Source organism: Streptococcus suis, from assembly GCF_016775005.1.
Classification (GTDB): domain Bacteria; phylum Bacillota; class Bacilli; order Lactobacillales; family Streptococcaceae; genus Streptococcus; species Streptococcus suivaginalis.
Genome location: NZ_JAEUXI010000010.1, coordinates 1 through 46,455 on the forward strand (window position 1 = coordinate 1; position 46,455 = coordinate 46,455).

Below are 46,455 nucleotides of genomic sequence, written 5' to 3' on the forward strand. Positions count from 1 at the left end.
TAGGTCACCTGCTTGGTCACATGGTTGTAGCTACCCGTCCGCTCGAAGGTGACAGAATTGGTCTTGCTTTCGGTATTCGGAACTGGCTGACCGTCGACAGTATCCAGTTTGTAAGCCACTGTACGAGCGATGGTCTTGGTCACTTCTTCCCAACGTGGTCCATTTGGATTAGTCGGATCGACTGGTGTACCTGGGGTCTGTGGATTGTCTGGGGTGCTAGGAGTGGTCTTTTGAACCAATTCAAATACAAACTCTTGAGGAACATCCTTATCTGTGTCATAAGGGGTTGTTGGAGCATAGGAATGCTTATTGCTGACAAGATATCCAGAAGCCTCATATGAGTTCACAAGAGGTGTTACATCGTAGCCAATCTCCTCACTAGATTTACCAGATAGGGAGATGGTATTCAACTCCTTCTTGGCCTGTGGATTGGTCACATCGACAAAGCGGATAATCGCCTCTTGCCTATCTTTTTGATAAGTAACAACTTCCACAATATCAGCAGCTTCAGCTTCCACCAAACGTGGTGTTTCAGTCACACTGGCCGCTACTTCAACGGCATCCGATGTCGTCCGCTTAATAGAATATCCTGCTAGGGATGGCAATGGGTTACCTGCCAATTCCTTATCACTATCAACTGCTTGCCAAGGTTCATAAGTAACTGCCCCTGTTATCAGATTAACCGTAGCAGTTCGAGTAAAGCTAACTGTATCTTCAAATACAGGAGATAAAGGCGCTCCAGCTTCATCTACATACGAAATGGTCCGCTTGACTTCATCTTTGGTGACAATCCCTTTTACAGAATCTGGCCATTTTGGAATCGTTGGGTCTGGATTTTCAGGATCGTACGGAACAACTCTTTCAGTCAAATGGTAAACAAACTCATCATGACTATTCGGATCTGGTGAGAATACCCCATCTTTTTCATAGTTGGACATATCTCGAACTTCATAGCCAAGCTGTCTGTATTTTTCAATCGTATCAGTCGTATCAACTGTGAAGGTTTCACCTGTTTTACCCGTCAAAGCAATCTCTTCTACAAGCACTTCTTGACTAGGATTGGTGACATTGATAAAGCTAATTTTACCAATCTGAGTATTAGGAGTATAGACAACAATTTCAGTAATATCACTATCTTGATGGGTAACCGTCTTATTACGCGTTGTTGAAAGTGGCAACACTTCCTCTCCATTTGCTCTTGCTTTGGTCGCTGTATAGCCTAATACCTCTGGTAAAGCATACCCCTCTAAAGTTGCATCGTTATTCTTAGCTGTCCAATTAGTATAGGTAATCTGATTGCTTACAAAGTTATAGGTACCAGTCCGCTCAAACGTAACAGTGTTTGACTGACTGCTGGTTCCTGGAGCTTCTGGTCCATCCACCTCATTAAGCTTATAAGAAACTGTACGAGTGATGGTCTTGGTCACTTCTTCCCAACGTGGTCCATTTGGATTAGTCGGATCGACTGGTGTACCTGGGGTCTGTGGATTGTCTGGGGTGGTTGTGCTTGTCTTAGGACGGAATAAGATATCCCAATTCTGAACTCGCGCTGTATCTCTATCAAAGGTCTTATTCTGGTCTCTTGTAAATCCATCGTCAACCAGTTCGTAGCCACGCGCCTCAATTTCAGCAATCTTAGCATCTGTTGTATAAGCGATAGGTGCAGAGGAGTAACCTATCTCCTGGTCTTTAGCCAACTCAGGTCCATCCACAACCCTATATGTAAAGGTTGCTAATTGCTTATCATGTTCACGATAGACAATCGTAATGGTCTCATCCACCGCCTCTGCTGGAACATCGGTCCGCTCCGCAACATCCAGCTGACTGGCTGTATAATTTGGAATGACTGGGGATGTTACCTTAGGGAAATCGTCATCAGCAGATACCCAAGGACTATAGGTAATATCTCCTGTCAATGGGTTGGCTGTCGCAGTCCGTGTATACTGGAGAACTTTTTCAACTGTTGCACTTGCCTCACTACCATCTGCATAGATGTAACGAATGGTTCGCTTGACAGTTTCTCTAAGCTCATCCTCAGGGACATCAATCACCTTAGGTACATAGGTAGTAGATACTTTGGTCCCGTTGACATCCGCAATAGTGATTGTTACACCGCTAGCCAGTCCAACAAAATTTGGCTCTGGGGTAAAGGTAATGGTGCCGTCGCTATTCAAACGATAAACACCCTCACCATCCACTTGAACACTGTCTACTTCCTGACCTTGTTGATTGATGAGTTTACGACTAGCAGGATTTAAGGCTACAACTTCTGAATCTGGATCATATACCTGATCACCATTCAAATCAATTTGCCCAGCAGTAAAGAAGTCACTCCTAGAAGTTTGCTCCGCCCCTTTTAAGCCGTAAGTCTTATCTGGATCAGCAATCGGACGAACTTCAATAACATTTGGTGAGTAAGTGGTAACAACGGTCGTACCATTACTATCCGCCTGACGCACACTGACTGGGGTAGGAGTACCATAGTAATTCGGTAGCGGTGTAAAGGTGATACTGCCATCCGAATTCAAGACATAGCTACCTTGATTTGGTACTTCTACTCTGGTCGCAGGCTGACCACTAGCATCAAGCAGGGTCAACGTCGACGGAACCAGTTCACCCACACCGTCAATCTGAGAGCCTTTGGCAAAGGTCGGACGACCTGTCTGCTCTTTTCCTTGTACACCAATCGAAGTCGCAGCCACAGCGGTAGGGCTAAGTGGTGTAATCGTAGGAGTATAGGTCGCTGTCGCTGTAGAACCATTGACATCCTTAGCTTGAACCGTTACAGGTAACAAACTACCAATGAAACGTTTGCCTTCTTCATTTGGCGTATAGGTAACGGTGCCATCAGGTCTGGAAATGGTGTACTCACCCACTGCTGTTCGAACTCCATTAACCATCGCATAGGCCGTTGTAGTATCAACAGGATTCGAACTATCATCCAATAGTTTTGTCGTATTTGTATCCATCGGAACTTGAGCACCTGTGGAGGTTGTCCCTGGAACGAAGGTCGGTCTACCAGTCTGAACAGCACCTTGGACAGCGCTAGAAGTAGCATCAATACCGCTCGGGACAACTGCAACAACATGTGGTATGTACCTACCATCCATGGTATTGGTCTGGTCCGAAATATTAGCAACTCCATGTACATCCGTTGTCGCAGTCCATCCAGTTGTATAGGCAACCTTACCAGCCTGATCCACTACTGTACTTGTTCGACGAATCGTAATCCCCTTGGCCTGTTTGACAATGCTACCATCCGCACGCTTAGTTACAAAATCTGCTTCTGGAATAAATTCTACATCAACATTCTTACCATTAGCAGTAATCTTATAGCGACCCTCACCTGGCACGACATAGTAGCCATCAACCAACTCACTATCCTGAACTAATTGACCATTTTCTTTGACGATAGAAGGTGGCACATTTTCATCAATTTTCGCGGTAGTATTTTCATATGAATTTTTACCAAAGGCAGAAAATTCAATCGTTGCATTTTGTCTTTCCCCTTGGCTAGCGGAGGTTTCCTTTTTGCTACCTCTAGGTTGATGTGTTAACTGTACCTGGAAATCTTCTACTTCCCCGGAAAAAGCCGTCAAATGTGGGGTCAAAACATCATTTCTATCTACAGCAATACGAACACGAACACCTAATTTGGTTAAGTCCGTATCTATAATTTGAGGAATCCCACTAAAGTTTAGTGTATAGGTATTTGCTGCTGTTACTTCGACAATTCCTGACGCCTCTCCTGCATCAAAAATTCCATTATTGTTGAAATCAATCCATCCCTGCATATGAGCCTTTGGATTCCCATTTGCCGATGCTTGTAGTTTCAACTCATAGGTACCATTGGAAGAATGATGCAATGTATAATTATTATTATTTTTAGCCGCATTACTTGCCCCCATGAGCTGAATAGGTCCCTCGTCCCACTGGTTAATTAGCTCATCACGATACCATGGAGCAGCGTCAGCTGGAATAGCCTCTGGTACAAAGTCCAAATCTGCCATTACGGTACCTAGATATGGATTCTTGTCAGCAACATTGAGGTTGAGGGCGTGTTTACCTTCCCCATATGAGGCTGGAGCATCCCCTTCATCATAGACCATGACCCCAATCATGGCAGACTGTCTACCCAATGAAGTGATAAACATCCCTACTTCTGAAGCATTTTTAGTGAGCAAGATAGGTGTTGAATATTCCTCATTCGGATATGTATTAGATTTCATTCGGTTGGTTACTGGTCCAAAAACCTTAGTACCTAACCCATCTACCAGGGTCATACTTCCCTCTGTTGAGGTTTGTCCTGCAGTTGCAATGGTTTCTGACGTGCCAACATTGACATAGTCCAAAGCATCAAAACGTGCCCCCCAATTGTTGGGGATAGTGACATCATTAAATCTATTTCTATTTTGTTCGAAGTAGGCCGTCGTGATGGGACTGTAGGACGACAAGGTCAAATTGTTAGATAGTTCTCCAAGAAGTTCAAAATTTTCTCCATTGGTCGTGAAAATGACAAGTTCATCCCTCTTAGCTTCTTCTGACTCCATCATGACAAAATTTATCGGAACAGATTTACCAAGATAAGTTGCAGACCCACGGAAGATGACCCCTACGTTTCCTCCATCCTTGTGAGACTGTAGAGTTACCGCTTTATTACCAAAATTCAATCCCTGTCTAGCCGCCTGCGACCAGGTCGCATCCTGCTTAACAGCAATAATCTCTGCTTGTTCACCTGTTCTAATGACATGGTTTTTTCGATTTGCATCAAAATATTGCTCTCGATCTGTTCCAGCAACCCGTTCTTTATAAATATCCGTTGCTTCAAAAGGTTTTAGATCGATTACTTCCAGAGTTACCTCATAACCTGGAGCAATGACTTTCTTATATTTAGTACCAATTCGAAGAGATGGGGCTAATTTGTTACCATCAGCTTGGTTAGGGGCGGTACCAGTTCCCGAAATGGTACTAGTATCCGAAAAATCAATCCATGTAATCTGATTTAATAGCTTATCTCGGCTAACTCCTTGGTAGTTTTTGAAGTTTTGTGTACCTGAAAAAGCAGTTCTATTCTCTGCAGGAATAGCCCTAAACCCACTCGTACCTTCGGTGTTGCCACTAGCTGATACAGCATCCTCTATTAGCGGATTATCTTTCTCATCTTTTTTACGCGTCACAGCAAAGGATAGGATATTGGTTTCATTTTCCGTCACAACTTTTGTCATTACATTTGGCTGACCATCTGCCAAACGATAATTCGAAGACAATTTTTCAGCAGTAACTGTTACCCCAGTCTTGGCAATTTCGTCAGTAGTGGTTACAGAAACATAGCCTACTTGACCAAGTTTCTTCTCTTCACCTGTTTCCACATCGGTCTGGATAACCTTATATGGAATATGTACAGTCCGTTCTGGAGCCGAAACAAAATGGTCTTTTGCTACTTCCTGAGACTTTGGTGTCGCTACCTCCGTATTTTCAACAACTGGAATAGTTTTCCTATCATCGGCTGAAGCTGACTCCTTAGTTTTTTCCAATTCCGCATCTTCGTTTTTTTCAAGACGGACTGTAATAAGATTCTCTTGACCTTCAACAATAGTCACCAACTGTTCTTCATCCTGATCTACTGCCAGGCGATAACCCTCTGGTAATTTAGATGGAAGGTTTAAATTATGGCTAGCCTGCTCATCGACTGTCATTACCTCTATAGAAAAGGTTTCAGATGACAGAACTGTACCGGTTTGATCAACATATCTCACAGTGTAAGAAAGCACAGCCTGTCTGGTTTTAGGTATTTCATCCACAAATGGTTGGACTTCTGCCTCTTCTATATCGTTTTGAGAAACCTCAGATGGTTGAACAGCAACTGATTCTTCAATTAAAGGTTCGGTAACAGCCAAAATTGTAGATTTTGCAGGCAAAACTTCTTCAGAAAGAGGCAATCCATCTGCTCTTTCTTCACTAACAACAAGTTCTTGCCCCACGGGAGGAACAGGTACTTCCTCGGTAGCACTTACCTTACTACCCGCCCCCAATGCCAGCGATACCCCTAAAAGTACGCTAGCAGCACCAAAATGAAATTTTCTGATTGAAAAACGCTGTTTAGCGGCATACCAATCAAAACCTTTTCTTCCTTTTCTCATAAAAAGGCCCCCATTTCTTAATATTATTATATCAATAGACATTGTCATACTATCATACTGCACAGTTCTAATCAAGTAATTATCGGTTGCTATTAGAAAATCTTAATAAACTTTAAATGGATTGCCTAAGGAATGGTGACAAGGAATCAATAAACAAGTCTGCCGATTGTAATAGAAATTATGCCAAAAGTATTCCAATCTAATTGGTAGTGTAAAAATGGGTGGGCTGATTTCAATAGTCACGATAATAAATGAAAAAGAGTACTTCCAATAGGAAATACTCCATAACATTCTTAAGTTTGCTTATCTTTCGCCCTTATTGCGAATAACAAAGCCTGTTTTCTTTTCACTTGATGTGCGTTGGTGTGGTTTTTTGTTGTCCTGACGGCGGTTGTCACGTTTGAACTTGTCATCACGACGGTTGCGGTCGTTACGATCACCACGGCGTCCTCCACGGTCTCGGTTGCGGTCGCCGTCACGACGGCCACCACGATCACGGTCGCGACCACCACGGCCACCCTTGCCCTTAGCTTGTCCAGGAGCAAACTTGAATGGCAGTGGTTTTTCACGCGCAATCTCCACCTCTGGCAAGCTATCTGGATCTTGTACAGTCAGGCTGAGTACATAGAGTGCTAACTCCTCAGGGGTAAATTCAGCGGCCAACTTAACTGCATCTTTCTTGAACTTATCGAAATTGCTACGGATGGTTTCATCAGCCATTTCGCGCTCAATTTTTTTCAAAGCAACTTTCTTCTTGGCTTCAAATGCTTCCTGAGCAGTTGCTGGCTTGAGACCTTTCATACGTTTCTTGGTCAAATCTTCGATGATAGCCAAGTAGCCCATCTCGTTTGGCGAAACAAAGGTAATAGACTGACCTGATTGACCCGCACGACCTGTACGACCAATACGGTGCACATAGCTTTCTGGATCCTGTGGAATATCGTAGTTATAGACATGCGTTACACCTGAAATATCCAATCCACGCGCCGCAACGTCCGTCGCAACAAGGACGTCAATCTGGTCATTTTTAAAATCACGGATGACACGCAGACGCTTATTCTGATCCAAATCTCCGTGGATACCTTCTGCACGGAAGCCACGCAGTTTCAAACCACGAGTCAATTCATCGACACGGCGCTTAGTACGACCGAAGACGATAGACAATTCAGGCTGGTCAACGTCCATAAGGCGTGTCATGGTATCAAATTTTTCATGTTCTTTGACACGAATATAGTATTGGTCAACGTTGACGTTGGTCAATTCCTTAGCCGCAATCTTAACATGCTCAGGCTCTTTCATGAATTTGACACCAATACGCTTGATTGGCTCTGGCATAGTCGCAGAAAATAGTAGAGTTTGGCGACTTTCTGGCACACGTTCGATGATCGCTTCAATATCGTCCAAGAAGCCCATGTTGAGCATTTCATCAGCCTCATCAAGAATGAGGGTTTCAACGCCGTCAAGTTTGAGGGCCTTGCGTTTGATTAGATCCAACAAACGCCCTGGCGTACCAACAACGATGTGGGCACCTGAGCGAAGGGCCTTGATTTGTTTTTCAATGCTTGAGCCACCGTAAACAGAGCGGACTTTCACACCCTTTTCACGACCAAATTTGAAAAGCTCTTCCTGACTCTGCACCGCCAACTCACGTGTTGGGGCAATAATCAGGGCTTGAACAGCTTGATTGTTGGTGTCAATTTTATTGAGGGTTGGCAAACCGAAAGCTGCAGTTTTCCCTGTACCCGTTTGGGCTTGACCAATCACATCTTTTCCTTCCAGAGCAAGCGGAATGGTCTGCTCCTGGATAGGTGACGGCGTTTCAAAACCTGCCTTCTCAACGGCAAGCAAAATGTCTTCTGACAATTGTAAATCTGTAAATTTCAATGTATTCTCTTTTCTAAAAGGCAGTGCGAAGCTACCTTATCTAACTTTTTTTGTAACAATTATTTCCACTGGCAGCGAACTAACCAGTATCAGACTTGCAACTTACCTAGTATATCACATTCTAGTCGTAAAGGTTGGCTTTTACCTTGAAAATCAAAATAATACGTTTTCATAAAAAGCAATCCCTTGCGAGATTGCTTGATTTTACTTCAATTCCTTTTTTGAAAATAGCAGAGCACCACAGCTTACATAGACAACACTAAAGACAAATGCCAAGATAGAAGGCAGTGACAGTAGATTTTTGGTCCCCGCCGCGACAGATAATTGTGAAAACATCATAAAGTCCGCAAAAAAATCCGTTTTAAGAAGAATACCTGTCGCCATCATGAATAATTGGTCAAATAAGAAGGCAATTAAAATATACACCATGTATGCTTGATAAATTTTTGGGAAAACAACAAACAAGATTGTACAAAAACTAGCAATCACAATATAAAAAGGCAACTGATAAACAAAACCTTCTAAAAGAACCCCGTAATCCGCTGCCCCATTCATCATTTGACGAGCAAAACCAGTCAGCATATAGGCAAATAAGACATAAAAGACGCAAAGTCCCACACTAGACAACCACTTGTGAGTAAAAATCTTCAAACGATTCTGGGTACGTACTAGGCTATTATTGACTGTCCGAAACTGAAAATCCTCCCCAAAGAAAATCTTGGCTGGTGCCACAAAAAAGAGTGGCAACAAGTTTGTCCAGTTGGATAAGAAATCTTGAGCACCAGTCGCCTCAAGGTCCTTACTGCTACTATAGGCCAAAATCAGACTCAACATCACCACAATTCCCAGACTGACCAAGCACAACTTTTCCTTACGAATACGATACCAATCCGCTTTCACCAAATTCATTTTCCATTCCTCCTAGTTCAACAAACTCAAATAATATTCTTCCAAATGCTGGCCCTGACGGTAAATCTCCAGAATCTCAATCCCTGATTGACCAACCAGATTAATAACCGACTGAACATGTAGTTCCGCGTTCAGAACCAAACCTGATTCTTCCAAACCGACTTCAACACCTTTTTCTTCCAAATATGCCTTCACACGAGCATTGTCCGCCGTATCCAGATAGAGCTTTCTAGCCACAACCGCTGCCAAATCAGCCCTGGTCAGATCACGAATGACCTTGCCCTTGTGCATGATGACAAAACGATCCGCCAACAACTCCAACTCCGACAAGATATGACTAGAAATCAAGACAGTCATCCCATACTCATCCCGCAAGCGCAGGATGATGTCACGCACCTCCTTGATCCCAGACGGATCCAAACCATTGATCGGCTCATCCAAAATCAAAAACTCTGGAAAGTCAATAATTGCTAAGGCAATCGACATTCGCTGCCGCATCCCAAGGGAAAAATTCTTGACCTTCTTCTTCCGATCCACATCCCCTAAACCAACTAAGTTCAGCACTTGCTTAATACGCTCCGTTGGATTTTCTAAGGACAATTGCAGAGCTGCGTACATGAGATTGTCCCAGGCAGACAGATTGGGGTAAAGCGTAGGCGACTCAATAATAGCCCCCATCTTAACTGGTTTTGGAAAGACCAGCTGACCCGTCGTTGGAAAAATCAGCCCTGACAAGATTCGGATAAGAGTTGTTTTCCCCGCACCATTTTGTCCAACCAAGCCACAAATCTCTCCACGCTGGATGGCGAAAGATACCTGATCCACCGCCGCCTGCTGACCATAATTTTTACTCATTCCCTCAATTCGCAATAAGACATTCTCTGTATTCATAAGGCTCTCCTTTTTTGTATCAATGTATAACTGTATTAAATATATCATACAATAAAATATTTGACAAGTATTTTTTAAAAATTTTTTCCACATAAAAAAATAAGGCTGGACCAAAGTCCAACCTTTTTTGAAAATCATAGACTATTTTTCAGATAAGCCCCAATCTTGAAGCCGGAATTGTTTGAGCTCCAGATAGATTCGTTTTTTCCTGTTGTAACGATCGCTTGTTACCACCAGTACATAGAGTAAAAGGATAGCTAGCAAGGGAAGGGATAAAAATGGTGCAATAAAGAGGGGCGGTAATTGCATCGCATCTGCAACTAGAGCTGCAGTCCCATCCGCATTCTCAATCCGATGACCTCTGACAAGCAGGCGGTGACTGTTGACTCCGTAAGGCGTACAGGTCACAAGTGTACAGTAATCCATTCCCTCAACCAGCTGAATATCAGACAAATTGGTCGGCTCCACCACCCGAATTTGATCCACCTCATAGGTGATGGTCTGATCAAAGACATGGATGGTAAAGGTATCACCTTCCTTGAGTTTGTCCAAATCAGAGAATAATTTTGCAGAAGGAAGACCCCTGTGCCCGGAAAGAACGCTGTGACTACCTATTCCTCCAATCGGTAAGGATGTTTGCTCCAAGTGACCGATAGACGTTTGCAGAACATCCTCATTGGTCCCATGAAAGATTGATAATTTCACATCGATTTTTGGGATACTGATATAACCCATTATCCCGTTTTTCTCTAAGTTAAGAACCTGATGGTAAACTTCTCTTTTAGCAGGCGACATGTTCCAATCGATGCCATTTTCAATCAATTGTTGATTGTATACTTCTGCATCTTCTAAAGCTTCCTTATACAAGGTGGCATCTAGATTGGAAACTGTCTCTACATAATCTAAAATCGCTTGAGATTGATGAAACGAATTCCAATAATCACTAAAACTAGGATAGAGAAGGAGACCGAGGCCCAGTAAAAAGAGTGCTGTCATCATAGCTGTGAATTTCCGCCCTTCAAACCAGTTCATCCGCTCTCCTCCTTTCCTAATGGTTATCTGATATGATTAGTCCAAGTTTTTCATTCTGCGTTTTGAAATTAAAACAATCGCAGCGCCAACGATTAAAATAGAACCTACTGTGTAGAACACGCGCGTACCGAAAGCACCAGTTGATGGCAATTCTGCACCAGCTTGGTTGACAACTTCGATTTCACCATTTTGATTATTCAATAGAACTTGTTTACGTGCAGTCAAGATATTGTAACCAGAAGGTGCTTTGATTTCTTCTAACCAATAAGTCTTGTCGCCTTTCAAACCTTTGATAACTGCTGTACCACCTTGGATAACAACGCCATCTTCGCCTTCAACTGCAACACGATAGGCACCAGCTCCATCCGCAACTACCTTAACTTCAGTTCCACCAGTTTCTTGGTCATAAAGACGGAATTCTGCTCCTTCGATAACTTGTTTTTCTGGGTTTACCTTTTTAATGGTTGCTTTATAAGTATTGATGTTAGTACCGCCACCTGGAATTGTTTCAATTGGTGGATTTTTAGGGTCATCTGGATTATCTGGGTTTGATGGATCTCCCTTACCATAGTATTTGATATTGGCATTGTTTGTTGCCTGACCTTCTTTAGCCTCTGTTGTGACAACTGCCTTATAAGATACTGTAAGGTTTGTAGGGGATTTATAAATCGATTGATAGTTTTCGCCAACCCAACGCACACCTACAACCATTTTTCCACTTGGGTCAAATGAAATATTGGCTGTATCAATAACTTTACCGTCCACTCGTACAACAACACTGTCTTGTTTGATAGCCAATCCTACAGGATTATCTTCAATAACATAGCGAATAATTTGTTGCGTTTGCTTGTTTTCAGTCATGTGGTTAGTTGCAACAATCTTGATACGGAAGTCAAGCACATCTCCGATTTGTGCTGTTGAAACATCCACATACTCTCCAGAAGCAATCTTAACTTTTTTACCACCAGGACCCTTATCTGGATCAGGTGTATCTGGTAAGTCAGGTGTATTTGGATCTGGAACTTTTGGTTTCAGATCGTTTTTATCAATAACAGTCGCATTTGGGTTTGTACTGTCAACTGTAATCACTGCTCCAAGAGATGATTTTACAAAGTAGTAACCATACTCCAAACCTTTAAACGTTAAAGTATCTGCGGTCGCTGTTGCTTCGCCTACTTGTTTGCCGTAACTTGTTGCCCACTCTGCAAATTCAGTGGTTGTAATATCAACCGTGTCAGCTGTTTTCACTAAAACGTTTCCAGCTGAATCTGTTTCAAACCATTTGTTATCAGTTAATGCTGGTTTGTCTGCCATTAACTTGTAAGAAATACCAGCATCTGATCGAGTCGCATCGAATAGTTTATACAAGGTATAGGTTTGACCTTGAGCGGTGTTACTGATAGTAATGGATGCTGGCCCAGAGCCACTATTCACTTCTGTCTGTGCTAGTGCCGTTGTTCCATGCACTAGAACGAGTAGCCCTGCCAAGAGGGCCGTGAAAAATCGTTTAATCTTTTTCATGATGATCCTTTCTTAAAATTGTAATAGGTTAATAATAGCGTTTTTTCCAATAATAACTAACTCCTGCCCCAAACATAAGGACAAGACCAATTCCCATCACCAGGTGTCGTCCAAGACCACCGGTTTCTGGCAAGGCAGTACCTGGTTGGTTGGCTACCTGCAGGCGATGGCTATAGGAGATTAATTCTCCTGTTGAGGAACTTGGTTGGTTGTGATTAAATCGAGCCATTTCTGGTCGTCCTGCTTGACCAGTCTGATCCGTCAGTGTCAAGACAAAGGATTGATTTTCTTCTGCAACAGTAAAGTAGATATCTTCTGTCAAGACGATGAAACCATCAGGTGCCGCCAGTTCTTTCAATCGATAAGTACCTGCTTTTAAGCCAACTAGATTTGCTCCTTCAGAACTATCTATCAAGATGGTGTCAATTTCTGGTACTGCTACCCACTGGCTACCGTCCCACTTGGTCAACTCAAATTTTCCACCTGCGAGCGGTGCCCAGTGGTGACTGGTTTTCTGGAGATTTAGTGTTGGGTAAACCGTCAATTGACCGTTTTGAACTGTCACTTGATAGTTGGATTCTAGGGTATTTGGACCAAATGAATAGGTAAATGTATTTTCACCTGTCCCTGGATTTATTTGTGATCCAAGTACATTGAATTCAACCGTTTCTCCATCGACCAATCCGGTGTAATCAACACCCGTTGGAACTGAAATAGCAACAGATTCTGCTCGTAATTCCAAGCCGTCGTAGCCTTGTTCAGCTGAATCTGAAGTGAAAATGAGTTGCCGTGGCCGAATAGTCAGACTACCATTTTCAATCACAAATCGGACATCAAAGTTTGGATTGCTGTTTCTGAAGAGATGGTACAGATCAAGTGTGTAGGTTCCCGCATCTTTTCTCTCAACAAAGTAACGGCTCTGATCTGCTACAAACTCAATATCTGACTCTTGGTACAAACCAGAATCATCAGAAATCGTCCACTCGTAGCCCACTCTTGTTGTCAAACCATCATAGGTTTTCTCCTGCTTTTGTCCTGTAACTGTAACCGTAACAGGTTGCTTGGTGACTAAGAGACTACCTGCTTCATAGGTAATCTTGTAGAAATCCTGACTCAGATTTGTAGCACCACTTGTCCGACCTGAACTTCGGCTAATCTGTGCTTCTTTTGGAATCGTTTGGCTCGAACCTGCATTTGTTTGACTACCATCATAAGTAATAGACGTCAGACGATCCGTTGGCTTGAGTCCATCGACCAGTGCTAAATCAGACAATCCGCTGCTGACCAAGGCAGTTCCATCATAGACTTTTTGCTTATCTGCAGCCCGAATCAAGAGATTCTTCTGATAGTAGAGATTGATGGTAATCTCTTGGCTCTGGTTGATTTGGTAGTAAATTTTATTTTCTACCTGCTGATGATCGATCGAGTGATGGTAGCTATAGCCTTCAATTCCCGGTCGTTGAACAATGTAAGCAGATGGACGCTTTCTCGTTACATAAAGTGGATTAATTCCTGGAATTGGATTGCCATCCATATCCAGATAGTTGACTCGAATATGCGCAGTATCATAATCACTATATCTGAAGGTCAGGATATTTTTTCGACTATCAGATGTGAAATAAATCTGCTGGACATCATCCAAGGCAAAATAATCTGTCGCCAACATGCTTTCTGTCACTCCTGCTTGAGTGCGCATGTGTTGCTTATCGACTTCTACCGGTCTTTCTTTAGCAAAGATAAATCCAGCTTCAACATCTATGACACGTGTTGGAGCCACTTCAATCGCCTCATTACTTGCCAAAACATAACGTATCGTGTAGGTGATGTTTTGTGTATTCGGCGTGTAATAGAAAGTAATGAGATTTTCTCCATAGTGTAAAGATACCGTTTGCCGGAGTTGGTCTGACAAGTATCCTGGTATACTTTTCGCACGAACCGTAATATTTTGCCCATTTTGAAGACTTGGATCTTCCACCAACAAATCAGCAGACAATTGCCGCAATGTACCGTGTTCGAGATAACGAACACGATAGGTAGTTGCAATTGGATTCCAACGAGCGTAAAGAGTAATATTGCCTGTAACCGGTCGATTCCAATCATACAAAGTTCCTCCAGTACGCTCAGTGTACCATCCCATAAAGCGATGATTATCCAAACTAGGCGCACCAGGGTTGTAGACTTTGTTGTACTTTGGAACAGTCATACTGTCAAATTGTCCCTGGCCACCATTGGTATCAAAGCTGACAGTGTAATCAGGTTTTTCCCAATTTGCATATACAACTTTGTTTTGACCGTACATTACAGTCCACTGTACTGGTACATTAAAGGTTTCATCTTCATACCAACCACGCCAGATAAAATCACTATCTACTCCAGCTGGTCTAGTTGGCTCTTCACTATAGGACGGTGAACTGATATCTCGACCGAATGGAAGATTTGAAATTGATTTGATAATTGAACTTCCATACACATAATCCAGAGTAAAGCTATTTCGTTTATAGTAGAACCGAAAAGTCTTACTACCATTGCTCTCAGTGGTGCCCTTGTAGCCACCACTTGGGGGTGATGTTAACTTTGTAAATCCGAAAATTTCTTTTTGAGTCACATTACCCATGGAATATAATTCTTGGCTAAATCGAGTAGCAACTTGATACAAATTCGGATTATTTGCATCCTGAAGCCAGTACTCCACTTTATGCTTGGTACCTTTGAAACTAAACTGAGCTCTTAATTGAACAGTATTTTTATTATCAGCACTTTCCACTACATCCGGTGTCAGTTCAAACCGTTTTGTAGAGTATACAGGTCTATTCTTTCGTAAATCATCCCATCCATAAAAATACCATCCTGTTCCATCACGGTGCGGTCTCGGATTTCCAGATAAATAAACTTCTCTAGGATTATCAACTGATGACGGCCATACACTTGAAAGATCTTGGCCAACAACAACTCCCCTCAAACGATACTCGCTACCTCTATAAGTTTGACCGTTTATCGAAATCCGAGGCATTCCTTTGATATAGGCATCAAATCGTGGATCTTCTGCGTCAAAGACAATATCATAGCGCTTCAATCGATAATAGACGACTAGTGAAGCTGTGCCGTCTTCGGTAATGACCGTAGTAGATCCTTGATTTCGCTCTGTATCCAACTCATAGTAGAAAGGCATATCTGTCAAACCTGGCTGACTGGAAGCCGTAATTGTCTCACCTACAAAGGCTTGGGCAGTCTTGGTCTGATGATAGACTGTCACAATCTGCTGTGAGGCGTTATTATACATCTCCCGCATGTAGACAATTTTGAAATCAACTTTCTTGCGTTCCCATTTTGCATAGAGTTGAGTATCTTTGTCCAAGACCACAGTCCCAGACTTGGCTGTTCCTGTGAAATTTGGATTGTCATACCATCCTCTAAACTCAAAACCTGGTTTAATCGGCTGGATACTTGTTATGGAGACAGTCGTTCCATATGGAGCGACGAGCGGTTCGATATAGGAACCACCTTGACTATCGTAATACAAGCGTGCATCTAACCGTCTATAATAATGAACTAATTCCTGACTGCCGGTATTATCCAAAGTCAGACTGTCTGCACGTTCAAACTCCATATATGGAAATGCGAGAATTTGGGGTTCGACGGGACTTCCAACCATACCGTGCCCCTTGACTTGGTGGAAAGTGGTATACCCACTTCCTTGCAAGTCTCTTACCTTATAGACGAATGTAAACTCGGTGTTGGCAGGCTTGTAGGCAAGGCGCATCATAACTTGATGATCTTCCGTACCATCTAATCCATCCAAACGTTGCAAATCTCCACGATTGATACTTAACTGACTGCGTTCTGCATAGTAAATCGTATCTGAAGCCAGTGAATCCTTTTCAAGCAATTTAGTAGATTCAGGCGGAGTAATCAGATGCGGTAAATCCCGCTCTTCCAATTGAAAAATCTCCGTGTCAAAGACAACTTCTGCCTGAGATGTTTGACTGACGTAGTAATATTGCACGCGTACAGTGTAAATGGAAATCGGACTGAATACTCCATCCAAGATCATATCACCTATTACCGGCGTTTCAGCAGTTACAAATTCTCCTGTTTCTCTATTCACCCAACCATCGAAACGGAAACCTTCTTTGAAAGGTGCCTGTGGTAATTCTCCCAACTTAGCATTGTCTGTCTTTTCAATCAGGTTTGAAATTTCTTGCTCTTTGCCTTCAAGGTCTTGGTAGATGAACTTGACGGTATGGTAGTCTTTGTCATCAATGGTCACACGATTAACTGTTCGGTTGTCCGACGACAAGAGACCATAAGTTGAAAAGCCCTTGGCTTCAAAACGAATGCTTGAAACCTCATCTGCTTCTTTTTCCTCTTCAACCGGTAAAAACTCTGGCTGTTCTTGATGTTCTTCTTCAAAGTGGACAGCCATCAGCCCTTGATTGGCTGGCAAATGGAAGGTGGATTTATAGTCAATCCGAATTTCCATCGGCTTTTGAGGCTGTATTTTTTGCCCATTATACTCCAAACTGATGTCATAGAATCGAGCTTCTGCCACAGCATCCTTGTCCTCTAAAGCCTCTTTAGTCTTGTCTAGGAAAAAGGCATACTCCTGAGAATCTTGATTCAATTCTTTGACCTGAATCTCTGTTCCGACTGGAAGAAGAGCCTCTTTCTCAAAGTCAGCATGAAGGGTCCAATTCTTATCTTCAAAGACCAAGCTGCCTGCATCGAGATACTGGATTTCTTCTTCAGGCGGACTGGCTTCTTCGGGGGCCACTTTGGTTCTTGCTTCTGTCGATACGGTTGATTCTGCTGGACTGGTTTCAGTAGCTGCAGGGGTCTCAACTGCTGTTGCTTCTGTATTAGAATGGTGCTTTACAGCTTGCTCATTAGCTTGCTGACCTATTAGCGGATCTTGTCCTTCAATTGCTGATAAGGTGGACTGTTCTGAATTCTCTTCCTGTTTTTCAAGGTGTATCCCGTCCTGTTCCTGCGCCTGTTGTTGCTCAAGCGTTATTGCTGGCAAAACCAGGGCATAGGTTGTTACGAAAACAACCACAGTGGCAAGGAATACAAGAATTCGACGATACTTGGTACCTTTTATTGCAGAGAATAGTTTTCTTAATAAGTCCATTTTTTCCCTCCTTTCTATCTAAGATATGTTGATGTAGTGCTATCTTCTATAAAGATTCCCCCTTTTATCTTTTATTCCAAGATGCCATCATCTCGGTTCCAAATCACCTAACCAATCACGGTTAGTTTGACTGTCGTGAAAACAAGTGGCCTGCTCTGCTATTCTAATAAACCAAAATCAGACATAGGCCATACCTTAAATACCAACTTCCCTACGATTTGTTCTTCAGCAATCGTTCCAATAGTTGTGTTACGCGAATCAATGGACGATTTTCGGTTATCTCCCATCACGAACAAACGGCCATCTGGAACTTGATAGGGCAAGTCGATATTGGTCTCTCCAAAATCCTTAGCCTTTATGTATGGTTCATCTAAGAGCTGGTCATTTACATAAACATTTCCTTCTTCATCCATATCCACCCATTGTCCTGAATAGGCGATGACACGTTTCACCAAGATATTGTTGTTGTAGTAAAAAGCGACTATATCTCCTTGTCGAAAACTGCTTCCCTTGACCGAAACAACAATATCTCCATTATCTAGACTGCCCTTCATGGATTGCCCATAAATACGCAAAATCGGCAGATACAAGACTGCGACCAAAACCGCAACGGCTGCCACAACGATCAACATGAAGATTGTACTCTTTATGGTCGATAAAAAATTTCTCTTGTACTTTTCTTCTCGATAGGCCTGAGCAATCTCCTTGGAAGAGGGTAAGACGATTGGTTCTTTCTTACTGGCTTTCTTCATGTATCTCAACACTCTTTCGTTCTATATTTTCAAGATAGAGATTGGCAGCTTTTTGGGCTTCCTCGAAAATAGCGGTCACACCAAGTGCTGCTTCTGCTAGCGTTCCAGCAGATGAGTAAACAATCTGTCTATCCGCCAACGCTTTCTCCAATTCTGCAACTCGTTCTGTCAATCGATCAATTTCTTTACTTTGCGCTAATAAGATTTCGAGCAATTCCAAGCGCTTCAACTTTTTTAACTCTTTATCAGCCATATTGACCTCCCATCCCTAATTCTATTCTCTAAATTGATGGACAATATAACCGAAATCTATAAAGATATATTAATTTCGGTTTGATAATAATAGCATATTTTATGTGCATTTTCAAAGAATTATGCTCTCCAAATCAAAGTTATATTTATCCACAAAAAATGAATATTTTTTCACCTCCTAAACCATAGGAAAAGTTGCAACAAAAAAAGAGCCAGTTGGCTCTCTACTTGGTCGATTCCTTCCACTGAGTCGTGCATTCAATGACACGATGAATCGGTTCTTGGTTTTGATCTCTCAATTGACTGATAAGGGTCTCTGCTGCACTTTCCCCCAATTTTATCCCATCATGAACAATGGTTGAAATGGCTGGTGTAGAAAAATCCGTCCATTCACTATTTTCAAATCCAATCAATCCTGTCTTTGGAAAAGCAATTTCCATCTTCTTCATCAGTTGATAAACATGTGGCAGCGCCCAAATATTAATAACAACAATCAGGGTTTCCTTATCCTGGTCCAAATGCTCTTGCAAGAAGGCTTCCACTTCTTCATCTGAAAAGACCTGATCAGCTAGGATATATTCTGAAAATGTTTTGTTTTTATCTGTCACAGCATCAACAAAGCCAGCAACTTTTTCCAGTCTGGTCGAAAGTCGGCCTGTCTCTGCAGAAATCAAGATAAATTCTTCGTAGCCCTTGTCAATCATTTGACTAACAGCTTCATAAACGGCGTGGTAAAGATCGGACTTGACCCAACTCGAACGATGTTCAAAGATTTGACTGTCAAAAAAGACCAAGCCACCTGTTTGTTGCAAAAGATTACTGTATTTCCGAAGGGTTGCACTAGGCTGGATGATAAAACCTTCTACCCCTTGTAACAACATGGAATCTAAGATTTTTTCTTCCTCTTCTACTTGAAACTGACTTTTTCCCAGCAAGATCTGGTAGCCCTGTTTCCGTGCTTCTTGCTCAATACCCGCAATCACTTGACTGGTGATGGGATGTTCAATCTCTCCAACTAAGACACCGATTAAGCCCGTTTTTTTCGAGTTCAAGCTCCTTGCCAAGGCACTCGGTCGGTAGTTGGTCTCCTTGATAACGGCTTCAATCCGCTCTCTGGTCTCAGACGACATTTTCTCAAACTTTCCATTCAGATAGAAAGAAACTGTTGTTTTTGATGTTTGAGCTAGTTGTGCTATATCTTTGATGGTTAACTTCCTGGTCACCCGCTCTTCCCCTCCTTCATAAGGGATATTATATCACAGGATAGCATTTGACTCTACAATTACTTATTTATGTAAGGAGCTACATAAGTTTTTGATGAACGATTTCTTACCAGATAATAAGAAAAAAACACGCCAAAGAGCGTGTCCTTCATTTTATTTCCAGAAAGATTGCCAATCTTTTGTAAATCGAACCAGGGCTTCCAGGTAGAAATAGTCTCCAAAGATGGTTCCTTGATTCACACCTTTGGATTCTTGCCAAGAATAGACTCCCTGTAACAAGAGTGGTTCACCCGCTACCAGTTGGCTGTTACGATAGTTGGTCAGGATGGAACGCAACATATCGTGCATGGCATAGCGATAGGTCTCCTTGTCTTCATCAACTTCTGGAAGGTATTTCAACATCTCATGCATACCACAAATAGCAATTACCGTTGCTGACGAATCCTTGGCCTGATCGTCCCCATCTCCAAATAAGAGGTCCCAGTACGAAACATGATCTTCTGGTAATTCATTTAAGAAATAGTCGGTCACACCCTTGAAGAGGTCGATGCACAAGGGGTCCTTGAGGCCTCCATAAGTCAAGCTGGTTCCATAAATCACCCAAGCCTGGCCTCGTGCCCAAGAAGAATCATCGCTGAATCCTCTTCTAGTCACACCATGTAAGGGATGCCCCGTTGCAGGATCAAAGTAGAAGGAACGGAAGGTCGATGAATCACTACGAATCACGGTCTTCACTGATGTGTGGAAATGCTGGCGTGCTATTTTAAGATAAAGCTGCTCACCAGTTTCTTTGTAAGCAAAAAAGAGGAGTTGAAGGTTCATCAAGCCTTCAATCATCAGACGGTACTCTGAAGCATCCCCTACTTCACCAAGTGCTTGAATAAATTGCCCCTTTTCTTGATAGCGGTCCGCTAAGGCTTGAGCAGCCAACAAGGCTGTTTCACGGGCCTCAAGACTTCCTGTTGAACGGTAATCCGCCACACAAGAAAGCTGGTAAAGCAAGCCAATATGATGAGATGGAGCTACTGGATGCTGGTCCAAATACTCCCGCATCAGCTTGCTATACTCCTGCCCCTTGACTCTGAAATAGTCATCCTTAGTCACATCATAAGCCAACCAAATCAAGCCGGGCCAAAAGCCATTGGTCCATTTTAATTCTTGATGGGGACTATAAAGATAGTCATTAGTATAAGAGGATGGAAAACCACCATCAAACCGCTCACAATTCAATCGCACTTGGTCCAAAGCCTGGGTCAAGGCATCCTCTAAATCACTTTTGGTCAAAAGAGGGTGTTGCTTGTACTCTTCCGATCGAAAGATCGGGTCAATCCATATTTCTCTCATTCTATTTCTCCCCATTACGTAAAACGTTTTACCCACTCACAAGCTTTGGATGGCATTTTTGCTGTTGTTAACCAGTTTACCTGCCAGTTCATTCAAATCAGAATTTAACTTCAAAAAATTCGCTTCCAACAACATAGACAGGTTTAGACCCGTCACCAAACGTGACTTTACATTTGGAAATTTCTCTTGTACTACTCCAATAGACTTGAAGGGAATTCCCACCATCAAGTCACTCAAAAACAAGACAGATTCTTGTCCTAAAACCGCTTGTTCTAAGGCTTCTTCCAGTTGTTTCACAGTCGTACCTTCACAGAAATCAATGGCTTGAACTCCTGTACTGTCCCCCGTAATCAACTCTAAGGCCTGCAAAAATCCACTGGCTAACTGACCATGTGCGACTAGAATGATTTTCATGGTTCCCTCCATTTTCTAGTTTTACCGGTTAACTTATACCCTTATTGTAAGCTAGTTATCTTGCCTTGTCAATACTTTTTCAATATTTTCTGTAAGCGTTTCATTTCAAGTAGCAAACTAGTTTTCTTTTGTATTGATTTTCATATACATTTACATAAATAAAGACAGTATTATAGAGCGATTCACAGGAATTTATCTGTTATTTACTATACAAAACAATCGATTTCTCAACCTGTTTACTAGCTGCCCACCCAGAAAAAAAACTAATCTGACTATTAGAATGGTTTGACTGGAAAGTCAAACCTTGTTATAGCTAGTATAACAAGCCTTTTTCAGCCATGGAGGGAAAATAAAAAAAATCGCAAATGCGATTTTTTATGATTGATTATTTACCTAAGACTGCAGAAGCCAAGGCTTTTTGAATGGCGATAACACTCTTGTCACTCTTGAATTGCAGGGTTTCTGCTGGTTCTGCCGCAGAAGAAATCCAAATCTTCAGTTCAGCATCCATATCAAAATGACCGGAGGTTTCAACCGTAAATCGTGAAATGGAACGATAGGGAATCGACTTGTAGGAAACCTTCTTACCTGACATTCCTTGCTTGTCTACCAGAATCAAGCGATACTCAGTAAAGACAATCAGATCGCGGACCAAACTAAAGGCCATTTCTACCTGTTCCGCATCCAAAAGGATGTCTGCCAACTCCTGTTCTACCTTGTCATTATTCATCTGCGAGGCATTACCCATCAAACCTGAAAACAAACCCATGTATTTACTCCTTTTGTACTTTTCCTTATTTTACCGAAAAATTTGGAATAAAAAAAGCAAAAACCCCAGAAGAGTTTTGCTTCTGTCAAACTGATAGATGGACCTGCTCATCAAAGAGGGCTAAAAAACTTTCCTCCTGAGAGTGTGTCACAACAATCACCAGTTTGTCTTTCATTTTCGCTAGGGTTTCAGCGATCAATTGCTCACTATGGGAATCCAAACCAGTTGTTGGCTCGTCAAATAAGAAGACCTCTGCATCGCGGTAAAGGGCACGCGCCAAATCAAACCGCCGCTCCTCACCTCCGGATAATTGCTGAGAAGGGGTCAAGAGAGTAGCAAATCCATCTCCCTGCCGATAGAACCAGTCCTCTAAACCAACTTGCCGCAAGCAAACCATTGCTTTATTCTCATCTAAAGGCGCAAACAAGGTCAAATTATCCCCAATACTAGCTGTAAATAGATTGGTTTTCTGCGGTAGGTAGTAGATTTTCCGAAAGAGGGCAAGCTGATCCAGTTCTGCCAGATTCCTCTGGTTGACCAGGACTCTTCCAGCCTCTGGTTTCTGAATCCCAAGCAAGAGGCGGAGCAAGGTCGTCTTCCCACTCCCACTCTTGCCCAAGATAGCATATTTTTTATTGGCGTGAAAAAGATAAGAAAAATTCTCCACAATCAGATGGTCCTGATAGCGACAATCAATCCCTTCCAGAGCAAGGCTCGTAATGGATTCCTTCAAAACTGGCTTGGCAGCGTGACCTTCTTCCTTCCTAATTAAGAGACCTGTCAACTCCTCCACAACTGTCCGACTAGAAAGATAATCCGTCAGCAAGCCTGACATGGTTTGGATAGGACCTGCCACAGTTCCCATTAGAGTTGTCATAGCAATCAAATCCGAAATGTTCAGCAGACCTTGGAAGACAAATATCCCTCCAATAATCCATGAACCTGAATAAACTACGCTGCTCAAACTGTAGGAAACCGCATAGGTCTGGGATTGTTTTTGAGCAAAATGGTTAGCACGCCTGGTATATTCCTGATTGGATACCGCCAGCTTGTCTTTAAAAACTGGCGTGATAGTGCTGATGCGGATAAAAGAGAGAGCTTCTACAAACTCACTAAACAAGGCGAGATAAGCATTCTTCTCCTCCTGACTGTCCTTTGTCGCACGAGCTAAAATCCCCTTATTAATCACCGGAGCCAAAAATGGAATAAAGCAGAGCGCCAACATGATCATAGCCATGGTTCCTTGAAGGTAAAGAGCCCCAATCAAGGAAAAACTAAAGACTAATATGCTTGTCACCATGGATAGAAGCGGCGTTAAATAGGTAGTTTCTAAGATGTTCAGATGATGAACCAAGACATGGACCTTATCTGCCTGACTGTCTTTTGTTGCCTCTCCTAAGTCCTCACTCGCATAGACAGTCACTAATTGATTGCGCGTCTCTTCCATAATCTGATTGATCAACTTAAATTTTAGATAGCGCGGCAGATAATCAAAATAGCCGTCACATAAAAAGAATACCACTGCAATCACCGAACTGGTCACAAATGCCTTTTGGTCACCAGATAAGGCCGCTTCCGAAACACGCGCATAAATAAAACCCGTTGCCGCTAAAATCAGAGCATAGACCACCGACACAGCAATATAAGCAACTACTGCCAACTTGCATTTTCTAAGGTAGTAAATCAAAGTTCAGACCTCCAATCCATTTCCATTTATATAACCATAGTATATTATGATAATACTTTTTTTGCAATGATAACAAAATTAAAAAAAGCCAGGACTTGCCTGACTTATTATAGGATTGATTGGATTAGCTGAAGAAGGTAAGCTGTTTACCATCAGCCCTCATCTCCAACTAGAAAAGGTCCACTGGACCTTAGCCATTGGTAAGCCGACTGCTGTCGGCTCTCATCTCCAACCTTTCACCTCGCTTGATGTCTCAAGGCTCGGGCTGAAACAGTTCCCCGAACTGTTTCACTCCACCCGGACTTTATTCAACGGTAAACTGACTTCCGTCAGTTCCCATCTCCCGATAGCAAATATCTCCCAGATATTTGCTACATCTTCTCTTCCAACTCCACATCCGGATATTTGTCCGCGAACCAGCGGAGTGCGAAGTCGTTTTCAAAGAGGAAGACAGGTTGGTCAAAGCGGTCTTTGGCTAGGATGTTGCGGCTTGAGGACATGCGTTCATCCAGGTCTTCTGGCTTGATCCAGCGGACTGTCTTTTTACCCATTGGGGTCATAACTACCTCGGCATTGTACTCGCCTTCCATGCGGTGTTTGAAAACTTCAAACTGGAGCTGACCAACGGCACCCAGCATGTACTCGCCAGTCTGGTAGTTCTTGTAGAGCTGGATAGCCCCTTCCTGTACCAGTTGCTCGATTCCCTTGTGGAAGGATTTTTGTTTCATAACGTTTTTGGCAGAAACTTTCATGAAAATTTCAGGGGTGAAGGTCGGTAGCGGTTCGAATTCAAACTTGTTCTTGCCTACGGTCAAGGTATCCCCTACCTGATAGGTTCCTGTATCGTAAACTCCGATAATGTCACCCGCCACTGCATTTTCCACATTCTCACGGGATTCGGCCATGAACTGGGTCACGTTGGACAACTTGGCTCCCTTGCCTGTACGAGGCAGGTTAACCGCCATACCGCGTTCAAATTCGCCCGAAACCACACGGACAAAGGCAATGCGGTCGCGGTGACGAGGGTCCATGTTGGCTTGGATTTTGAAAACAAAGCCTGAAAAGTCTTTGTTGAGCGGGTCAATGACATCCCCTGTCGTTGTCTTGTGACCATGTGGCTCTGGAGCAAATTCCAAGAAGGTGTCAAGGAAGGTCTGCACCCCAAAGTTTGTCAGGGCTGAGCCGAAGAAAACAGGTGTCAAATCGCCGTCCAAAATCGCCTGTTCTGAGAATTCATTTCCAGCTTCCGCCAAAAGTTCAATATCATCTAGAACTTGTGCATAGAATGGGTTAGAACCAAAGAGCTTGTCACCCTCGTCCAAACTTGCAAATCTCTCCTCGCTTCGGTAGAGTTCCAAGCGTTTGTTATGAAGGTCATAGAGACCCTCGAAAGATTTCCCCATACCAATCGGCCAGTTCATTGGGTAGCTGGCAATGCCCAAAACTTCTTCCAACTCCTGCAGCAAATCCAGTGGCTCACGACCGTCACGGTCCAACTTGTTGATAAAGGTAAAGACTGGAATATTGCGGTGTTTTACAACCTCAAAGAGCTTTTTGGTCTGGGCCTCGATACCTTTGGCAGAGTCCACCACCATGACAGCCGCATCCACCGCCATCAAGGTCCGATAGGTATCCTCAGAGAAGTCCTCGTGCCCTGGTGTATCCAGGATATTGACACGCTTGCCTGCATAGTCAAACTGCATAACAGAGGAAGTAACAGAGATACCACGTTGTTTCTCAATATCCATCCAGTCAGACTTGGCAAAGTTACCAGTCTTTTTCCCCTTGACCGTACCTGCTTCACGAATCTCCCCACCAAAGTAGAGCAACTGCTCGGTAATGGTGGTCTTACCCGCGTCCGGGTGAGAGATGATCGCAAAGGTGCGGCGTTTCTTGATTTCTTCTTGTAGTGACATGATTTTGATTCCTTTTTTCTTTGGTCCATAGCAGAGCTGCCTCCGTTTTCTCTGTCCACCTGACGAAGAGATAGAAAAAAGAGAGTGACTACTGCAACTCTCTTATTATATCGGAAACATGATGAATTTTCAAATCAAGCTCATCTATGCTTCCAAGACTTCCACCACTTTTCCAAGATTCATGGAATTGGAACCTTTAAAGAGGATTTGATCTTTCCCGCCAAGGACTTCCTTGACTTGTTTGACTAGGTCTTCAAATTGGTCCTGCTCTGCATTTTTCCTGAAGAAATAGACTTTTCCAATCGGGAACATCTGACTAGCCAACTGGGCCAATTCTTCAATGTCCTGACCGTAGAAAATGACGGTGTCAAGCACATCAGGCGACAGGCTAAGAATCATCTGATTGTGGAGATCGACTGACTGGCTCCCCAGTTCTTTCATGTCTGCCAAAACGGCAATTTTCTTTCCGCCTTCATTGGCTGGAATACTAGAGAAGGTTTCCAAAATCAATCGCATGGCCGTTGGGTTTGCGTTGTAGACATCGCTGAGAATATCTGCTCCGTTTGCTGCCTTCTTCCACTCGGTGCGATTGCGGGTCAAGTTAAGACTGGCTAGGGCTGAGGTGATTGCCTCATCAGGCACACCCAAGGTCTTGCCCACGTAGCTGGCGACCATAGCGTTGGTGGCATTATACTTGCCCGTTACAGGTAGGAAAATATCGCCGTCCATAAAGTTGACGGTGAAGCTCAGGCTGTCTTTTGACTCGACCAGACTGGTCACCTGCAAATCAGCCTGCTCACCGAAGCGAATGAGTTCTACATGGTTCGGCAAGAGCTTATCCGCAATCGGATCTGCTGGGATCAAGAGTTTACTACCTGGCTCCATTCCATCAGCAATCTGTAATTTTCCTTTGGCAATCTCTTCGCGTGAGCCGAAAAATTCCAGATGGGCTTCACCAAAAAGGGTAATAACTGATAGACTTGGTTTGGCAATTTCAGACAGGAGATGGATGTCGCCCAAGTGGTCTTGGCCCATTTCCAATACCAGTTTTTCTGTATCGTCAGGCATATGGAGGACAGTGTAAGGCAGACCAATTTCGTTGTTGTAGTTGCCTTGTGTCTTGTAAGTCTTGTAAGTCGTCGCCAGAACATCGTGAATCATGTCCTTGGTGGTCGTTTTACCGTTTGATCCTGTCACGGCAATGACTTCTACCCCTGTTTTCTCAAGGTAGTAGGCCGCTAATTGTTGAAGCGCAGCCAAGCAGTCATCTACTAGGATGTGGGGAACATCAAGGCTGACTTCCGAAAGGGTTACTGCGCAGCCATTTTCAAAAGCCACAGGAATAAAGTCATGACCGTCACGCGCACCCTTGAGGGGAACAAAGAGGTCGCCAGTTGTAACGAGTCGGCTATCGAACTCGACCTTGTTGAGTGCTGTATCAGGATAAAGACTACTATCATTTTTTGCGCCCAAGACCTGAGCGACTTCGTGTAAGGTTAATTTCATTGTTTTCTCCAATAAACTAGAGGCTGGGCACAAGCCCAGCACCGTTTCTCAAAGTTTGACTCAACATCTCAGCGCAGTGGTTGATTGGCAGATTTGTTCGTGTATCACACTCCAAATCTGACCTCTACGGCTGATGCGAACAGAGTTCGCTCCATTTCCAACCTCCAACTGTCTCCCAGACAGTTGGAGCTGTACGGGGGTGGGAGTAAAATAGTCCAGCGGACTATTTTAGCCCGAACCTACTGTTTGAAAGTGAGGGGAACTCTTCTTTGAATGTTTGAGTTCTTTCCCGCTCCCATTATACCACTTTTTATCGAACTTGAGTGAGGACGCCATCTTTCATCTCATATACCTTGTCGCATTTTTCAATCATGCGCTGGTCATGCGTTACCATGATGATGGATTTGTTTCGTTCTTTGGCTTCCTTAGCTAATAACTCAACCACTTCAAAAGCACGATTACTGTCTAGACTGGCTGTCGGTTCATCAGCAAGAATCAAGGCTGGATCATTGTAGAGTGCACGTGCAATAGCCACCCGCTGCCGTTCTCCGCCTGACAAATCCTTAGGGAACTTGTTTTTGAGATGGTCCACACCCAATTCAGATAGAAGTTCGTTTCGCTTGCTCGGATCAGCTTTCTTATTGACATTATCAACCAAGGTTAATTGTTTTTCGACTGTTAAAAATGGGATCAAATTGGAAGCCTGCAAGACAAAACCAATGTCCTTATAGCGTAATTTGGCACGTTTTTTCTCAGGTAAATCAGAATAATCTGATTGATTGATTAAAACACGACCTGTTGTCGGCGTTTGTAAACCACCTGCCAAGGTCAAAAATGTTGACTTCCCAGACCCCGATGGTCCAATGATGGCAACAAATTCGCCTTCTTCAATGCTAAAATTAGTCGGTTTAAGAGCTGTAATGGTTTGACTGCCATCTTGGAAGGTCTTACTAATATTTTTAAAAATAAGTGTTTTCATAACAACCTCCTAAGATAGATTTCGTAATGGATCTACCTTAAAGATAGAACGTACAGAGAAACTAGCACCCAATAGGGCAAATACAACTAGTGCTAGGCCAATTGCAATATAGAAGGTCCAGTTATTCTCAAATGGCACAGCACCTGGCAAGACAAGGGATGACAAATAAGTTCCAGCCAATCCAAGGACGGTTCCCAAACCAGCAAGTAGGAAGGTTTGAGCCAGTACAGAACCTGAAATATAGCCATTTGAAAGACCTTGAATTTTCATCAAACCAAAAATCGGTGATTTCTGTGTTGTCAAAACAAAGATAAAAATACCAATAACAATGGCTGAGATGACAATCAAGAATCCTATCATAAATCCAAAGGTCATATTTTGTGCCTTATATCCTGGCAGATTTTCAATAAAGTCTGCAATGGCAACTTTTTCCAGCTCATCTGGTACAGAAGCGACATCTCCACGAACGACAATGGCACTGGCAAGATTACTCGTTGCTGCTTGTTGTTTATCAGCCTGCATCAATTCTGCAAATGCCGTAAAGTCCATATAGACAACAGGCGCCACTCCAAAATAAGCATTGTCAGTATAACCTACAATGGTCACTTTTTCATCAGAACCTGATAGATAGATTTGATCACCTAGCCCAAATCCTTCTACTTCTGACAAGGTTTTGTCTACAACGACTTCTCCCGTTTTTTTATACAAACGACCTTCTACAATATTTGGGACGATAAAACTATCTGACTCAACGGCAAAGATGTTTACTTTTTCTTTTTCGTCTGAGGTGGCATTTTCATCTACATAGGCAACTCCAGCCTGTTGGCGAATCAAGGCCTTGTTACCAGCGTCCACCTGGTCAAGCAAGGCTGTATCAATTTTTGACGCTGTTATCAAGCGATTGCTTTCTGAATTAAGCAAGACATAATCTGCCTGCCATTTATCAACTGCTGTTCTATTCTCCTGCATAAGACCATAAGCCAAACCTGTCAGGAAAAAGACCAAGTAGGAAATCAGGATTAACAAACCCAAAATCAAGCCGTAACGCAACTTATTCTGCCGCATTTCTTCGATTGCTAAAAACATGCCTAGACCTCTTCCAACAGTCCAAAGTGAATATCGAAGCTGATATCATCACTCAAGAGCGCTTTTACCTTGCATTTCTGCTCCACATAGGCTAAGATGGAAGCCTGCTTTTCTTCCGAAACTTTTTCAGCCAATCGGATAGACACTTCGAATTGTCTATCTTCCAACTGAGAAGAAACTTGAACAGGCATGGTTTTGTTGCCTTCTTGACTGGCATAATAGCCCTGCACACACATGGTCACACAGGCAGCCAATCCTATATTGACCAAACTAACTGGAGTTTCCCCCTTCTCCGTCACCCCAAAGGTACGAACCGGTTCACCATAGCCTTGAGAGATAGCTTGAAATAGACTTTCTCCACTTACTGTCGTTTGATACATATACACCTCCTGATACTTGTCCTCATTCTATTCCTATTTGACCTCCTTTGCAAGAAAAAAGATTGGATGTTCTCCAACCTTTTTCAAACTACTTAAATCAAATGACTTTCGCGTTTTTCAAACATTTCCTTGGCCAAACGAACAAGCTCTTCAATCAAGTCTGGGTAAGCCAAGCCCATATTATCCCAAAGGAGTGGATACATAGACCACTGGGTAAATCCTGGCATGGTGTTGAGCTCATTGAGGAAGATGTTTCCGTCTTCAGTCAGGAAGAAATCACAGCGAGAAAGGCCACAACCACCGATAGCACGGAAGGCCTTGGCAGCATTGTCCCGCATAGTGTCCATGATAGACTCATCAATCTTAGCTGGGATTTCCATGGTGATTTTGTTATCGATGTATTTGGCATCGTAGTCATAAAAGGCAACGTCTTTGACTACTTCGCCAGGAAGTGTCGTTTTCACGTCAGCATTTCCCAAAAGACCAACCTCAATCTCACGCGCATTGACACCCTGCTCAACGAGGACACGGCTGTCATACTTGAAGGCCAGATCAAGTGCCTTACGCAAGCCAGCTAAATCCTCAGCTTTTGAGATACCGACACTGGAACCCATGTTGGCTGGTTTTACAAAGACCGGATAAGTCAATTTTCCTTCAATCTCTGCAATCTTATCATCGATATTTTCACCCTCGATAACTGCTACATAAGGTACTTGGGAGATTCCTGCTGATTCCAAAACACGCTTAGTTGTAATCTTGTCCATGGCAACGCTTGAAGACAAGATATTGGTGCCAACATACGGCATACGAAGCACTTCCAAGAAGCCTTGGATCGAGCCATCTTCTCCCATCGGTCCGTGAAGGACAGGGAAGACAACCGCATTTTCTTCGTAAATATCGCTTGGACGCACTTGCTGGTTTGCCACAATGGTCGCATTGGTCATGAGTTTTTCATCAGCAGCTGGAGTTTGGGTAAATTCCTGTGTCTTAATAAAGTCCCCAGTTTGTGTGATGAAATAGGTTTTGACAAAAAATTTATCATAATTGATGGCACGCATGACGCTTTCAGCTGATAAAACGGATACTTCACGCTCTGCTGATCGGCCACCGTAAAGTAAAATCAAGGTTTCTTTTGACATATCTTTTCCTTTTCTAATTCGAAACAACTATAGTTAGTATAGCATATTTTTTATCTGATGAGCGGACCAAGATCTCCTAAACTATAATTCTGTCCTGTTCTCAATGGCACGAAGGAGGGTGACTTCATCTGCGTATTCGATATCACTTCCGACTGCCAATCCTCGCGCCAAGCGAGTAACCTTGATTCCCGCTGGCTTTAGGACACGTGAGATGTACATGGATGTCGCTTCACCATCCGCTGTTGCATTTGTCGCTACAATGACTTCTGTCACTTCATTTTCCATCAAACGAGTTAGCAAGGTCTTTAAGTTAATATCGTCTGGTCCAATGCCATTCATGGGGGAAATCAAGCCATGCAAGACATGGTAAAGACCGTGGTATTCTTGGATATTTTCCAAGGCTGTAACATCTCGACTGTCTTCTACAATTAAAATGGTCGACTGGTCACGGCTGGTATCTTGACAAATACCGCAAGGGTCCTGGTCTGTCAGATTGCCGCAAATGGAACAATAGGTCAAATCTCTCTTAGCCGCCAGGAGATTTTTAGCAAATTCGTTGACTACATCATCTTCCATACCGATAGTATAAAAGGCTAGACGCGTAGCTGTTTTAATACCGATTCCTGGTAGTTTCGAATAACTGTCAATCAATTTAGCTATGGGAGTTGGGTAGAGCATAAGCCTCCTTAATTCATTGGGTAAAGTGAATGGTATAAATTAATAATTTCTGTCACGATAGTTTTGCTGGTCGCAGAATTCAAGTCTGTCAGATTTGGCAGAACAACCGCAACCGCAATCTTAGGATTATCACTTGGTGCATAGGCCACGATATTGGTGTTGACCGCATCTAGGACCTGACCGCTGGCATCTGTAACAAAGGTTTCAGCAGTACCTGTCTTTGCACTAATGGAAACAGCTGCTCCACTTGCAATAGCCTTACCAGTTGTATAGGAGTCCGTCCCATTGACAACATTGTAAAAACCTTCTTTCAGATAAGCCATATTTTCATCTGAAATCGCAACTTGATTGAGCTCCTTACCTTGGACAGTTTCAATCAAGTCCCCTAGTCCACCTGTGTCAGAGTTACCATAGATGCCTTCCACAAGGTGGGGAGAAATCCGACTGCCGCCGTTAGCAATGGTGGCAGCATATTGAGCCATTTGCATAGGCGTATAGTTGTCAAACTGACCAAATGAGTTGGTCAAATAATTAGCGATTGTATAGTCGGCTGGAACGTAACCAGTTGACTCAACCGGCAGGTCAATCCCTGTCTCTACACCAAGCCCAAATTCCCCAAAGACCTTTCGAAGGGTCTCCATAGAGGTGGCCAGCTGGTCTGTCTCAGCAAGAGTCATCCCAGAAACATAGGGCTGGCCCAAGATGTTCAAGGCAATTTGAATCATGTAGGTATTGGAAGAGAATTCCAGAGCTTGAACAGCTGAAATGGAGCGATTCCCATAGGCTGTAAACCAAGATGTAATTGGATTTGAGCCGGCAAACTGAATAGCTTGGTCTGTCAGAACCTGATTGCCGCTTAAGACACCAGCTTCCCAACCAGCTGCAATGGTGGCTGCCTTGACAATAGATCCTGGAACAAAGACATCGGTAATGGTTCCCAAGGCATTTTCAGCTACCTGATTGGTGGCACTATCATGGCTATAACCTGACATAGCCAACACTGCCCCAGTTGAAGGTTCCAAGGCAACTGCATAAATTCCCTGCGAATAAGTCGCAGAACCCTTGGCCAATTCACTATCAAAATGTTTTTTCAAGATAGCATTGACCCCATTTTGGAAGGCCAGGTCAATGGTCAATTTGATATTGTTACCCTTGCTTCCTTCCTGAATCGTTTCAATACTTTCGACATTACCATTTCGGTCCAGATTGATTTCTTTCTTTTCTCGGGTCCCTTGTAAGACTTCTTCATACTGCTTTTCCAAATATGCTGTACCGACACGGTCGTTGAGTGAATAGCCTTTTGCCAAATACTCTGCCGCATCTTCCTGGGGAAGTCCTGCCTGTTGACTGGTTACTGTTCCGATAATCGAAGCCAAGGTCGTCCCAAGAATAACCCGTTCCCAGCTGGTTGTGGTTGAAATCCCTGATAATTGGTCTTCGTGAGCTGCAATCAAGGCCACCTGCTCTGCCGACAAAGCATCTGTTACCAGATTCACCGTCTCAAAGAAGGATGCCCCATTCATCTGTGAATAGAGTTCAACTGCCTTTAATTCCTCATCGGAATACTGAAGCAGATTCTTGTCAAGACTGGCCACCGCATTGGTATAAATCACAGACTCGCTAAGGTTGTTTCCATCCGTATCATAGCGTTGATCGGACGGTAAGGCAGCAACCACTTGACGATAAATTTCTGGATCCGCCAAGTAATAATCTGCCTTGTCTCGTTCAGAAACTTGAACATCTGAAACTGTTACATAGTCCAACAATTTTTGTGCAACTGTCCTCATTTCCAGGGCCGTCATGGTATTAGAGCGGGTAAAGGATGCTACCTGTTTCATTTCATTTTCAACCAAGGCTTGGCCTTTGGCATCATAGATTTGACCCCGAACAGAGCTAGTTGTGATCACTTTTTGACTGGCACTGGCCAATTTACTTGCGTAGTAATCCTTGTTGACCAACTGCATATCTGCCAAACGGCCAATCAAAACCGTAAATAACAAAATAACCGTTGCAAAAAGGATATTCAAACGATTGGGGATGACTTGGTCATCCCGCTTATTGTCATGTTTTTTCTTCGCCAAACTTTTACCTCATTCTAGAAAAGTACAGTTTTAATTATAACACAAGGACGACTGATTTTTCTATTTCCTCCTCACCTGCTTTCCGAAAAAAATTCCCGATGCTTGCAAAAAAAGAAGACCTCTACTGAGATCTTGTTTATTATATTTTGGTTAAAGCTGTCGCAGTATCAGGGGACGTATCAAAGACGTGGAAGTCTTTACCAACCCCTAAATCAGCCTGAGCCAATTGATTGACCATAGTCAAATGGGCCAATTCCTTGATGTTGTTTTCCTTGGAAAGATGGCCAAGGTAAATTTTCTTGGTTTTATTGCCCAAGGAACGAATCATAGCATCTGCCCCATCTTCGTTACACAGGTGGCCCTTGTCAGATAAAATCCGTTGCTTGAGGTTCCAAGAGTAAGAACCCGAACGCAGGATCTCAATGTCATGGTTGGATTCAATCAAATAAGCATCCGAATTTTCCACCAAGCCAACCATTCTGTCACTGACATAACCTGTGTCCGTCAAGAGGACAAAGGATTTGTTGTCCTTCATAAAACGGTAAAACTGGGGATTGGCCGCATCGTGGCTAACGCCAAAAGACTGGATATCCAAATCACCAAAAGTCTTCATGGCACCGAGTTCGAAGATATGCTTCTGGGCAACATCAATTTTCCCCAACTTGGTCTCCATAGCCTGCCAAGTCTCCTTGTTGGCATAAATATCCAAACCGTATTTTCGAGCAAGGACGCCGATACCATGGATGTGGTCGCTGTGTTCATGTGTCACAAAGATGGCATCTAAATCCTCTGGTTTGCGATCAATTTCTGCCAAAAGACTCGTGATTTTTTTACCGGAAAGCCCTGCATCAACCAAGAGTTTTTTCTTATCTGTTTCCAGATAGAAGCAGTTGCCGCTCGATCCCGAAGCTAAAATACTATAATTAAATCCCTGTCCTATCATAATCTCCTATTCTTCCTCAGTTGCTTCATCCCAGTCATCAAAACTGATATCCTTGCTATAAGGCAAGACGATGGTAAAGGTCGAACCATGACCATATTCACTCTTGGCCCAGATAAAGCCCTGGTGCTGTTTGATAATTTCTTTAGCAATCGCCAATCCTAAACCAGTACCACCCTGCGCCCGAGACCGAGCCTTGTCAACTCGATAAAAACGGTCAAAGATCCGAGGTAAGTCTGCCTTAGGAATGCCTAGACCTTCATCTGAAATTGACACAATCAACTGAGAGTCGGTTGTCTTCATGCTGAAGGTAATCTTGCCCCCGTCTGGCGAATACTTGATGGCATTGTTTAAGATATTGTCGATTACCTGGGTCATCTTATCTGTATCAATCTCAACCCAAATCGGTGTAATCTGATAATCACGGACAATGCTGTATTCCTTATCGGTTGATTGACTTTTCATTTGATCAAAACGGTTGAGAATAAAAGTCACAAATGCCGTAAAGTTAATCAACTCCACATCCATGGTCCCCACTTGGTTATCAATACGCGATAAACTCAAGAGGTCTGAAATCATTCGCATCATGCGGTTGGTTTCTTCCAAAGACACTTTGACAAAACTTGGGGCAACCGCCTCTGTCAAAGCCCCCTCATCAAGCGCCTCCAGATAGGACTTAACCGAGGTAAGAGGCGTTCGCAGTTCATGACTGACATTGGATACAAAGAGGCGTCGTTCTCTTTCTTCCTTGGCCTGCTCCGTCATGTCGTGTAAGACCACAACCAAACCAGAAATCAAGCCACTCTCACTCCTAATAGTCGCAAAATTAGCACGGAGGGTCAAAAATTCCCCATTTTCATTTGCATGCTCCAAAACAACCTCAGGCGTTTGGGCCAAGAGTTCTCGGAAGCTATACTTGTCACCTAATTCTAAAATCTCAATCAGACTGGCATTTTCCCCTGATTTTGCCGACAGTCCCAGTTGCTTTTGGGCCATATCATTGATCATAATGACCCGCCCCATTCGATCCGTCGCCATCACACCATCGCTCATATAGGATAAGATAGAAGAAAGACGTGTTTTTTCTTGGGTTAGATTGTCCTGGGTCAGGCGAATCACTTCTGACAGATCATTCAACGAATTGGTCATATCAGTAATTTCAGGGCTTCCTCTTAAATCTAAGACCTCTGAGTAGTCACCAGAAATCAAAGACTGGACCTTAGCATTGAGGAGTTTGATTTGCCGATTGTCCTTGTGGTTTTCCAAAAGCAGCACTGTCAAGGCAATGACAAAGCCGATGATGATCACAATAAACCAAAATTCTGCCGTTGTGATCAGATAACGTAATTGATTAATCATTTCCTTTTATATAGTAGCCTACGCCACGGCGAGTCAAAATGTATTCTGGACGGCTTGGCAAGTCTTCAATTTTTTCACGCAAACGACGGACTGTCACATCGACTGTACGGACATCCCCAAAGTAATCGTAACCCCAGACCGTTTCAAGCAAGTGTTCCCGTGTCATCACCTGTCCCAAATGATTGGCCAGATGGTGCAGCAACTCAAACTCACGGTGGGTCAATTCCAACTCTTTCCCGTGCTTTTTAGCCACAAAGGCATCTGGTACGATGACCAAATCACCAATGACAATTTCAGGAGTACCCTGGTTGTCACTATCGACTTGGGTTTCAGACAATTCACTACGGCGTAAAAGAGCCTTAACACGCGCCTGCAATTCACGATTAGAGAAGGGCTTGGTCACATAATCATCCGCCCCTATTTCCAATCCAATAACCTTATCAAATTCACTGTCCTTAGCCGACAGCATCAAAATCGGTACATTACTGGTCTTACGAATTGTACGTGCCACTTCTAGCCCATCTATTTCAGGCAGCATCAAATCCAAAATCACAATATCTGGAAATTCTGCTTCAAATCGTTCCAAGGCTTCTTTCCCATCGAAGGCTGTCACGACTTCATAGCCCTCTCTGGTCATGTTAAACTTGATAATATCGGAGATTGGTCTCTCATCATCAACAACTAGAATTTTTTTCATGTTAACACCTTTGCATACTTTTTTACTATTATACCAAAAACACTGACAGATGACACTTTACAAGTCTATGTTATATTTTATGACATAGACAACATTAAATTGTCTGAAAATACTTGACTTTCATTTAGTCCAATGATAAGATGAGACATAATTATTAAAAGGATAGGAGAATACTATGGCCTTAGTTGAATTTAAAAACGTCAATAAATACTATGGAGACTATCATGCCCTCCGTGACATCAATCTATCTTTTGAAAAAGGACAGGTCGTTGTTTTACTTGGACCTTCCGGCTCTGGAAAATCAACCCTTATCCGTACCATTAATGGTTTAGAAGCAATTGATAATGGAAGTCTCGTGGTCAATGGACACGATATCTCTTCTACTTCTATCAAAGAATTGGTTGCCCTTCGCAAGGAAGTCGGCATGGTTTTCCAGCACTTCAACCTCTACCCACACAAGACTGTGTTAGAAAATGTCACTTTAGCTCCCATCAAGGTCTTGGGAATTGACAAGGCAACTGCTGAAAAAACAGCCCAAAAATATCTTGAATTTGTAAACCTTTGGGACCGCAAAGATTCCTATCCTGCCATGCTCTCCGGTGGACAAAAGCAACGGGTTGCCATCGCTCGGGGCTTGGCAATGAATCCTGAACTCCTCCTCTTTGACGAACCAACATCTGCCTTAGACCCAGAAACCATCGGAGATGTTCTGGCTGTTATGCAAAAGCTGGCACGCGATGGGATGAATATGATTGTCGTGACCCACGAGATGGGCTTCGCCCGTGAAGTAGCGGACCGCATCATCTTTATGGCAGAGGGAGAAGTCTTGGTCGATACAACAGATGTCAATGATTTCTTCGAAAATCCAACTGAGCCTCGTGCCAAGCAATTCCTCAGCAAGATTATCAACCACGAGTCCGACAAGGTAAAACTCTAGGAGGCCGCCTATGACAGATAAGAAAATAAATCTCTTCTTGACCATCCGCCTCCTGATCATTAGTTGCCTAGCCCTCTTTTTCATCCACCAACCTGTCGCTCAGACAGAAACACCTACTGAACTCTCGACTAGCGCTCAAGTTCAAGCCATCATCGATAGAGGCGTGCTCCGTGTCGGAGTGAAACAGGACGTCCCTAACTTTGGTTACAAAAACCCTGATACTGGTGAATTCGAGGGAATGGAGATTGACATTGCTCGCAAAATTGCAGATGAATTGGGTGTAGAGATTGAATTTACCCCTGTTACGGCACAAACCCGAGGACCGCTCTTAGATAATGGTCAAGTCGATATGGTCATCGCTACCTTCACCATCACTGAGGAACGTAAACTCCTCTACAATTTCACAACTCCTTACTACACAGATGCCGTTGGCTTATTGGTCAATAAAGATAGCGGAATTAAGACCTTTACCGACCTAGATGGAAAGACAATCGGTGTGGCTCAAGGCTCCATTACACGTACCCTCATCTCTGAATTGGCAGACAAGTATGGTATCTCTGTCAATTTTGCAGAGCTTGGTTCTTATCCAGAACTCTCTGTCTCGCTACGCGCTCACCGTACAGACGCATTTTCTGTCGACCAATCTATCCTTTCTGGGTATATCAGCTCAAAATCTGAACTCATGGACTTTAGCTTCTCAGCTTCAGACTATGGTATCGTGACTAAATTATCCAATACGGAGCTTAACGACTACTTAAACAGCCTGGTTGAAGAATGGACAGCTGACGGTAGTCTTCAAGCCATCTATGATGCTAATGGTCTAGAACCAGTAACAGAAACTGACGAATAGAAAGGTGAAACAATATGACAGTTTTAACAACTAGTCCTTACGCTTGGGAAAATTGGGTCAGTTACTTCAATGATTTTCCAACTTTTTTCCAAGGCTTTCTCTTTACCTTAGCCATTTCTGTCGGCGCCTTTATCATGGCCATGTTTTTAGGAATTGTCTTTGGTAGTCTCTCTTCCAGCAAAAATAAAGTTTTAAAAATCATCGCACGTGTCTATGTTGAATACTATCAGAATACACCGCTTTTGGTTCAGTTCATGATTGTTTATTATGGACTTCCACTGATTTCCAACTACGTACTCATGCCGTCCATCTACTGGACAGCTGTTATCTGCGTCGGACTCTATCACGGTGCCTATATCGCAGAAGTCATTCGTGCAGGGATAGAAGCGGTGCCGACTGGGCAAACTGAAGCCGCACTTTCACAGGGATTTACCCAGGCTGAAACCATGCGAATCATCATCTTGCCACAGGCTATTCCGACCATTCTTCCACCTTTGACCAACCAAGTAGTAAACTTAATTAAGAATACGGCTACTGTTGCCATCATCTCTGGAGCTGATATTATGTTTATGACAAAATCTTGGTCTGCCATGAATGCCAACTACATCCCAGCCTTTGCTGGTGCTGCTTTCCTTTACTTCATCATGTGCTTCCCTGTTGCAAGCTGGGGTCGCCGCATTGAAGAAAAGAATAAGTCAGCTTTTTCACACTAATAGGAGGTTGAACGATGAATTATGTTTTAGAATTACTCAAACCTTCAACCTTCCAACTCTTGTGGAGTGGTTTGAAGTTAACCCTCTATATCTCAAGCATTTCGGTAATCCTGTCCGTTCTTTTCGGAATGATTCTAGCTATCATGCGCAACGGAAAAAATCCAATTTTCAAGTGGATTGCAACCATCTATATCGAATTTGTGCGTAATGTGCCAAACTTGCTTTGGATCTTCACTGTCTTCTTGGTCTTCCAAATGAAGTCAACGCCTGCTGGTATCACTGCTTTTACCATTTTTACCACGGCAGCCATGGCCGAGATTATCCGTGGTGGCCTCAACGCCATCGGACCAGGCCAGACCGAAGCTGGCTTGTCACAGGGTTTTACCCCAGTACAAATCATGGTTTATATCATCATGCCACAGGCCATTCGTAAGATGCTGCCAGCCATCATCTCGCAGATTGTAACGGTCATCAAGGACACTAGTTTCCTCTACTCCGTAATCGCTCTTCAAGAACTCTTTGGTGCGAGTCAAATCCTTATGGGACGTTACTTTGAAGCAGAGCAAGTCTTTGCCCTCTACATCATGGTCGCCTTGATTTACTTTAGCATCAACTTTGCCATTTCAAGCCTGTCACGTTATGTGGCTAAGTCTTGGGCGAGCAGTATTGAATAATACTCTTCGAAAATCAAACTCAGCCGTTGTTGACTTGATTTGATGAACTTCAGTTCTATCTGCATCTGCGTCGCCTAGCCTGATTTTGATTTTCATTGAGTACTACCTAAACTCCCAGCCAGTCGGTTGGGATTTTTTGCTGTCAAAAAAGAAGCCCTTTCGGACTTCTTACTTTATAATTCTTATTCTACTGCTTCAGCTGGTCGTGACTTGCGAGCAATATCTGCTAAGATATGGTCCACAAATTCTGCAACAGACTGAGTTTGCGTTGCCTTGCTTCCGTAGCGACGAACGTTGACAGCATTGTCTTCCATTTCCTTGTCACCGACGATGAGTTGGTATGGAATCTTGCTGGTCTGACTCTGACGAATCTTGTACTGCATCTTCTCATTACGTTCATCCACGTGTACACGAACGCCACGGTCTTGCAATTCTTTGGCAACCTTCCAAGCGTAATCCAGGTGAGCCTCCACAGAAATTGGAATCATGGTCACTTGGGTTGGAGCCAACCAAGTCGGGAAGGCACCTTTGTAGGTTTCGATCAAGATGGCAGTGAAGCGTTCCATAGTCGAGATAACACCACGGTGAATCATGACTGGGCGGTGTTCTTCACCGTCAGCACCAATGTAGGTCAGACCAAAGCGTTCTGGCAAGAGGAAGTCCAACTGAATAGTTGACAACGTTTCCTCATTTCCAAGGGCAGTCTTAACCTGAATATCCAACTTCGGACCGTAGAAGGCTGCTTCACCTTCTGCCTCAAAGTAGTCCACGCCCATTTCATCCATGGCACCCTTCAGCATACGCTGGGCATTTTCCCACATCTCATCGTTATCATAGTACTTCTCTTTGTCCTCTGGGTCACGATAAGACAGGCGGAAACGGTAGTCGTTTAGGTTGAAATCTGCGTACACATCGATAATCAACTGGAGAGCTTTTTTGAACTCTTCTTGGATTTGCTCAGGTGTCACGAAAATATGACCGTCGTTAAGAGTCATCTCACGCACCCGTTGCAATCCAGTAAGAGCACCTGATTTCTCATAGCGGTGCATCATACCAAGCTCAGCGATACGTACTGGCAATTCACGATAAGAACGCACGTGGTTTTTATAAACTTGAATGTGGTGCGGACAGTTCATCGGACGAAGCACAAACTCCTCACCGTCGCCCATGTCCATAGTTGGGAACATGTCTTCATGGTAATGTTCCCAGTGACCCGAAGTCTTGTAGAGTTCAACCGAAGCCAACGGTGGTGTGTAAACGTGCTGGTAGCCTGAAGCCAATTCCTTGTCTGTGATGTAACGCTCCAAGGTACGACGAATGGTCGCTCCATTTGGCAACCAGAATGGCAAACCTTGACCAACTTCTTGGCTGATCATGAAGAGATCCAATTCCTTACCAAGTTTACGGTGGTCACGTTCTTTGGCTTCCTCACGCATTTGAAGGTAAGCCTTGAGGTCTTTCTTGTCAAACCAAGCTGTACCATAAACACGTTGCATCATTGGGTTTTCGCTCTTACCACGCCAGTATGCACCAGCCACATTGAGCAATTCAAAAATCTGGATACGGCCTGTTGACGGAACGTGCGGGCCACGGCAGAGGTCAACGTATTCTCCCTGAGTATAAATGGTCAAACCGCCCTCGTCATCAGAATGCTCTTGAATCAATTCCAACTTGTAAGGATCGTTTTTGAAAATCTCAAGAGCTTCTTCCTTAGTTACCTCACGGCGTTCTGAAGGGAAGTTTTCCTTGACAATCTTCATCATTTCTTCCTGAATGCGTGGTAGGTCTTCATTTGAAATCTGGCCAGCCGCATTGTCCGTATCGTAGTAGAAACCGTCCTGAATAGCTGGACCAACCCCCAACTTGATGTCTGGGAAAAGACGACGAGCCGCTTGGGCAAACAAGTGGGCAGCTGAGTGACGCAAGATGGCCAAGGCATCCTCATGGTCAGGCGTTACGATTTCAAGCGTACCGTCCTCTTCGATGGCACGAGTGGTGTCAATCAATTTACCGTTGAACTTACCAGCAAGAGCCTTTTTCGCCAAAGACTTGCTGATGCTCTCCGCAATTTCAAAAGTAGTCACACCAGCTTGATACTCACGAACAGCACCATCTGGGAAAGTAATATGAATCATAATATAAGATATAAAGGGCGTTAAGCGGACACAGACAAAATAGGATACAGAACGACGACACGAGCGTCTAGTTCTCGTTTATCTTTTTGGCCCAGTCCGTAGCCCGTATTCAGTTCAACCAAATACGGATGCCCTAGTCCTTTCTATTTTTATTTATTTTTAATCCCTAGTAACTCTTCTTTTTGAGTTAAAAAGGTTTCCATTTCTTTTTGGACGTCAATATCCAGTCGGTCAGCCAGTTCAATCAACCACCAGATATTTTCAGCCATTTTATGCTCCAAGGTATAGGGCGTTTCATCATAGTAACGACCCTGCTTAGTCATAATCAGGCGGTTCATGTTGCCAATATCGTTGGTCAAAGCCAAGAGGTCTTCCTCAATGGACCACTCTTTATCGTGGTGCTTGACCTCCAACTCTCTGTAAGCCTTGCGAACGGCTAGGCAACGGTCAATCGTTTCTTGTGGAATGCTGGTCAACTTCATCTCCTTGTTTTGTCAAAAAAGAAAATACGACGCCCTCGCAAAAGGACGTCGTAACGTGGTTCCACCTTCATTCGCAGTCACGCTAAAAAGCCTGACTACCTCAGATTGGCGATAAGGGAACCACCCTTTTATGTTTGCATAAAATTATACCGAGTAGTGTCAATCCTATCCTCTATGTGCTTGCACCCACCGCACACTCTCTCAAAGATTTCCTAGAATTGATAAGTCTCTAAAAGCTATTATAACAGTCAAAGTATGAAAACTCAAGTATTTTTCTTAGAATTCCCACTCCGCTTCCAATTTCTAACCAAGATTCCAATACCAGACCCTAAAAAACCAACCACCATATAGGGAAGCACATAAACCTCCGCTCCTTCCGCATGTGGAAAAACCAAGCTATCAACAGGTAAATACAGCAACCCCAAGACTAAAGGAAACCACCAAGAAAAACCATGTTTAGCCCGAATAAATGGCGGAAATAAGTAAAATCAAGACAGGTTGGTAGACTAGCAAGAGGTTTATGATAAATCCCTTGATAATCAAGTCATCCAAAGGAGCACGAAGCATGAGGATAGGCACTAGATAGTAAACCAAGCAGATAGGGAACAAATACCATACGAGCTTTCCACCATCCTTCATCATCATTCCTCCTAGTCAAAGAAATTGCGCACCGAACGAACCTGATCAACTGATTTTTTCAAAATCTTTACTGTACGATCCGAAGAAGTAACCAGAACCCTTCTTGGCAGAGAGATAGCTCCCTTAATCAAAGATTCTGCAACGGAATCCTCATTGATATGCTGTTTTCGAAAATCATGAGAAATTTTCAAATCTAGATAAAACTCGTAGACCCGTCGTCCGAAATTTGTGGAAGAGATTTCATACAGCTTCTTCTCTAAATGGAAGTCATTCATAGCTGGGGTCAACAAGATTGCATCTAAAACAGCATCTGCCAAATCAACCTCGCGTTGATACAAGGTACCAAACATCTTATCCGAGATGACATTGTCCAAATAAGAATTGGCGTGAGCAATAATCGGCGTACCTGAAGCCAAGCTCTCTAAGAAAGTCAGCCCTTGAGTCTCACTGGTCGAAGCGGAAATAAAGAAGTCCGCCGCCTTATAATAAAGGGCTGTTTCACTCGGCGCAATCATGCCTGTCATCTGGATGACATCCGTCATTTGAACTTGGTCAATCAAGGATTGTAACTCTTCTGAGTATGGACCTCCACCGACAATGACCAACTTGACCTTTGGATTTTCCTGCACAATGCGTGGCATAGCCTTGACAATTGCTTGGATATTTTTTTCATGTGAAATTCGAGACAGACTAAGCAACATGGTTTCATCCGAAGCAATCCCCAAAAGCTGCCGCAGCTCCGCGACGTCATCCTGACTGATTTCAGGTCGATCGAACTTGACCAAGTCAATTCCCGTCGGAATCACACGTTTCTCAATCGGAATCTGGTATGTCGTCAACAGGTCATCCACAATCTCGCTTGGGCAAATAACCCCATCCAAATCACGAAAATAAGCTCGCACCAAATACTTGATCATACTTGGCCGAATCAAGCGCCCTTTGGCAATATAATGGACATAATCTTCGTACTGCGTATGATAGGTATGAAGTACAGGAATATCTAATTCCTTGGCAATCATTTTCCCCAAAATCCCCAATGAAAACTCTGTCTGGGTGTGGATAATGTCTAACTTATAGCGCTGGGCGATTTTCAAGGCATCTGTAAAGCCAGCATAGGCCACCCGTCTATCTTTAAAAGCAAAGAATGGGATACTGGGAATGCGAATAATGTCCCAATCCTCATAGCGATTGACATCCTCATCTGTCGTTGTAAAGATAAAAACCGTATGCCCTTGCTTTTCCAATTCCGTCTTCAAGGTCCGAATAGAGGTCGCCACCCCGGACACTTGTGGAAAATAAGTATCTGTAAACAATCCAATCCGCATCTACATCTCCCTTACTCTCTCATAAGCTTCTACCAGCTGATTAGACACCTTGTCAATCGACCGACTGACCGCCACCTGATAGCCAGCTTCTCGTTTATCAACCTTCTTGTCCAAGATTGCCTGTAAAGAGGTTACAAAATCATCAACTGAGCGTCCAAGTTCCACCTGGCTGTCATCAATCCATCCTTCATAAACTGGAATGTCCCTCAAGACAACATGTTGACGACTAGCCAAGGCCTCTAAAACGACAATTCCTTCCGTCTCTTCATAAGAAGGGAAAAAGAAGGCACTAGCAGCTGTCATAGCCCCTTGGTAAACAGCCCCTTTGAAATAACCTGGGAAGGAGACATTTTCTGGATGGTCTCCCTCAACAATTTTTCGAATATAGGATGGAATCATCCATTTATTGATGGAACCAAACCAGATGAACCGAACATGGGGCATCCGCTCTGCTACTTTAACAAAATCCTCAATCCCCTTACGTCGAAAATACAAGCCAGCCGAAATAACAACCGGTTGGTTTTCTTCAATGCCAAAATGCTGACGAAAAACTGCTTCCTTATGTGCATCTTGTTGGTACTTATTCAAGTCAATACCATTTGACACAGCTACAATTGGTGTCGTCACTCCATAGGACTCAATCAACTGTTTGGAATAAGGAGATGGCGTGATGATAAAATCCGCCTTTTGATACATGCTTGCTAGGTATTTCCCTACATATGGCGCCAAGACATTTGAGCCAATGAAGGAATTTTGAAAATCCTCTCGGGTCGAATGGCCATGAAGAATCACCTTTTTCCCACTACGCTTTGCAGCATGTAGCAGCAACCAACTACGAGGTCCGTAGGTGTTTATATGAATCACATCGTACTCTCCCAAAAGATCCGTTGTATAAGGGATACCGGCCTTATCTAAGGCTTCCATCTGGTGTTGAAGGGCACGGCCAATTCCTGATTTTTCAAGAACAGTCTTACCTTCTAGGTATAACAAAACTTTCATAGTTTCATTATAATAGAAATCTGAAAAAAATGATATGGTCAACCTATTTTTTGCAAAAGAAAAGAAGGGAGACCCCTCTTTTCTAATTAGAATAGGTAGTGCAGAACAGCTGTGAATTCTTCCTATTCATCCCTACTTCCTCTTTTCTTCCGCCTAGCAAGTCCTCCTAGAAGTAAACCTGCTCCTAGCAGAGCAAATTCCGACTTGGAAGCATCCCCAGACTTAGGCAAAGCAAACTTTTTCTTCGATGACTCAGACGATCGAGGTGGAGTTGATTCTGAGATAGATTCTGAAAGTGACTCGGAAACTGACTCTGAAATGGACTCTGAAACGGATTCTGAAATTGACTCGGATACTGATTCAGAAACTGACTCAGAGACGGATTCTGAAATGGATTCTGAAACTGATTCTGAGATGGATTCTGAGACTGACTCAGAAATGGACTCTGAAACTGATTCGGAGATTGATTCAGAAATGGACTCGGATACTGACTCTGATACTGATTCGGAAATGGACTCTGATACTGATTCAGAGACTGATTCAGAGATGGATTCAGAAACTGATTCACTTACTGACTCAGAAATGGATTCTGAGACTGATTCTGAAATTGATTCAGAGATTGATTCAGAAACTGACTCTGAAATGGATTCTGAGACTGACTCAGAGACTGATTCTGAAATGGACTCAGAAACTGATTCTGAGATTGATTCAGAAACTGATTCTGAAATTGACTCGGAGACTGATTCTGATACCGACTCAGTGATGGACTCGGAGACTGATTCAGAAATCGATTCTGAGACTGACTCTGAAATGGACTCTGAAACTGACTCAGAGATGGATTCTGAGACTGACTCTGAAATGGACTCTGAAATGGACTCTGAAACTGACTCAGAGATGGATTCTGAAACGGACTCGGTTACTGACTCAGAGATGGATTCTGAAACTGATTCGAAAACTGACTCTGAAATGGATTCTGAGACTGATTCTGAAATTG

35 protein-coding genes are annotated in these 46,455 nt (G+C 43.3%); 4 read left to right on the plus strand and 31 right to left on the minus strand.

Annotation, left to right across the window (positions count from 1 at the left end):
* From JNG37_RS09290 to yycF, 25 genes are all read right to left on the minus strand, one after another.
* On the minus strand, nucleotides 1-6,140 hold a 6,140-nt coding region (locus tag JNG37_RS09290), incomplete at its 3' end, for a mucin-binding protein (protein WP_202848326.1).
* 303 nt (nucleotides 6,141-6,443) lie between these two features.
* The gene (locus JNG37_RS09295; protein ID WP_202848327.1) at nucleotides 6,444-8,024 is read right to left on the minus strand and encodes a DEAD/DEAH box helicase; all 1,581 of its coding nucleotides are present in this window, start codon (nucleotides 8,022-8,024) and stop codon (nucleotides 6,444-6,446) included.
* A 204-nt stretch (nucleotides 8,025-8,228) separates the two neighbouring features.
* Complete coding sequence (locus JNG37_RS09300; protein ID WP_202848328.1) at nucleotides 8,229-8,933, minus strand: hypothetical protein; 705 nt, start codon at nucleotides 8,931-8,933, stop codon at nucleotides 8,229-8,231.
* 12 nt (nucleotides 8,934-8,945) lie between these two features.
* Nucleotides 8,946-9,824: an ATP-binding cassette domain-containing protein gene (locus JNG37_RS09305; RefSeq protein ID WP_202848329.1), complete on the minus strand. Its 879-nt coding sequence runs from the start codon at nucleotides 9,822-9,824 to the stop codon at nucleotides 8,946-8,948.
* A 141-nt stretch (nucleotides 9,825-9,965) separates the two neighbouring features.
* Complete coding sequence (locus tag JNG37_RS09310) at nucleotides 9,966-10,856, minus strand: class C sortase (protein ID WP_202848330.1); 891 nt, start codon at nucleotides 10,854-10,856, stop codon at nucleotides 9,966-9,968.
* A gap of 36 nt (nucleotides 10,857-10,892) precedes the next feature.
* On the minus strand, nucleotides 10,893-12,377 hold the full coding sequence (locus JNG37_RS09315; RefSeq protein WP_202848331.1) for a SpaA isopeptide-forming pilin-related protein: 1,485 nt from the start codon (nucleotides 12,375-12,377) through the stop codon (nucleotides 10,893-10,895).
* Between the two features lie 28 nt (nucleotides 12,378-12,405).
* The gene (locus JNG37_RS09320) at nucleotides 12,406-17,505 is read right to left on the minus strand and encodes an InlB B-repeat-containing protein (RefSeq protein ID WP_202848332.1); all 5,100 of its coding nucleotides are present in this window, start codon (nucleotides 17,503-17,505) and stop codon (nucleotides 12,406-12,408) included.
* 158 nt (nucleotides 17,506-17,663) lie between these two features.
* Nucleotides 17,664-18,257, minus strand: coding sequence for a signal peptidase I (lepB, locus tag JNG37_RS09325; RefSeq protein ID WP_202848333.1), 594 nt, complete (start codon nucleotides 18,255-18,257; stop codon nucleotides 17,664-17,666).
* A complete protein-coding gene (locus JNG37_RS09330) occupies nucleotides 18,241-18,510 on the minus strand; it encodes a DNA repair protein (protein WP_202848334.1) in 270 nt (89 codons plus the stop codon). Before JNG37_RS09330 ends, lepB begins: the two co-directional genes overlap by 17 nt.
* A 223-nt stretch (nucleotides 18,511-18,733) precedes the next feature.
* Nucleotides 18,734-19,732: a LacI family DNA-binding transcriptional regulator gene (locus JNG37_RS09335; RefSeq protein WP_202848335.1), complete on the minus strand. Its 999-nt coding sequence runs from the start codon at nucleotides 19,730-19,732 to the stop codon at nucleotides 18,734-18,736.
* A gap of 153 nt (nucleotides 19,733-19,885) precedes the next feature.
* Nucleotides 19,886-21,076, minus strand: coding sequence for a glycoside hydrolase family 88 protein (locus JNG37_RS09340; RefSeq protein WP_202848336.1), 1,191 nt, complete (start codon nucleotides 21,074-21,076; stop codon nucleotides 19,886-19,888).
* A 36-nt stretch (nucleotides 21,077-21,112) separates the two neighbouring features.
* Nucleotides 21,113-21,490 carry a PTS sugar transporter subunit IIA domain-containing protein gene (locus tag JNG37_RS09345; RefSeq protein WP_202848337.1) on the minus strand — a complete coding sequence of 126 codons (378 nt, stop codon included), beginning with the start codon at nucleotides 21,488-21,490 and terminating at the stop codon, nucleotides 21,113-21,115.
* A 385-nt stretch (nucleotides 21,491-21,875) separates the two neighbouring features.
* Nucleotides 21,876-22,259 carry a PH domain-containing protein gene (locus tag JNG37_RS09350; protein WP_172084238.1) on the minus strand — a complete coding sequence of 128 codons (384 nt, stop codon included), beginning with the start codon at nucleotides 22,257-22,259 and terminating at the stop codon, nucleotides 21,876-21,878.
* A gap of 85 nt (nucleotides 22,260-22,344) precedes the next feature.
* Nucleotides 22,345-23,946, minus strand: coding sequence for an ABC transporter ATP-binding protein (locus JNG37_RS09355; RefSeq protein WP_202848338.1), 1,602 nt, complete (start codon nucleotides 23,944-23,946; stop codon nucleotides 22,345-22,347).
* Nucleotides 23,947-24,317: 371 nt separating this feature from the next.
* Nucleotides 24,318-25,862, minus strand: coding sequence for a peptide chain release factor 3 (locus tag JNG37_RS09360; protein ID WP_029186246.1), 1,545 nt, complete (start codon nucleotides 25,860-25,862; stop codon nucleotides 24,318-24,320).
* Between the two features lie 144 nt (nucleotides 25,863-26,006).
* Nucleotides 26,007-27,368, minus strand: coding sequence for a UDP-N-acetylmuramoyl-tripeptide--D-alanyl-D-alanine ligase (locus tag JNG37_RS09365; protein ID WP_202848339.1), 1,362 nt, complete (start codon nucleotides 27,366-27,368; stop codon nucleotides 26,007-26,009).
* 310 nt (nucleotides 27,369-27,678) lie between these two features.
* Nucleotides 27,679-28,347, minus strand: coding sequence for an ABC transporter ATP-binding protein (locus JNG37_RS09370; protein ID WP_202848340.1), 669 nt, complete (start codon nucleotides 28,345-28,347; stop codon nucleotides 27,679-27,681).
* A 9-nt stretch (nucleotides 28,348-28,356) separates the two neighbouring features.
* On the minus strand, nucleotides 28,357-29,433 hold the full coding sequence (locus tag JNG37_RS09375; protein WP_202848341.1) for an ABC transporter permease: 1,077 nt from the start codon (nucleotides 29,431-29,433) through the stop codon (nucleotides 28,357-28,359).
* 2 nt (nucleotides 29,434-29,435) lie between these two features.
* Nucleotides 29,436-29,813, minus strand: a complete 378-nt coding sequence (locus tag JNG37_RS09380) for an OsmC family protein (protein ID WP_202848342.1) — start codon at nucleotides 29,811-29,813, stop codon at nucleotides 29,436-29,438.
* A 92-nt stretch (nucleotides 29,814-29,905) separates the two neighbouring features.
* Nucleotides 29,906-30,952 carry a D-alanine--D-alanine ligase gene (locus tag JNG37_RS09385; protein WP_202848343.1) on the minus strand — a complete coding sequence of 349 codons (1,047 nt, stop codon included), beginning with the start codon at nucleotides 30,950-30,952 and terminating at the stop codon, nucleotides 29,906-29,908.
* An 81-nt stretch (nucleotides 30,953-31,033) separates the two neighbouring features.
* Complete coding sequence (recR, locus tag JNG37_RS09390) at nucleotides 31,034-31,630, minus strand: recombination mediator RecR (RefSeq protein ID WP_014637682.1); 597 nt, start codon at nucleotides 31,628-31,630, stop codon at nucleotides 31,034-31,036.
* Between the two features lie 8 nt (nucleotides 31,631-31,638).
* Nucleotides 31,639-33,711 (minus strand): penicillin-binding protein PBP2B, encoded by a 2,073-nt coding sequence (pbp2b, locus tag JNG37_RS09395; protein ID WP_202848344.1) that lies wholly within the window; start codon nucleotides 33,709-33,711, stop codon nucleotides 31,639-31,641.
* Nucleotides 33,712-33,850: 139 nt separating this feature from the next.
* On the minus strand, nucleotides 33,851-34,654 hold the full coding sequence (locus JNG37_RS09400) for an MBL fold metallo-hydrolase (protein ID WP_202848345.1): 804 nt from the start codon (nucleotides 34,652-34,654) through the stop codon (nucleotides 33,851-33,853).
* 6 nt (nucleotides 34,655-34,660) lie between these two features.
* Entirely contained in the window at nucleotides 34,661-36,010 is a 1,350-nt protein-coding gene (gene vicK / locus JNG37_RS09405; RefSeq protein ID WP_202848346.1) for a cell wall metabolism sensor histidine kinase VicK, read from the minus strand.
* The gene (gene yycF / locus JNG37_RS09410) at nucleotides 36,003-36,707 is read right to left on the minus strand and encodes a response regulator YycF (protein WP_202848347.1); all 705 of its coding nucleotides are present in this window, start codon (nucleotides 36,705-36,707) and stop codon (nucleotides 36,003-36,005) included. Before yycF ends, vicK begins: the two co-directional genes overlap by 8 nt.
* A 175-nt stretch (nucleotides 36,708-36,882) precedes the next feature.
* Here yycF and JNG37_RS09415 point away from each other — a divergent pair, with 175 nt between their 5' ends.
* The 4 genes from JNG37_RS09415 to JNG37_RS09430 are packed head-to-tail and all read left to right on the plus strand — an operon-like array spanning nucleotide 36,883 to nucleotide 39,881.
* Complete coding sequence (locus JNG37_RS09415; RefSeq protein WP_202848348.1) at nucleotides 36,883-37,644, plus strand: amino acid ABC transporter ATP-binding protein; 762 nt, start codon at nucleotides 36,883-36,885, stop codon at nucleotides 37,642-37,644.
* Between the two features lie 10 nt (nucleotides 37,645-37,654).
* Nucleotides 37,655-38,494: a transporter substrate-binding domain-containing protein gene (locus JNG37_RS09420; protein ID WP_202848349.1), complete on the plus strand. Its 840-nt coding sequence runs from the start codon at nucleotides 37,655-37,657 to the stop codon at nucleotides 38,492-38,494.
* A 14-nt stretch (nucleotides 38,495-38,508) separates the two neighbouring features.
* Nucleotides 38,509-39,207, plus strand: a complete 699-nt coding sequence (locus JNG37_RS09425) for an amino acid ABC transporter permease (protein ID WP_105096633.1) — start codon at nucleotides 38,509-38,511, stop codon at nucleotides 39,205-39,207.
* 14 nt (nucleotides 39,208-39,221) lie between these two features.
* Nucleotides 39,222-39,881, plus strand: coding sequence for an amino acid ABC transporter permease (locus tag JNG37_RS09430; protein ID WP_172003117.1), 660 nt, complete (start codon nucleotides 39,222-39,224; stop codon nucleotides 39,879-39,881).
* 182 nt (nucleotides 39,882-40,063) lie between these two features.
* On the opposite strand, the gene thrS is transcribed toward JNG37_RS09430, so the two are convergent.
* From thrS to JNG37_RS09460, 6 genes are all read right to left on the minus strand, one after another.
* Nucleotides 40,064-42,016, minus strand: a complete 1,953-nt coding sequence (gene thrS, locus JNG37_RS09435) for a threonine--tRNA ligase (RefSeq protein ID WP_202848350.1) — start codon at nucleotides 42,014-42,016, stop codon at nucleotides 40,064-40,066.
* A 149-nt stretch (nucleotides 42,017-42,165) separates the two neighbouring features.
* A complete protein-coding gene (locus JNG37_RS09440; protein WP_449276442.1) occupies nucleotides 42,166-42,492 on the minus strand; it encodes a MazG-like protein in 327 nt (108 codons plus the stop codon).
* A gap of 462 nt (nucleotides 42,493-42,954) precedes the next feature.
* Nucleotides 42,955-43,140, minus strand: coding sequence for a hypothetical protein (locus JNG37_RS09445; RefSeq protein WP_202848352.1), 186 nt, complete (start codon nucleotides 43,138-43,140; stop codon nucleotides 42,955-42,957).
* A gap of 8 nt (nucleotides 43,141-43,148) precedes the next feature.
* A complete protein-coding gene (locus JNG37_RS09450; RefSeq protein ID WP_202848353.1) occupies nucleotides 43,149-44,462 on the minus strand; it encodes a glycosyltransferase family 4 protein in 1,314 nt (437 codons plus the stop codon).
* Nucleotides 44,463-45,461 (minus strand): glycosyltransferase, encoded by a 999-nt coding sequence (locus JNG37_RS09455; protein WP_202848354.1) that lies wholly within the window; start codon nucleotides 45,459-45,461, stop codon nucleotides 44,463-44,465.
* A 122-nt stretch (nucleotides 45,462-45,583) separates the two neighbouring features.
* Nucleotides 45,584-46,453, minus strand: coding sequence for a DUF445 family protein (locus tag JNG37_RS09460; RefSeq protein WP_330919004.1), 870 nt, complete (start codon nucleotides 46,451-46,453; stop codon nucleotides 45,584-45,586).
* Nucleotides 46,454-46,455 lie beyond the last annotated feature (2 nt).

Coding starts and splice junctions, on each gene's coding strand:
- JNG37_RS09315 (WP_202848331.1), bottom strand. CDS start 12,377: ATGAAAAAGATTAAACGATTTTTCACGGCCCTCTTGGCAGGGCTACTC.
- JNG37_RS09360 (WP_029186246.1), bottom strand. CDS start 25,862: ATGTCACTACAAGAAGAAATCAAGAAACGCCGCACCTTTGCGATCATC.
- yycF (WP_202848347.1), bottom strand. CDS start 36,707: ATGAAAAAAATTCTAGTTGTTGATGATGAGAGACCAATCTCCGATATT.
- JNG37_RS09455 (WP_202848354.1), bottom strand. CDS start 45,461: ATGAAAGTTTTGTTATACCTAGAAGGTAAGACTGTTCTTGAAAAATCA.
- JNG37_RS09420 (WP_202848349.1), top strand. CDS start 37,655: ATGACAGATAAGAAAATAAATCTCTTCTTGACCATCCGCCTCCTGATC.
- JNG37_RS09310 (WP_202848330.1), bottom strand. CDS start 10,856: ATGAACTGGTTTGAAGGGCGGAAATTCACAGCTATGATGACAGCACTC.
- JNG37_RS09415 (WP_202848348.1), top strand. CDS start 36,883: ATGGCCTTAGTTGAATTTAAAAACGTCAATAAATACTATGGAGACTAT.
- JNG37_RS09445 (WP_202848352.1), bottom strand. CDS start 43,140: ATGATGAAGGATGGTGGAAAGCTCGTATGGTATTTGTTCCCTATCTGC.
- JNG37_RS09350 (WP_172084238.1), bottom strand. CDS start 22,259: ATGGGTTTGTTTTCAGGTTTGATGGGTAATGCCTCGCAGATGAATAAT.
- JNG37_RS09300 (WP_202848328.1), bottom strand. CDS start 8,933: ATGAATTTGGTGAAAGCGGATTGGTATCGTATTCGTAAGGAAAAGTTG.
- JNG37_RS09385 (WP_202848343.1), bottom strand. CDS start 30,952: ATGTCAAAAGAAACCTTGATTTTACTTTACGGTGGCCGATCAGCAGAG.
- JNG37_RS09450 (WP_202848353.1), bottom strand. CDS start 44,462: ATGCGGATTGGATTGTTTACAGATACTTATTTTCCACAAGTGTCCGGG.
- JNG37_RS09305 (WP_202848329.1), bottom strand. CDS start 9,824: ATGAATACAGAGAATGTCTTATTGCGAATTGAGGGAATGAGTAAAAAT.
- JNG37_RS09345 (WP_202848337.1), bottom strand. CDS start 21,490: ATGAAAATCATTCTAGTCGCACATGGTCAGTTAGCCAGTGGATTTTTG.
- recR (WP_014637682.1), bottom strand. CDS start 31,630: ATGCTCTACCCAACTCCCATAGCTAAATTGATTGACAGTTATTCGAAA.
- JNG37_RS09330 (WP_202848334.1), bottom strand. CDS start 18,510: ATGGCTGATAAAGAGTTAAAAAAGTTGAAGCGCTTGGAATTGCTCGAA.
- JNG37_RS09430 (WP_172003117.1), top strand. CDS start 39,222: ATGAATTATGTTTTAGAATTACTCAAACCTTCAACCTTCCAACTCTTG.
- JNG37_RS09340 (WP_202848336.1), bottom strand. CDS start 21,076: ATGAGAGAAATATGGATTGACCCGATCTTTCGATCGGAAGAGTACAAG.
- JNG37_RS09400 (WP_202848345.1), bottom strand. CDS start 34,654: ATGATAGGACAGGGATTTAATTATAGTATTTTAGCTTCGGGATCGAGC.
- JNG37_RS09320 (WP_202848332.1), bottom strand. CDS start 17,505: ATGGACTTATTAAGAAAACTATTCTCTGCAATAAAAGGTACCAAGTAT.
- JNG37_RS09380 (WP_202848342.1), bottom strand. CDS start 29,813: ATGTATCAAACGACAGTAAGTGGAGAAAGTCTATTTCAAGCTATCTCT.
- lepB (WP_202848333.1), bottom strand. CDS start 18,257: ATGAAGAAAGCCAGTAAGAAAGAACCAATCGTCTTACCCTCTTCCAAG.
- thrS (WP_202848350.1), bottom strand. CDS start 42,016: ATGATTCATATTACTTTCCCAGATGGTGCTGTTCGTGAGTATCAAGCT.
- JNG37_RS09425 (WP_105096633.1), top strand. CDS start 38,509: ATGACAGTTTTAACAACTAGTCCTTACGCTTGGGAAAATTGGGTCAGT.
- JNG37_RS09365 (WP_202848339.1), bottom strand. CDS start 27,368: ATGAAATTAACCTTACACGAAGTCGCTCAGGTCTTGGGCGCAAAAAAT.
- JNG37_RS09375 (WP_202848341.1), bottom strand. CDS start 29,433: ATGTTTTTAGCAATCGAAGAAATGCGGCAGAATAAGTTGCGTTACGGC.
- JNG37_RS09370 (WP_202848340.1), bottom strand. CDS start 28,347: ATGAAAACACTTATTTTTAAAAATATTAGTAAGACCTTCCAAGATGGC.
- vicK (WP_202848346.1), bottom strand. CDS start 36,010: ATGATTAATCAATTACGTTATCTGATCACAACGGCAGAATTTTGGTTT.